Below are 57671 nucleotides of genomic sequence, written 5' to 3'. Positions count from 1 at the left end.
CGCGCGACCAGGTCTACGTCGCCGACACGACCGGGCTCGTCTCCGTTCCCATCGACGGGTCGGGTCCCGAGCGCGTCGTCGACGCCGCGCAGGGCACCCCCGCAGCCCCGGCCGAGGCGAAGGGCGTGGTGTACGCGGCCTGGCTGCCCAACAGCCAGGCGCAGGGAACGCTGTGGTCATCGGATGCGGGACAGAGCGATCTGGACTACGCCGGAGGCTCGCTCGGCGACGAGGTCGCGCCGGAGTTCCTCAGCAACGGCTCGCGCATGATCTTGAACGAGACACGCTCGGGGTGGGTGTGGACGCTTCCGAACGGCGCCCTCGTGCCGTCCTCGCAGCAGTGGGACTCCGACCAGGACGTGCCCACCCAGCAGCAGGAGGACGTCCAGGCCGAGCGCGTGATCGATCCGAAGCCTCCCGTCGCCGTCGACGACGCATTCGGCGTGCGCGCCGGCCGCAGCGCCGTGCTGCCCGTCCTGCTCAACGACCACGATCCGAACGAGGACGTGCTGAGCATCGTCGCCGCATCCGTCGAGGGCGTCGATCCGGCGTTCGGAACGGTCACGGTCTCGAACGAGGAGCAGGAGCTCGTCGTTCGACTCTCCCCCGAGGCGACCGGATCGGCGACCTTCCGGTACCGCATCACGGACGGGACGACCACCGACGGTCTCACCTCCCAACCGGCGACCGTCACCCTCACCGTGTCCGACCCGGGCCAGAACTCCGGCCCCGTCTGGTGCGGCGTCGAGGCATGTCTGGCCACGTGGCCGAGCCCGCAGGTGGTGCCGGGCGGAACCGTCTCGGTCAACGTCCTCGAGGGATGGGTCGACCCCGACGGCGACCCGATCTACATCTCCTCCGCGGTGAATCAGAGCGGCATCGGTTCTGTGGCTCTCGACCCGCAGGGCACCATCACCTTTCAGCACCCCAATCCGAACCAGACCGACGCCCAGTCGGTCACGATCCTCGTGACCGTCACCGACGCGAGGGGCCTGTCGACCGAGAAGCCGCTCGAGATCGCGATCACCCCGAGCCCGCAACTGACGGCCGCGTCGTTCGCGGCGGTGGGAACCATCGGCGCGCCGACCACGATCGACGTGCGCCCGCACGTGACCGGCGTCAACGGCGCCATCACGATGCGCAGCGCGAACTCCATCACGGATGCGGCGGCGCAGATCTCGGTGAACGGCGTCGCGGGCACCTTCGTGTTCGCCGCCGCGGATCCGGGCTCGTATCTCGTGCAGTACACCGTCGCCGACGCGCTGGCCGAGGCGACCGGCACCGTCAGGGTGACGATCGTCGATCCCGCCGCCACGCAGATCTCCACTCCGCCTCTCACGGCCTTCGTCCGCCCCGGCGAGGACGCGACGATCGACGTCATCTCGCCCGTGTCGAACCCCGCAGGTCTCGTGCTCCTGGCCAGCGACGTCGTGGTCGCCCCCGACCCGAGCGCATCGCTGAGCGTCGATCTGGTCGGTCAGAGCATGCTGCGCGTCGCCGGCTCCACCGACAACGCGCAGCCGGGAACGCTCGGCGTGGTGACCTATACGGTCTCGGACGGGACCGGGAACGGCATCACCACCACGACGGGCGAGACGACCGTCGTGCTGCTCCCCTCGCCGACGGCGGAGCCGCCCATCGCCGTCGACGACGCCGTCACCGTGCGCGCCGGCGCGCAGATCGACATCCCCGTCCTGGACAACGACACGGCACCCGCGGGCGCCCAGTTCGCCATCAACCCCTCGACCATCACGAACGAATCGAACACGGGTCTCGCGTTCGCCACGGGGCGTCTGCTGCGCTACCTGGCGCCCAGCGAGCCCGGCACCTACACGCTCGGTTACACGATCTACCGCATGGGCTTCCCCGACATGACGGACACCGCCAAGGTGACCGTCACTGTTCTGCCCGAAGACTCGAACGCAGCACCTGTCCCCCGCACCCTCGTCGGGCGCGTGCTCAGCGGTGCGACCGTGTCGATCCCGTTCGACCGGTACGCGATCGACCCCGACGGCGACGCGGTGACGCTGGATCGCATCACGGCACAACCGGATCGCGGCTCGGCCGCGATCTCGCCCGAGGGTGACGCCATCCTCTACACGAGCTCACCCGGCGACAAGGGCCAGGTCTCCTTCACCTACCAGGTCAGGGACACCCTCGGCGCGGTCGGCGTGGGTGAGGTGCGCGTCGGTGTGCTGGATGCGGAGTCGAACCCGGCCCCGGTGACCTACAGCGACTACGTGCAGGTGCAGGCGGGCGCGGACTCCGAGGCCGTCGTGCGTCCCGCGGACAACGACCTCGACCCTTCGGGCACGACGCTCGAGGTCATCGATGTGCGTCCCAACGCGGATGTGGGCTCCGAGGAGTACCGCGCGATGGACGCCATGATGCAGGGCGTCGAGGACAACCAGGTGCGTCTGAAGGCCGGCACGCAGCTCGGCACCTACTCGTTCGCGTACACGGTGCGAAACGCGCAGGGCGACACCGCCATCGGCCTCATCGTGCTGAAGGTCGTGCGTGACCCCGTGCCCGACTACCCCGCCGTGCGCGACACCACGCTGACCGTCGAGACGCGAGAGGACTTCCCCGACGGCGTCGACGTGCTCACGGGCAAGGTCTCCTGGAACGCCGGCGACGTCTCCTCGCTGAAGCTCTCGCTCTGGGGAGACCCCGACGGGATCTCGGTCGACGGCCGCAAGATCTCGGGCCGCCTGCCAGACAAGACCGAGCTCATCCCGTTCCAGGTGACCGGCACCGCCTTCGACGGCAGCGAAGTGGCCTCCTACGGCTTCCTCAAGGTGCCGGGGACGAACGATCTGCAGCTGACCCTGCGCGCATCGGCCGCCTCTGTGCAGGTCGATGAGCGCGGCACAGTGGATGTGGACCTCGCGCGCGCCGTCGCACTGCCCCCGGGCGCCGACATCGAGATCGACGGGTCCCGCGTCGCCGCCGGCGGCGGGCGCGCGCAGGCCACGTGCGCACTCGTGTCCGGTACGACCGTGCGTTACTCCGCCGGCGCCGGCGCGCCCTGGACCGACAGCTGCGTCGTCCCGGTGCGCCTGGTCGGCCAGGACACCTACACCTACCTGACGATTCGCGTCGACGTCATCGCGGAGGACCCGCAGCCCGAGCTGCGCGCCGCGTCCCTCACCGTGAGCCCCGGCTCCTCCGCGACGTTCGAGTTGCGCGACATGACGACGTGGGCGGGAACCGAGGACTGGGGAGCGCTGCGCTACGCCGTCTCGTACGCCGGCGATCAGTTCACGGTCGAGGCCTCCGGCTCGCAGGTGACCGTCACGGCCCGTGACGCCGCGCGCCCGGGCCGTCAGGAGCCGGTGACCGTCACCCTGCCCAGCCACCGCGACGTGCGCCCGGCGACCCTCGCCCTGCAGGTGGGTCCGGCTCCCTCGACGCTGCCGAAGGGCGCGACGCTCACCCAGTCGTGCTCGCAATCCTCGGGCAACGGGTGCACGATCAACGTCATCGGTCAGGGCGGCGAGATCAACCCGCTCCCCGGCACACCCCTCAAGCTCGTCGCCGTCGGCGGCGCCGCCGGCGGCAGCTGCGCCGGCGTCTCCTTCGGCGTCGCCAGCTCCACCGCGATCCAGGCGAACTGGTCGCCGGATGCCGACGGCACGCGCTGCACGGTCGGCTTCACCGTCGAGGACGCGCAGGGGCGCCAGTCGGCGGGCGACCGCAACGGCCAGGTCACGCTCGATCTCCAGGGGTACCCGAAGGCTCCCAACAACGTCACCCAGACCGGCTTCGGCGACCGCACGATCACCCTGCGGGTCGAGCCGGGCGCCGCGGGCAACGCCTACCCCGCGCTGCAGGGCTTCCACATCCTGCAAGGCGGCCAGCAGGTCGCCACGTGCTCCGCCGCCGGAGTGTGCGAGCCCTTCCAGGTCGCCAGCAACGGCGACCGCCGCACCTACGAGGCCCGCGCGTTCAACTCCGTCGGCGAGTCCCGCACGGGCGTGACCGTGCAGGCCTGGGCGTATCGCCAGCCCGCCGTCGGCAACGTCACCGCCGATCCGATCTTCGACCGGCAGCGCACGACGGGCGACGCGGGCGCGGTGAAGATCCGCATCCAGAACGTCGATCCCGAGGTGCGCACGTACTCCGTCACGGGAGCGAACGGAGATGTGCCGCGCTCGGGCGGCGACACGACCGAACTGACGGTCACGCTGCCGGTCGGGCAGGCGACCATCACCGTCACGGCCAACAGCGCGAACTCGGCCCCGGACGGCAGCGGATCTGTGGGTCAGACCAAGAACGTGGGCGTGCAGGTGGCGGGTCTGCCCCGCACGGACGGCGTCGGGATCGCGGCGGAGCAGAAGAACGCGCTCGTCGTGACCGGACCCAACGTCGACATGAACGGGAGCAACCGCGGCCGCGAGATCATCTACGTCGCCTACCGTGCGGGCTTCGGCGACTTCTCCTGCGACGTCGACAACAACGGCCAGAACCTGCAGGCCAGGGTCAATGGCCAGACGTCCACCTCAACCACGATCAGCGGCCTGCAGGAGAACCAGAAGTACACCGTTGGCGCGTGCGTGAGCAACGGCTTCGGAGCCGCGAAGAGCGCCACCGCCGACGGGTGGGCGTGGGACCAAGCGGGTGCTCCGGTCCCGCAGAACCCGACCTACAGCATCCCCAACGGCTGGGGCAACGGCGACGGCACGTACCTCGTGCGCAGCGTGGACGTGCCGAACGCGAACGGTTTCGACACGGTGTACCTCGGCCACCAGGGCGAGTCGACGCAGTGGCAGCAGCCGGCCATGGGCCAGGAGGGCTCGATGCAGGTCAAGTACTGCGTGCGGGGCTCCGATCTCTCGCGCTGCGGTCAGCCCACCGCCATCAAGCCCGCGGACCCGACGCGTGCCAAGCAGGTGGATGTGGGCAACGCCCGGATCAACCAGTGCGTCGTGGGCAGCGAGCTGAAGGCGACGATCGACCAGCAGCCGGGCGCGGTCGGAAAACTCGTGATCGACCCGACGACCCCGAAGTACTACAGCGACGGCGCGTTCGGCGGACTGTTCCCGCAGGAGATCCCTCCCGGGGACGACAGGATGATCGTTCCCAACGGGACCACGAGAGCAACGGCGAAGGCGACCTTCACCTTCACCGACGCAGCCGCCGGCTATGGCGACATCTCCTTCAATCTCGACACGGGTCGGGGAGGCTGCTCGGGCACCCAGACGCCCCCGCCCTCCGACCCCAACACTCCCCCCAGCAACGGAGGCTGAACCGATGACCGTCACCCCAGAACAGACCGCCTGGTTCCAGGAGACCTTCTCCGCTCTCGTGGAGAATGTCGAGCAGGTGGTGCTCGGAAAGCGTCACGTCATCGAGCTCGCCTTCACCGCACTCGTCTCGCAGGGGCACCTGCTGCTGGAGGACTTCCCCGGTACGGGCAAGACCTCCCTCGCGCGCGCCATGGGCGAGAGCGTGCAGGGCACGAGCTCCCGCATCCAGTTCACACCCGACCTGCTCCCGGGCGACGTCACCGGCATCACCGTGTACGACCAGAAGCGCGGTGAGTTCGAGTTCCACTCGGGCCCGATCTTCGCCAACATCGTCCTCGCGGACGAGATCAACCGCGCCAGCCCCAAGACCCAGTCGGCACTGCTGGAGGTCATGGAGGAGGGGCAGGTCACGGTCGACGGCGTCTCGAGGCGGGTGGGCAGCCCATTCCTCGTGGTCGCGACCCAGAACCCCGTCGAGCAGGCCGGCACGTACCGCCTGCCGGAGGCCCAGCTCGACCGATTCCTGATGAAGACCTCGCTCGGCTACCCCGATCACGCCGCCACCGTGCGGATCCTGGAGGGCAGCGCCGCCGGCAAGCGCGAGGTGGGCGCGGTCATCACGCCCGAGGCCGTGCAGACCCTCAGCCAGATCGCACAGGACGCCTACCTCAACCCGCTCGTGCTCGACTACATCGCGCGCGTGATCGAGGCCACGCGTCAGGCCGCACAGGTGCGTCTGGGCGTCAGCGTGCGAGGTGCGCTCGCACTCACCCGCGCCGCCCGCACCTGGGCTCTCGCCCACGGCCGCGGCTACGTGACCCCCGACGACGTCAAGGCCCTCGCCGAGCCCGTGCTGGCCCACCGCCTCATCCTCGACCCCGAAGCGGAGTTCGACGGCGTGACCGCCGGCGCGGTGATCGGTCAGGTCATGCTCGACGTCGCTCCCCCGACGCAGCGCGAGTCGGCGTGACCGACTCCTCCTCCCGCATCACCCGGATCGGCTCGACGTCCACCTCGACGTCGACCGCCGGGAGCACGCGCACGCGCTATGACACGTCGCGTTCCACGACCGTCATCGTCGTCGGCGGCATCCGCTTCTGGCGGCGCGTGCGACGAGCCGTCGCCCGCAGCGCACGCGCCGTCGGCGACACCGTCACCGCGGGAGGATGGCTGCTCATCGGAGCGGCCGCGATCGGTCTGAGCCTCGGCATCGTGTTCGGATGGATCGAGTTCGTCCTGGCCGGCGCCGTCGCGGCCGTCCTCGTGCTGTGCGCGGCACCGTTCCTGTTCGGTGCGCGCGCCTACCGTGTGAGTCTGGGTCTTGCGCACGATCGTGTCGTCGCCGGCAGCGAGGTGGCCCTGTCGCTGCGCGTCGTCAACGTCGGTAAGGGTGTGGCCCTCCCCGGCCGCGTCGACGTGCCCGTCGGCGCGGGGCTCGTCGACGTCGCGATCCCGCTGCTGCGCCACGAGGCCGCGCACGACGAGCAGCTCACGATTCCCGGACTGCGCCGCGGCGTGCTCGACATCGGACCCGCCCGCGCCGTCCGCGGCGATCCGCTCGGCATCCTCCGCCGCGAAGTCATCTGGGAGGACATGCACACGCTCTACGTCCACCCCGTGACGACCGCGATCCCGAGTACGGCGACCGGCTTCATCAAGGATCTCGAGGGCAACCCGTCTTCGCTCGTCGTCGATGCCGACATCTCGTTCCACGCGATCCGCGAGTACGCCCCCGGTGACTCGCAGCGACAGATCCACTGGAAGTCCACGGCGAAGACCGGCACGCTCATGGTGCGCCAGTACGAGGAGTCCCGCCGCTCGCGGATGGTGATCGTGCTGGCGACGGGGGAAGAGGACTATGCGGACGACGAGGAGTTCGAGCTCGCCGTCAGCGCCGCCGCCTCGCTCGGTGTGCGCGGCATCCGTGACGGTCGCGACGTCTCCGTCGTGGTGGGCGGCGAGGTGCCCGAGTTCGCCCGTCGGGCCGTGCGCTCCTCCCGCGACCTCGTGACCATCACCGCCCGGACGCTTCTCGACGAGCTCGCCGGCGTCGAGAAGGGCGAGCGTATCACCGGGCTCCGCGACGTGGCGGGCCTCGCCGTGGAGGCGCACCGCGACGTCTCTGTCGGATTCCTCATCTGCGGATCCACCCCGACGCTGCGGATGCTGCAGCACGCCGCGCTCGCCTTCCCCGCCGACACCGGGGTCGCCGCCATCGTGTGCGATCCCACGGCGGAGCCCGGCTTCCGCACGATCGGCGGTGCCTCGGTGGTGACCGTGGGTCTGCTCGAAGACCTGCGCCACATCCTCGCGCGGAGCGCACAGTCATGAGCGCCCCCGCCGCACGCACGCGGACGCGCCGACCGCGCCGCACCGACCGCGACATCGCGTTCCTCGTCGGCAACATCGCCTTCATCGACGCCCTCTTGGCGATCGGCGCGGCATCCGCGTGGGCGATCTACCGCAGCGGCTGGTTCGTCCTGGCCGCCGCCGTGGCGATCGTCATCGCCACCGGCATCGCTCTGCTCGCCGTCTGGCGTCCACTGCGCTGGTGGCAGCTCGCGCTCATCACCGCGGGCGCCTATGTCGTCGTGGGGGTTCCCGTCGCCGCGCCGACGATGATCACCGACCCCGCGACGATCCTGCCGGGCGTCTGGGGCGTCGTGAGCGCACCGGTCACGGGGTGGAAGAACCTGCTGACGCTCGAGCTGCCGCTCGGGGTGTACCAGGCGACCCTCGCGCTCCCCTTCTTCCTGATGCTCGCGCTCGGCACGCTGGCCCTGCTCCTCGCGCTGCGCGCTCACAGACTCTGGGTGTTCGCGGCGCCGCTCGCGCTCGTGATCACCGCGTTCGGCGTGCTGTTCGGATCGAGCGCCGTCGACGGCTCCTGGCGCATCGGGTTCTGGGAGCTGGACGGCGTCTGGGAAGCAGCGATCGGACTCGGGGCTCTGCTCACCGGCTTCGCGTGGTACGTCTGGCGCAACGTCCACACGCGTCGGGTCGCACTGCGCGTCGCCCGCACGGCGAGCGGGGTGCGCTCCTCCGTCCGTGTGGCACGCACGCTCGGCAGCCGCATCGCCCTCGCCGCCGGGATGCTCGTCATCGCCCTGACCCTGGGTCTGGCGCTCGCGCCCTGGGCGGTGGCCGGCTCCTCCCGCGACGTGCTGCGCACCGCGGTCGACCCGGTGCTGAAGGTGCGTCAGACGCTGAGCCCGCTCGCCGACTACCGCACCGCGTTCTCCGACGACAGGTTCGACGACGTGCTGTTCACGGTCGCCGCCGACTCGGGCGTCGACCGCGTACGTCTCGCGACCCTGAGCTACTACGACGGCCGGGTCATGCGCGCGACCGACCCGCAGACGGGCGGCCGCTCCGACAGCACGGAGTTCCGTCGGGTGCCGGCCTCGCTGCCGGCCGACTCGGGCAACCGGGCCTCCGCCACCTTCACGATCGGCGACTACACGGGCATCTGGGTGCCGGCGGTGGGAGATCTCACCTCGATCGACTTCTCGGGAGCGACACGGGCGGCCCTGTCCGACGGCTTCTTCTACAACCCGGACTCCGCCACGGGCGTCGAGCTGTCGGATCCGGGGCTCGCCGCCGGCGTCAGCTACACCCAGACCGGCGTGGTCTCGGACACCCCGCGCGACCCCGGGACGCTGACCCCGTCCCGTTCCGGCACCTTCGACCCGGCCTTCGTCCCCGAATCCCTCGAGGAGTGGGTGACCGCGCAGGATGCCCCCTCGGGCGGCGCGGGCCTGGTAGAGCTCATCTCGCGCCTGCGGGCTCGGGGACTCCTCTCCCACGCCCTCACGCTCGATCCCGGAACCATCCCGGTGTGGGCGCAGAAGCTCGGCGACTACACGTTCGAGCCCAGCCGCAGCGGGCACTCCACCGACCGCATCGGCGACCTGTTCAGCGAGCTGCTGAAGAAGCAGAACGAGACCGGCGGCACCGATGACTCGCTGCTCGTGTCCGCGGCCGGCGACGACGAGCAGTTCGCCGTAGCCGGCGCCCTCATCGCGGATCACCTGGGCTTTCCCGCACGGGTGGTGCTCGGCACGCGTCTGAGCAGCGACGACGCGGACCTCCCGGTCTGCGAGGACGGCACGTGCACGAGCGGCGACCTGGCCGCCTGGATCGAAGTCCGCGACGCGGACGGCACCTGGACGGCGATCGACACGACCCCGCAGCACCGCGTGCCGCTCTCGCCCGACGTCCAGCAGCGTCGCGATCCGCAGAACATGACCCCGGTGGAGCCGGAGCAGGCGGACACGGTCCTCCCGCCCGAAGCCGACCCGGCCGACGCCAGCCCGCCGCAGAGCGACGAGCCGACCGACCCGGTCGATCTCGCGTGGCTGTGGGCCACACTGCGGATCTCCGGCATCGCCATCTTCGCGCTCCTCATCCTCCTGATGCCCGCGATCGCGGTGCTCTGGGCGAAGATCATGCGTCGGCGTGCCCGGCGCTCCTCCGCCGATCCCGTCGACCGCGTCGTCGGCGGCTGGGAGGAGTATCTCGACACCGCCGTCGATCACGGCCATCGCATCCCGCCCGCCGCCACTCGTTCGGAGACCGCGGCCGCCGTCAGCGACGCGGAGACGGCGGACCCGGCCACGCTGGCGGCGCTCGCCGACCGCGCGGTGTTCGCCCCGGGGACCACCACCGAAGAGGAATCGGCCCGATTCTGGGAGCTCATCGACCAGGAACGGCGACGTTTCGCGTCCACAGGCGGCCTGTGGGCGCGCTGGAAGGCTCGGCTATCGCTACGCTCGTTCGCACGCGGATTGCGCGAGGCTGCGTCGCGAGATGGAAGGGGACGACCATGAGCGGGATCGTCGTCATGGCCGGAGCGCGCTCCGACGTCGGCCGCGTACGCAAGCTGAACGAGGATGCGGTGCTCGCGCAGTACCCCGTGTTCCTCGTCGCCGACGGCATGGGAGGCCACGCCGCGGGAGACCTCGCCAGCGCCGCTGTCGTGGACGCCTTCCGTCACCTCGTCGGTCGCGACGACGTGCAGCCGGAGGAAGTCGTCACCGCTGTCGAGTCTGCTCATGCCGCCGTGTCGCAGGTCGCGGGGCGTCATGCCCGGGGCGCCGGCTCCACTCTCGCGGCCCTGGTCGCCGTGGTGCAGAACGGATCGCACGCGTGGCTCGTCGTGAACATCGGCGACTCCCGGGTGTATCGGCTCGTGGGCAGCTCGCTCGAACAGCTCACGGTCGATCACTCGGTCGTGCAGGAGCTCGTGGATGCCGGCAAGATCAGCCGCTCCGAGATGTCCACCTACCCCGGTCGCAACGTCATCACGCGCGCCGTGGGCGACAGTCAGAGCCCCGCCGACTACTGGCTCTCCCCCATCGTCACCGGCGAACGCATGCTGCTGTGCTCGGACGGACTGTCGAACGATCTGAGCGACGAGGCGGTACTGGCCGGGCTCAGCCTCGGCGGCTCGGCCGAGCAGACCGCGTACGCGCTGGTGGATCAGGCGCTCGCCCGCGGCGGCCGTGACAACATCAGCGCCGTCGTGGTGGACGTGCGCTCCGGGGGGCTCGCTCCCCGCGCCGACGAGGTGACCGGCGGCTTCGCGACGAGCGAGCAGGCCGCGGTGCAGCCCATCGAGGTGGACACCATCACCTCGCGCAGAGAGCGGCCGATCCGTGGCTGAGCGGACCTGGTTCGAGGGGCCCCTGCCCGCCATCGCCACCGATACGCTCGCCGTGATCGTCGGAGGCGATGCCGCGGTGGCGGCCGCGCGACGCGTGCTGTCCACGGGCAGCATGCCAGGGACACCCGAGATCCTGGACGCCCTGCTCGCCGACGGCATCGCCGCGGTGCCGGCATTCGCCGTGGTCGCGCTGGACGACGACCGTCTGACCGCCTTCGTCCGCGGCGAGTTCGTGCTTCGCTTCGAGGACCGCTCCCGCCGGGTCTGGCGCGTCGACGGCGTCGGCGCGCACACGTGGCGCGAGGTGGAGGCGGCATCGGTGGTGCGGGCCTGGGCAGGCGCCCCCGACGCGGAGCCGAAGCTGTTCGATCTGGGCCCGACCCCGGAGCGCCCCGTGCGCGTCGGGCCGACGACCGCCGCGGGCGTCATGCTCCGCGGACGGCCCGCCGTGTCGCGCCCTCCGGTTCCCACCCCCGTCCCGCGTGCCTCCGCTCCGACCTCCGCGCCGGTCGCTACGGCGGGCTCGTCCCTCGCTGAGCCCGCCGATGACGAGACCGTCGTGACGAGTTCGAGCGCACTCGCGCCCAAGCCCGCACCTCGCACCCCGCGGGCTCCGCGCGCCATCCAGCTGCCTGGAGGAGACATCGTGCCGATCCATGGCACGCTGCTGGTCGGGCGCGGGCCGCGCAGCTCCCGCGTCGAGGGCGACGACCTGCCGACGCTGGTGGCACTCGGCGACGTCTCGCGCGATGTCTCGCGTGCGCACGTGAAGATCTGGACCGACGGCACACGGGTGCAGATCGAAGACCTCGCAACGCCGGGCGGGACGGCTGTCATCGACGCCGACGGTGTGGCCAGATTGCTCGTCCCCGACCGCGCGGTAGAGGTGCGTGAGGGTGCGAGCGCGGAGCTCGCCGGCGGCGCCCGCATCCGCTTCGTGGGGGACGCATGACCGACGCAGACGACAGCACCCGCCTCTCGCGCCGGGGGCCGGATCAGGGCGAGCAGCCCGAGGACAGCACCCAGCTCGTGAGTCGGCGCGATCGACGCAATGCGTCCGCCTCGGCGGCGGCCGACGCGACGGCCATCGTGTCCCGCGAGACGCCGGCTGCGCCCGTCGACGAGACCGTGATCGTCGACCGCGCGACCGCCGCACCGGCCGTAGCGCCGGAGGACGTGGACGACCGCACCGCGCTGGTGCGGCGTCCGGTCGATGCCCCGGCACCGTCGCCCGAGAAGGCGCCGCCCGCTGACGAACCGGAGGACGGCACCCTGCTGGTGCGCAGGGCTGCCCCGACGACGGATGCGACGGTGGTCGTCCCCCGTGCGACGCCAGTCACCGCGGTCGACGACGATGACGCGCACACGATCCTCACACCGCGCTCGCCCGCGGCGATCGATGCGCCCGACACCGACGACACGGTGCTGCGTCCCCGTGACGAGCCGCAGGATGCGACGCTGCTGCGCCGCCGCGACCGACCGGCGGACGCGGACGCGGACGCAGACGCGGACGCGGACGACACGGTGCTGCGTCCACGCGACGCCGTGGCCGACGACGCGACGAGCCTGTCGCCCCGGGGGACGAAGGCGGCCGCATCGCCACGCCTCACGCGCGCACGCCGAGGCGGCGCGGCTCAGACCGCATCGTTCGCGCCCGATGCCGAGACCGACCGCACGCCCGCCCGCGAGCGGTACGCGATCCGCACGCCCACGATCACCGCCGCGCCGAAGAGCACCGCCTCCGCATCCCCGGTCGTCGACATCGGCGACGGCGGGCTCGCCGCGCGGATCGCCCGGCGACGTGCCACACGGACCCGCCTGACGGTGCTCGCCAGCGTCTCCGCGGTCGTGTTCCTCGGATCGATCGTGGGTCTTGCGACGCTGCTGAGCATCTGAGCCCCGGCTCGGGTTAGCATCGAAGGCTGTGTCAACGCCCGAACCCGTCATCTCCTTCCCGCCCGAGCTGCCCGTCAGCGCGGCCCGGGAGGAGATCGCGCGCGCCATCGAGGATCACCAGGTCGTGATCGTCGCGGGTGCGACGGGATCCGGCAAGACGACGCAGCTGCCGAAGATCTGCCTGGAGTTGGGGCGCACCCGTATCGCGCACACGCAGCCACGCCGCATCGCCGCACGGACGATCGCCGAGCGCATCGCCGAAGAGCTGCAGGTCCCCCTCGGTGCGACCGTCGGCTACAAGGTGCGATTCACCGACAAGGTGTCCGCGGACACCCGCGTCGCCCTCGTGACCGACGGCATCCTGCTCAATGAGATCCACCGCGACCGGCTCCTGCGCCGGTACGACACGATCATCATCGACGAGGCGCACGAACGCTCCCTCAACATCGACTTTCTGCTGGGGTACCTGCGCCGCATCCTCCCCGAGCGCCCGGATCTGAAGGTCATCGTGACCTCCGCCACGATCGATCCCGAGAGCTTCGCACGCCACTTCGCCGATGCCGACGGGGTCCCTGCCCCCGTCATCGAAGTCTCCGGACGCACCTACCCCGTCGAGATCCGCTACCGACCGCTCGTCCCGGAGACCGACGATGAGGCCGAGGATGCCCCGGCCCCCGAGGCTGAGGACGAGGTGACTGCCATCGTTCAGGCGCTGCGGGAACTCGACGCCGAGGCGCCGGGCGACGTCCTCGTCTTCCTGCCCGGCGAGGCCGAGATCCGCGATGCGGCGGATGCGGTGCGCGCCGCCTACACCTCGTCCGCGGCCCCCACCGAGGTGCTCCCCCTCTACGGCCGGCTGTCCGCGGCGGAACAGCATCGGGTGTTCGAGCGGTCACGCATCCCGGGAGTGCGGCGCCGGGTGATCCTCGCGACCAACGTCGCCGAGACGAGTCTGACGGTTCCGGGCATCCGCTACGTGATCGACACCGGAACCGCCCGCATCTCCCGCTACAGCAACCGGTCGAAGGTGCAGCGACTGCCCATCGAGGCCATCTCGCAAGCCTCCGCGCAGCAGCGCTCCGGCCGTGCCGGGCGAACGGCGCCGGGCATCGCGATCCGCCTGTACGGGGAGGGCGACTTCGAACGGCGCCCCGTCTTCACGGAGCCGGAGATCCTGCGGACCTCTCTCGCCGCCGTCATCCTGCAGATGCTCGCGCTCGGATTCGGCGACATCTCCGCCTTCCCGTTCCTCACCCCTCCCGACTCCCGAGGCGTCCAGTCGGCGTTCGACCTGCTCGTCGAGCTGCAGGCCGTGCGCCAGAGTCGGCAGGGGTCCTCACTCACGCAGCTCGGACGGGAGATCGCCCGGCTGCCGATCGACCCGCGCTTCGCACGCATGCTCGTCGAGGCGCGGCGCACCGACGTGCTGCCCGACGTGCTCGCGATCGTTGCCGGAATGTCGATCCAGGACGTGCGCGAGCGTCCCGAGGAGCGCCGCGAGGAAGCGGACCGGCTGCACGCGCGCTTCGTCGACCCCACGAGCGACTTCCTCACCCTCCTGAACCTCTGGAACCACCTGCGCGAACAGCAGGACGAGCTCGGTTCGAGCGCGTTTCGCCGGTTGTGCCGGGCGGAGATGCTCAACTACGTGCGCGTGCGCGAGTGGTTCGACGTGCACCGGCAGCTCTCGCAGCTGCTGGGTCTTCGTCGCGACGCCGAGCGCGCTGGGGGCGCGGCAGACCCCGCCGCGGTGCATCGCGCTCTGCTGTCCGGGCTGCTCTCGCACATCGGCATCCTCGACGAGCGCGAGAGGAGCCGAGAGGGCAAAGGTGCGCGCGCGGAGTACCGCGGCGCTCGTGGCACCCGCTTCTCGCTGTTTCCCGGCTCCGGCCTGCGCAAGAAGCGGCCGACCGCGGTCATGGCCGCGGAACTCGTCGAGACGAGCCGCCTCTTCGCGCGCACGGTCGCGGCGATCGATCCCGCCTGGGCCGAGCCGCTCGCAGGCGAGCTCGCCAAACGACAACTGAGCGAGCCGCACTGGTCGAAGGATGCCGGGGCCGCCACCGCCTACGAGAAGGTCACCCTGTTCGGCGTCGAGATCATCCCGCGTCGGCGCGTGCAGCTGGCCCGATTCGATCGTCCCCTCGCGCGCGAGATGTTCGTGCGCCACGCCCTCGTCGACGAGGAGTGGGATCTGTCCCGCCTGGCGAAGCCGCTCACCGCCTTCGCCAGGCGCAATCTCGAGCTGCGCCGACGCCTGGAGAAGCTCGAGGAGCGCGAGCGCCGCCGCGACATCCTGGTCGGAGACGAGGCCGTCTATGCGTTCTACGACTCCCGCATCCCCGCGGACGTGTTCGATGCCCGCTCGTTCGAAGCCTGGTGGAAGGACACGGTCGGGCGCACCCCGCGTCTGCTCGATCTGAGCGAGGCGGATCTGTTGGAGGGCGCGGAACGCGCCGACGAACGCGCCTTCCCGACCCGCTGGAGGCAGGGCGATCAGGTGCTCTCACTCGCGTACCGGTTCGAACCGGGGGCCGTGGATGACGGTGTGACCGCGGTCGTCCCCCTCGCGCTCCTGGCGCAGCTGTCACCCCAGGGGTTCGACTGGCAGGTACCGGGACTGCGCGACGAGCTCATCACCGCACTCCTGCGGGCGCTGCCCAAGTCCATCCGGCGCCATGTCGTGCCGGCAGCGGATTGGGCGGCCCGCTTCGCCGAGGAGCTCGCCGGCGCAGGTCCCGAGGATCATGCCGGGCTTCCACCGCTTCCCCTGCGCGACGCCCTCGCCTCCCGCATCCAACGCGTCGCGAACCAGCCCGTGAGCGCGTCCGACTTCGAGATGGATCGGGTGCCCGACCATCTGCTGATCTCGTTCCGCGCGGTCGACGAGCGCGGCCGTGCGGCCGGTTCCGGACGCGACCTGGTCGCCCTGCAGGAGCGTTTCGCCGATCGCGCGCGCTCGTCCGTCGCTCGCTCGCTACGTCGAGGCCCGGCCGCATCCAGCGTCACCGCTGCTCCCGGCACCCCCGGATCGCGCGTCGCGGCGAGCGCCGAGGGCTTCACCGAACGCACCGGGGTGAGCGACTGGGATTTCGGAACCCTCCCCGAGCAGGTCGACACGCGTGTGGCAGGCGGTGTGGTGCGCGGCTACCCCGCGATCGTCGACGACGGGGCGAGCGTGTCGCTGCGCATCGAGGCGACGCCGGAGGCCGCAGCGCGCGCGACGCGCGCGGGTATCCGCCGTCTCGTGCTCCACGCGGTGCCCTCCCCCGTCTCCTACGTGCTCGATCATCTGACCGCGAACGAGAAGCTCGCCCTCGCCGCCTCGCCCTATCCCTCGGCGAAGGCCCTCGTCGAAGACGCGCGCGTCGCGGTCGCGGATGCGGTCATCGCGCGCACGGCCCCGGACGGCATCGTGCGGGACCGCGCCGGCTTCGAGGCCCTCAGGGACGCGTTCAGCGCGGCCGTCACAGACGAGCTGTTCGCCGCCACGAGCCTCGTCGCCCGCATCCTGCTCTCGCTGCGGGAGATCGAACGCGCTATGAAGCGACAGAACTCGCTGACCCTGCTCGGCGCCCTCGGCGACATCCGAGCCCAGCTGGCCGGCCTCGTCTATCCCGGTTTCATCTCGCGGACCGGGCCGGCTCGCCTCGCCCATCTGCCGCGCTACCTCGCGGCGGTCGCCGAGCGGCTGTCTCAGCTGGCCGATCAGCCCGGGCGCGACCGGCAACGCCTCACCGAGTACGAGCGCTCCGCCGCGGCGTACACGGATGCCGGTGGCACGATCCCTCTCGCCGATGACGCACCCGCCTCGCTCGCGCATGCCCGATGGCTGCTGGAGGAGTACCGGGTGAGCCTGTTCGCGCAGCGGTTGGGGACGGCCGAGCCGGTCTCCGCCCAGCGCATCCTCAAGACGCTGCGCGGCTGATCTTCGTCCGGGCGCGGCCGCGCGCACGCGATGCTCCCGGTGCGTCGCACGCCGTTGACAACGTCTCCGTGCAGCGAATACGGTGATCGAAGGCCGAGAATGTTCTCGGTAACAACTACTGCCGACCGCCGCATTCGCGGCACACGATTGCGCGAAGACGCTCAACCGATCGCCACGGGGACCGTGACGTCCCCGCGCACGCTCCGCCGCGTCTCGCCCGTCGATGAGAGCGAGGAGCCTCCGCGTGAGCACGCGCCACAGATCCCGAATGCTGACCAGGGGCGGAGCGGTATGGACCGCTCTCGCGCTCGCCGTCGCCGCAGCGGTCGTCCCCTCCGCCGCCCAGGCCGCGACTCCTGCACCTCTCTTGCACTACACCTTCGACAGCGCCACGGGCACGACGATCCCGGACACGAGCGGCAACGGGTTCGACGCGACGCTGCAGCAGAGCGGCGGTGCCGTCGCCGACGGCAGCCTGTCGCTGCCCGGAGGATCCCGCGGCACGGCCGCCTACCTCGATATCCCCACGACGGGCCTCGTCGACAAGAAGGACCTCACCATCTCCACGTGGCTCTCGCCGCGCACGGGAGCAGGCAACACCGCCGCGGCCTTCATCGGAGCACCCGTCGCCTCCGGCGCCTCCTACTCGTCGGGGTACTGGCTGCTCAACCCCGCCAACCCCAACGGCTACGTCAAATCGGTCGTCACCAACGCGGTCTCGCCCGGCTCGCCCTGGAGCACCGAGGTCGGGCCCGGGGCCACCAACGCCGCCACCTCCGGCATCCGCACGCCCGCCGGTCTTAGCCTCTACACGACGGTCATCGACGGAACGACGGGCCAGTTGCGCGTCTACGTGAACGGCGCCCGTATCTCGCAGAACGCGATCGCCCGCGACGTCGCCGCGTTCGGCTCGAACCTCGTGGCGGCCCTCGGCCGCTCGACGTACAACGACGCGAGCTGGAGCGGACTGGTCGACGACTTCGCGATCTACGGACAGGCGCTCAGTGACGCCGACGTGCTGGCGCTCTACAACGCGGAGGCTCTCGATCGCGCCGTCGCCTCCGTGTCGGTCCCTGCGACCGCGGATGCCGACTTCGCCGTACCCACCGCAAGCGCGGGCGTCGCCGTGAGCTGGGGGTCGAACAACCCGGCGATCGCCGTCAGCAACGGCACGGCCACCGTCACCCGGCCCACGGCGGGCGCGGGCGACGCGAACGTCACTCTGACCGCCACCTTCACCGTCGGCGGAGCGAGCCGCGTCCAGACCTACTCGGTGCGGGTGCCTCAGCTTCTCTCGGACGCCGAACGCGTGGCCGCAGACCTTGCGACGATCCAGATCGCGAATCTCGACGACATCCGCACGAACTTCTCCGTGCCCGCCACCGGAGCGCAGGGATCCACGATCACGTGGACGGTGGATGCGGCCCACGCGACGTCCGCGGCGCTTCGGGCGGGCGTGCGCGACGACTCGCGCACCGTCGAGGTGACGCGGCCCGCACCCGGGTCCCCCGAGATCGTGGCGCAGCTGACCGCGGTCGTCACGCACGGCCAGGCGACCGCCAGCCGCACCTTCTCCGCCCGCATCCAGCCGCTGCCGGCGGGCGACGAGGAGACCGAGGCGTACTTCTGGACGTTCTTCACGGGCGAGGGCCAGGGCGCCGAGCGCGTGAGCATCGCCGCATCGAAGGGCAACGACGCGCTGAGCTGGAACACCCTGAACGACGGACAGCCGGTGTTCACCTCCACCGTCGGCACCGAGGGATTGCGCGATCCGTTCATCATCCGCGCGCCCGAGGGCGACAAGTTCTACATGATCGCCACGGATCTGAAGATCGACGGCCTGGCCGGTGGATTCACGACCGCGCAGATCTCCGGCTCGCGCTACATCGAGGTCTGGGAGTCGAACGACCTGGTGAACTGGTCCGAGCAGCGTCACGTGAAGGTGTCGAGCGACTACGCGGGGAACACGTGGGCGCCCGAGGCCTACTGGGATGACGAGCTGGACACGTTCGTCGTCTTCTGGGCGTCCAACCTCTACCCGACCACGAACGCCGCCGACCGTACGGCCGTCACCTACAACCGGATGATGTACGCGACGACCGATGACTTCGTGACCTTCTCCGAACCGCAGATCTGGAGCGACGTGCGCCGGGGTGCGGGACTCGGCCTCATCGACTCCACCGTCGCGAAGGTCGACGGCGTCTACCACCGCTTCACCAAGGACGAGGCGAGCATGACGATCCGCCACGAGAAGTCGACCGATCTGCTGGCCACGATCACGGGCACGCTCCCCGGCACCACCGGGCCGGCGGACGAGTGGACGCTCGTGAAGGAGCGCGTCGCCAGCGGTCTGCCCAACGGTGAGCCCGGGGGCACGTTCACCAGCGGCGAGGGCGCCAACATCTTCCCCGCCAACGCGGGCGATGTGAACGGGCTGGACTGGTTCCTCTTCATCGACCAGCCCAACTACCACGGCGGGCCCAACCACTACGTCCCGTTCGGCACGACGAACCTCGAGGACGGGAACGCGTGGCAGCCGCTCGGCGCGAAACTGCGCCAGTCGCTCCCCCAGAACGCCGACGGCGGCAAGCCGCGCCACGGCACGGTCATCCCGATCACGCGCTCCGAGTACCAGCGCGTGCTTGAGGCCTACGCGGCGGACATCGCGGTCGCCTCGGTCGATGAGATCGCGGTGACGACGCGTGCGGGTGTCGCCCCGACGCTGCCTCAGGCACACCTGACGAAGGCGGACGGTTCCCAGCAGAGCGTCGACGTCGCCTGGGACGCCGTCCCTCCCGCCGCTTACGCCACCGCGGGAGAGTTCACGGTTGCCGGCATCGCGCAGGACGACTCGCGCATGCCGGTGGAGGCGACCGTCACCGTCACCCCGGCGGTGTCCGTGCAGGCCACGACCAGCGCACGGTGCCTGGCCGGCAAGGCCGTGATCTCGGTCGCTCTCAGCAACACGGGCGACGGCCCCGCGGTGGCGACGATCACGACGGTGTACGGCGCGAAGACCGTCACGGTCGCCGCGGGCACGAGCACGTCGACCGCCTTCACGACGCGGCTCGGCGCGATGCCCGCGGGAACGGCCACGGTCTCGGTGACCCAGGCGGGTGCGAGCGCGAGCTTCACCGCACCGTACGCGTCGCTCGCCTGCGGCTGAGTTGTCACCTCCCGCCCCGTGGCGGACCGGCGAGTCGATCGCCCGTCCGCCGCGGGCGCATTGCGTCGGGCCGCGACACCGGGCAGAGTGGCGAGCACCATGACACACGCGATCGTCTACTCCGAACACGGCGGCCCCGACGTCCTCACGCTCACCGACATCGATGTCCCCTCCCCGGAGGCGGGCCAGGTGGCGGTGCGGATCGAAGCGGCCGGCGTCAATCCGATCGATGCGAAGCTGCGAGCGGGTCTGCGCGGCCCCGTCCCGATGACCCATCCCCGCCGCATCGGCAGCGACGGCGCCGGCGTGGTGACGGCCGTTGGCGAAGGGGTCGACGGGTTCCGCGTCGGCGACCCCGTCGTGATCTTCTCCGCCGGCGGTCTCTACGCCGAGCAGGCGATCGTCAAAGTCGGCTCGATCCAGCCGCGACCGCCGCAGGTGGACGCGGCGACGGGAGCCGCCCTCGGCATCCCGGTGGGCACGGCATACCAGGTGCTGCGCTCGCTCGACGTGCGCAGCGGTGACACCCTCGTCGTGCACGCGGGCTCGGGCGCCGTCGGCCAGGCCGCGGTGCAGTTCGCCGTGCTGTGGGGCGCCACGGTCGTGGCCACCTCGTCGCCGTCGCGCTTCGATCGTCTCCGCGAACTCGGCGCGATCCCTGTGGCCTATGGCGAAGGACTCGAACAGCGCCTGCGCGAGGCTGCACCCCAGGGCTACACGGCCGCGTTCGACGCGGCCGGCACGGATGAGGCGATCGCCGCCTCGCTCGCTCTCGTCGACGATCGTTCGCGCATCGCCACGATCGTACGCGGCGCGGATGCGGCGGGATTCGGCATCCGGGCGTTCTCCGGCGGCTCCCCCGACCCGCTCACCGACCAGCAGCTCGCGTGGCGGGCCGAGGCCGTGCCGGTCGTTCTGGCGCTGCTGTCGACAGGTCACTTCTCGGTCGAGCTCGGCGAACAGCTTCCGCTGGCCGAAGCACCGCAGGCGCACCGTCTCATCGAGGCCCATTCGCCGGGCAAGATCACACTGGTGCCCTGACGCCCCCGCGTCCATGACGCCGAATGTCGGCGTCATGGACGCGGGCGGAGCGCGGTGTGAGACTCGCCGAATGGCAAAGCGCATCATCCTGAACGCCTTCGACATGACGTGCGTCAGTCACCAATCCGCCGGCACCTGGCGCCACCCCGACAGCCGGGCCACGACCTACAAGGACCTCGAGTACTGGACCGAGCTCGCGAAGCTCCTGGAGCGCGGCCGGTTCGACTCGTTGTTCATCGCGGACGTGCTGGGCACGTACGACGTGTACCGGGGCTCCGCGGCCACGGCGCTCGGCGATGCCGACCAGGTACCGGTGAACGATCCGTTCCTCCAGGTGCCGGCGATGGCGCTCGTCACGGAGCATCTGGGCTTCGGCGTCACGGCGGCGCTGACGTACGAACAGCCGTACGCGCTCGCGCGCAAGTTCTCGACGCTCGATCATCTGACCAAGGGGCGCGTCGCCTGGAACGTCGTGACGAGCTACCTGAACAGCGCCGCGATCAACCTGGGCCTGAGCAAGCAGATCGCCCACGACGACCGGTACGAGATCGCGGAGGAGTTCGTCGACGTCACCTACAAGCTCTGGGAGGGTTCGTGGGAGGAGGACGCCGTCGTGGCCGACCGGGAACGCGGTGTGTACACCGACGCCGCGAAGGTGCATCCGATCGGCCACCAGGGCACCTACTACTCCGTCCCCGGCATCCACCTGAGCGAGCCGTCGCCGCAGCGCACTCCGGTGATCTTCCAGGCCGGCGCCTCCCCGCGCGGGCGCGCCTTCGCCGCCCGGCACGGCGAGGGTGTCTTCATCAGCCCCGCGAACCCCGCGCAGGCTCGCGAGATCGTCCGCGACATCCGCTCTCGCGCCGCGGCGGAGGGGCGCGATCCCGACGACGTGAAGACCTTCGCTCTGGTGACCGTCATCACGGCCGAGTCGGATGAGGCGGCCGAGGCCAAGTACGAGGACTATCTGTCCTACGCCTCGGGTGAGGGGATGCTCGCCTTCTACGGCGGCTGGACCGGCATCGACTTCGGGCAGTGGGGCCCGGATCAGCCGCTCGAAGAGGTGGAGAACGACAGCCTGCGCTCCGTGCTCTCCTCCCTCGCGAAGATCGATCCCGAACGCCGGTGGACCCCGGCCGATATCGTCGCGCAGCGTTCGATCGGCGGGATGGGGCCGGTGATCGTGGGCGGCCCCGAGACCGTCGCCGACGAGCTGGAGCGATGGGTCGACGAGGGTGAGATCGACGGCTTCAACTTCGCCTACGCGATCACCCCCGGCTCCTTCGAGGATCTGGTGGAGTTCGTCGTGCCCGAGCTCCAGCGCCGCGGGCGGGCGCAGACCGAGTACGCGGGCTCGACGCTGCGCGAGTCGCTCTACGGCGCCGGCCACGCGCGGGTCGCGGACACGCATCCGGCCGCGCGTTACCGCGGGGCGTTCGCCAACGGCGCGAGCGCCGCGGACGGCACCCTGCCCTCGCGCATCGCCGAGCGGCTCGCTGTTCGCTGACGAGCGCACGAAGAAGGGCCCCGCCGATCGGCGAGGCCCTTCTTCGGCTGCTGGGCTCAGTTGCCGGAGCGCCGCTTGTTGTACACGTCGAAGGCTACGGCGAGAAGAAGCACGAGGCCCTTCACGGCCTGCTGCCACTCGATGCCGATACCCATGATCGACATACCGTTGTTCAGCACACCGATGATCAGACCACCGATGATCGCGCCGCCGATGGTTCCGACGCCGCCCTGCACCGCCGCTCCGCCGATGAAGGCGGCAGAGATGGCCTCGAGCTCGAAGCCGTCACCGGCCTTGGGCCCGGCGAGGTTCAGGCGAGCGGTGAAGATGAGGCCGGCGAGCGCCGCGAGCAGTCCCATGTTCACGAACAGCCAGAAGTCGACCCGGCGGGTCTTGATGCCCGACAGCTCCGCCGCGTGACGGTTGCCGCCGATCGCGTAGATGTGACGGCCGAACACGGAACGGTTCATGACGATGCCGTAGACCAGCACGAGCACGGCGAGCACGATGAGCGTGACCGGGATGCCCTTGTACGCGGCGAGGGAGTACGTGAAGAACGCGATCGCGGCGGAGATCAGCACGAGCTTGGCGATGAACCAGACGATCGGCTCGACATCCTGCCCGTACTTGCGACGTCCGGCACGGGTGCGCCACTGCTGCACGACGAGGGCGATGATGCCGACCGCGCCGATGAGCAGCGTGAACACGTCGGGGTCGCCCCCGAAGATGCCGTCGAGGAAGCCGTTGCCGAGGGCCCGGTACTCGTCGGGGAAGGAGCCGATGTTCGCATTGCCCAGCACGACGAGCGCGAGTCCGCGGAAGATGAGCATGCCCGCGAGGGTCACGATGAAGGCGGGGATGCCGACGAAGGCGACCCAGAAGCCCTGCCACGCGCCCACGAGCGCGCCGATCGCGAGCGACAGGACGATCGCGAGCCACCAGGGAAGTCCCCACTGCACCGCGAAGACGCCCGAGACCGCGCCGATGAAGGCGGCCACGGATCCGACGGACAGGTCGATGTGGCCGGCGATGATGACCATCACCATGCCGATCGCGAGCACGAGGATGTAGCCGTTCTGCACGACCAGGTTCGAGATGTTCTGCGGACGCAGCAGGATGCCGTCGGTCAGGACGGCGAACAGCACCACGACCGCGAGCAGCGCGATGAAGATGCCGTTCTTGCCGAGATCCGTCAGCACGTGCGTGATCCAGCGGGTGGCCTTGTTGTCGACCGGGTTGATCGTCGCCCCGGCAGCGGTGTCGTTGTTCGACATGTCGTTGTCTCCTGCGAGCCCCGTCAGCGGGGCTTCTCCATGGTCATGAGCTTGAGGACGGATTCGGGGCTCGCCTCGGCGATCGGCAGCTCTCCCGTGATGCGACCCTCCGACAGCGCGTAGACGCGGTCGGAGATGCCGAGCAGTTCGGGCAGCTCGGACGAGATCACGATGATGCCCTTGCCAGAGGCGGCGAGCTTGTTGATGATCGTGTAGATCTCGTACTTCGCCCCCACGTCGATGCCGCGGGTCGGCTCGTCGAGGATCAGCACGTCGGGATCCGAGTAGATCCACTTCGACAGCACGACCTTCTGCTGGTTGCCGCCCGAGAGCTTCCCGGTCTTGACCAGCACGCTCGGGGCCTTGATGTTCATGTCGCGGCGGTACTCGTTCGCGACCCGGTACTCCTCGTTGTCGTTGACGAGGCCGGCCTTCTCGAGCTTCTTGAGCGACGCCATGGAGACGTTGCGCTTGATGTCCTCGATGAGGTTCAGGCCGTACGTCTTGCGGTCCTCGGTCGCGTAGGCGAGACCGTTGTCGATGGCCTCCGAGACGGTGCGCGTCTTGATCTCTTTGCCGCGCATGAACACCCGGCCCGAGATGCGGGTCCCGTAGCTGTGGCCGAACAGGCTCATGGCGAACTCGGTGCGACCGGCTCCCATGAGGCCCGCGATTCCGACGATCTCCCCCGCCCGCACCGTGATCGACACGTCATCGACGACGACGCGGGAGGTGTCGACGGGATGGTGAGCCGTCCAGTTCTCGACCCGTAGCAGCTCTTCGCCGATGTGGGGCTCGTGGTCCGGGTAGCGGTGCTCGAGGTCGCGACCCACCATGTCCTTGATGATGCGGTCTTCGGTGACGTCGTTCTTCGCGATCGTCTCGATCGTCTTCCCGTCGCGGATGACGGTGACCGTGTCGGCGACCTTCTTGATCTCGTTGAGCTTGTGGCTGATGATGATCGACGTGATCCCTTGACCCTTCAGATGAAGGATCAGATCCAGCAGGTGCGCCGAATCCTCGTCGTTCAGTGCGGCGGTCGGCTCGTCGAGGATCAGCAGCTTGACCTCTTTTGAGAGCGCCTTCGCGATCTCGACGAGCTGCTGCTTGCCGACGCCGATCTGGTTGATCTTCGTCGTGGGGTTCTCCCGCAGACCGACCCGGGCGAGGAGCTTGCCCGCCTCGAAGTTCGTCGCGTTCCAGTCGATGAGACCAAGCGGGCCGCGCTGCTCGTTGTTGAGGAAGATGTTCTCGGCGATCGACAGGTACGGGCTCAGGGCCAGCTCCTGGTGGATGATCACGATGCCCTTGGCCTCGCTGTCGCGAAGGTTGCGGAACGCGACCTCCTCGCCGTTGTAGACGATCTGTCCGTCGTACGTGCCGTGGGGGTACACACCCGACAGCACCTTCATGAGCGTCGACTTACCGGCGCCGTTCTCACCGCAGATGGCGTGCACCTCGCCGCGCTGGACGGCGAGATTCACGTTCGAGAGTGCTTTGACTCCCGGGAATGTCTTGGTGATCCCACGCATCTCGAGGATGTTCTGGGACATCGTTGCTCCTCTTTCCTGTCGCCGACGGGAGTGTGCCGGGCGGCACGGGGCCGCCCGGCACGGATCCTCGGTTATCAGCCGTTGATCTCGTCTTCGGTCCAGTAGCCGCTGTCGACCAGGACCTCCTGGATGTTGTCCTTGACCACGATCTGCGACTCGAGCAGGTAGGACGGGACGACCTTCTTGCCGTTGTCGTAGTCCTCGGTGTTGTTCACCTCGGGCTCCTCACCCTTCAGCAGAGCGGAGGCCATGTCGACCGCGACCTCGGCCAGCTTGCGGGTGTCCTTGAAGATGGTCGCGTACTGCTCACCGGCGACGATGGCCTTCACGGAGTCGATCTCGGCGTCCTGACCCGAGATGATCGGCCACTCGGCACCGACCGAGTAGCCGGCGTCGGTGAGGGCCGAGATGATGCCGCGCGAGATGCCGTCGTAGGGCGAGAGCACCGCGTTGACCTTCGAACCGTCGGAGTACGTCGAGGTGAGGATGTTCTCCATGCGCTTCTGCGCCGTCTCGCCGTCCCAGCGCAGCGTCGCCGCCTGCTGGAAGTCGGTCTGACCGCTCTTGACGACCAGGATCTTCTTGTCGATGTAGGGCTGGAGCGTGTCGATCGCTCCGTTCCAGAAGAACGTGGCGTTGTTGTCGTCGGGCGAACCGGCGAACAGCTCGATGTTGAACGGGCCGGCCGGAGCGGATGCCGCGGCCTTGCCGTCGAGGTCGGTGAGACCCAGACCGTTGAGCAGCGAGTTGGCCTGCTGCACGCCGACCTTGTAGTTGTCGAACGACGCGTAGTAGTTGACGTTCTCGCTGTCGCGGATGAGGCGGTCGTAGGCGATGACGGGGATGTCGCCGTCGGCGGCCTCCTGCAGGACGCTGGTGAGCGTCGTGCCGTCGATCGAGGCGATGATCAGGGCCTTGGCGCCCTTGGTGATCATGTTCTCGATCTGCGAGACCTGCGTGGGAATGTCGTCCTCTGCGTACTGCAGGTCGACCGTGTAGCCCTGCGCCTCGAGCTGCTCCTTGACGGCATTGCCGTCCTGAATCCAGCGCTCGGAGCTCTTGGTGGGCATGGCGACGCCGATGAGTCCGCCGTCTCCGCCGCTGTCCCCGCCGTTGCCGCCCGCGCTGCTGCCGCAGCCGGAGAGCATGAGCGCGCCGGCGGCAACGGTTGCCGCGGCGAACAGGAACTTGGTGCTCTTCACAGTGTGTCCTTTCGTAAGACGTCTCTGTCTGCTGTGTTCAGTTGTACGTAGGGGGAAGTCTTCAGGCGGCCGAGCGAGGGTCGCCGTGCTGGCCGTACACGTGCTGGTAGCGCTCGTAGAGGCGATCGATCGCCTGTTGCGGCAGCGGCGTGAGCGGACCGCTCTGGCCGGCGATGTGCACGGTGCGCGCGACGTCTTCGAGCATGACGGCGGCCTTGACCGCATCCCGCGCCGTCGCGCCGATCGTGAACGGGCCGTGCCCCGCCATCAGCACCGCCGGCGAGCGATGATCGGTGAGCGTGTCGACGATGCCTCGGCCGATCGAGTCGTCGCCGATGATCGCGAACGGCCCGACCGGGATCGGACCGCCGAACTCGTCCGCCATCGCCGTGATGACGCACGGGATCGCTTCGCCGCGTGCGGCCCAGGCCGTCGCGTAGTCGGAGTGCGTGTGCACGATGCCGCCGACGGCCGGCATGTTCCGGTAGACGTATGCATGGGCGGCGGTGTCGCTGGAGGGCTGACGGTCGCTGCCAGGGGTGTCGGCGACGACGGTGCCGTCGAGGTGGCAGAGGATCATGTTCTCGGGCGCCAGATCGTCGTAGGAGACCCCCGACGGCTTGATGACGAAGAGATCCGCGCCGGGCACACGCTCCGAGATGTTGCCGCCGGTCCACACGACCAGCCCGTTGCGCACGAGCTCGCCGTGAAGGGCTGCGACCTCGGCGCGCACGCGAGCGATCACGACCTCGGTCTTCACCCCCGTGGCATAGCCCTCGCCTCGAGCGGCATCGATTGCGGACACGCCTCGACTCCTTCGTCTTTCGAAACCCCGTTGTGACGATCGATGTGACCGTTCACATTGCTGCGCAAGTGTAACGCCACAGATCGGCTTCCTGTCAACCCGCTGAGAGATCTCGGGTTGATAACGCCCGTCAGAGCGGCGCGACCGGCCCCGTCGAGCCCCGGACGATGAGCTCCGGCACGATCGGCGCGACGACCGCATCCGAGCCGTCCGCCGGGCCCAGCAGGATGTCGACGCAGCGCCGTCCGAGATCGGCGAAGTCCTGGCGGACCGTGGTCAACGGCGGCCAGAAGTGCGCGGATTCCGGGATGTCGTCGAAGCCCACCACGCTGATGTCCCCCGGCACGTCGAGACCCTCGTCGCGGATCGCGTGCAACAGCCCCAGTGCCATTTGGTCGTTGGACGCGAACACCGCGGTGAAGTCCCGCACGCGCAGCAGTTCCCGGCCCGCGTAGTAGCCGAACTCCGCGGTCCAATCCCCCAGGATGGGAGCGGTGGTGGGCACGTCGTTCGCGCTCATCTCCTCGAGGAAGCCCCGCATGCGCGCCTCCGCCTCGATCCAGTCCTGCGGACCGGCGAGGTGGTAGATCCAGCGATGACCGAGCTGGATGAGATGCCGTGTGGCGAGTCGGGCGCCCGCGATCTGGTCGACCGAGAGCGCGTGCTGCGGGTCGAGCTCGGTGGACTGCAAGGTGACGTAGGGCACGTCGAGCTGTTGCTCAGCGAGCGCTCGGAAGACGCGGACCTGCGGCGCGATGACGACCAACCCCTCGACGGACTGCGCCATCAGGTGCGCGATGCCGTCGGGGATCGAATCGGGGTCGTGGGGCGAGATGTTCGCGGTGCTCACCCAGTAGCCGCGCTCACGGGCGGCGGATTCGATGGCCGCAATGCTGGAGGCGGGTCCGTACTGCGTGCTGGAGGCGGACAGGATCCCGATGGTCTGCGAACGGCTGGTCACCAGCGCCCGCGCCGCGCGATTAGGCCGGTACTGCACCTGCGCCATGACCGAGAGCACGCGTTCGCGCGTCTCCGGCCGGATGCTCGGATGGTTGTTGATCACCCGGGAAACGGTCTGATGGGAGACCTCGGCCAAGCGCGCCACATCGCGGATACTGGGCCGTCGCCCCGTCGCATCGTCGCTCATTGGATCTCCTGGGCCGTGCGCACGGTCACACGCCCGTTGCCATTATGCACGCCGCGCCCGGTTCCCTCCGTTTTCCGCAGCCGTGTGACAGTCACATCGCCCCATCGGACGACGCATCGACACGGGCCGAGGAGCACGGTCTACTGTGGACGCATGGCGGATTTCCTCGGACGTCTCCCCCTGAGCAACAGGGAGCGCCGAGACGAGTCCGCCGTGACCGGTGACCGGCGTGCAGCCATCGGCGATGCGCTGGACGAGGCGGCACGCCTGCTGGGCGAGACCGCAGCCGACGACGCGGAGCACTGCGCCAGAGCGCGCCGCTTCTTGGAGGAAGCAGGGCTCGGCACGGGGGCCGCCGGGGGAAATCCCGACGAGCTCCGTGCTCTCGCGGCCGCGGTCCGCCAGGGACGCAAGCGCAGCATCCGGATGCTCACCCGCGTCATCCGGGCGCTTCTGGTGCTCGGCGACGCGCTCGCGGTGACGCCGCACGTGGCGGCGGGAGTGTCGGGAGCCGTAGCCCTCTACGCCGCGACCACGGCGCCGTTCGATCGCCGCGCTGCTCTGCGCGGCCACACGGTGCGCGCGAGCGACGAGGAGTGGGAGTTCGGACGCGGCCCCGTGATCACCGATACGGGTCGCGCCATCCTGCGATTCGTGCTGGCGCTCGACGACGTCGCTCCGCGCCCCGTCAGTCGCCCGTGATCAGATCGCGGTAGAAGCCGATCCCCCGGAGCCACACTTCCACCCGGATGCGTTCGTTGTGCGCGTGCAGGGCCTCCCGCTCAGCGCGGGTGAGGTGGAAGGGCGTGAAGCGGTAGACGTTGTCGCAGATGCCCGTGAACCAGCGGCTGTCGCTCGCGCCCAACTGGATGTAGGGCGTCGCCACGATCTCGCTGCCGAGTGACGAGTCGATCGCGCGTGCGATGCGGCGCCATGGTTCGCCGCGCCACGGCGAGACGGGCGAGGGCTCGCTCGCCGCGCGCACCTCGATCTCGATCGTCTCGTCGGCGATGACGCGGCGGATCCGCGCGACGGCGGAGGCGGCCGTGTCTCCGGTGAGCAGGCGCACGTTGATCGCCGCCTGCGCGGTCGCCGCCAGCACGTTCTCCCCCGGCGCCCCCTTCAGCTCGGTCGCCACGGCGGTCGTGCGCACGAGCGCGTTCGTCTCGGGCCCGAGCATCGCCAGCACGTTCGCGATCACCGGCCCCGTGAACGCGACGGAGCGCAGGGCGGCGCCGAGCGACTTCGGCGCGTGCGGTGCCAGAGTGCGGAGCATCGCGCGCACCGGCGGGACGAGCCGCACCGGGAACGGATGCCGAGCCAGCCTGTCCACCGCGCGCGCCAGCCGCGCCGTCGCCGGACGCGCCGGCGGCGTGGATGCGTGGCCGCCCTGCTCGCGCGCCGTGAGCCAGACCGTCATCGTGCCGCGCTCGGCGACGCCGATCATCGCCGTCGGACGCGCGATCCCCGGAAGCACGCCGTCGACGATGGCGCCGCCCTCGTCGACGACGAGCGCCGGCCGAACGCCGCGGGAGCGCAGCGCCTCCGCGATCGCACGTGCACCGTCTCCTGCCGTCTCCTCGTTGTGCCCGAAGGCCAGGTACACGTCGTTCTCGGGCACGACCTCGCGCATCAGCAGTTCTTCGACGGCCTCCAAGATGGCCACGAGCGCGCCCTTGTCGTCGATCGCGCCGCGCGCGTAGACGGCTTGATCCGCGCCCTCGCCGACGAGTTCGGCGCCGAACGGATCGCGATCCCAGTCCTCCTCGACCACGGGGACCACGTCCTGATGCGCCATGAGGACGAGCGGCCGCTCCGCGGTACGCCCCGGCCAGCGGAGAAGGAGCGCGTGACCGACGACGACTTCCCGCTCCAACCGGGCGTGGACCCGGGGGTAGAGCCGCTCGAGTGCCGCGTGGAACTCGTCGAAGGCTGCCGTGTCCACCCGTGACTCGTCCGCGTAGGAGACCGTCGCGATCTTCAGGAGTTCGCGCAGTCTGTCCAGTGCCGTCGCCACGACCCGAGCCTAGTGCGGCACCCCTTGGGTACGGTGGTCGCATGACCACAGACTCGAGTCCTCGCCTGCGTTGGGGCATCCTCGCCACGGGCAACATCGCCCACACGTTCACGAGCGACCTGCGCACCGCGGGCCTCGACGTCCGCGCGGTCGGTTCGCGCTCGCTCGAAAGCGCCCAGCGCTTCGCGACGCAGTTCGACATCCCGCGCGCACACGGTGATTACGCATCACTGCTCGCCGATGACGACATCGACATCGTCTACATCGCGACCCCGCATCCGGCTCATGCCGAGAACGCGCTGGAAGCTCTCGCCGCGGGCAAGCACGTGCTCGTCGAGAAGCCGTTCACACTGACCGGCGAGGAGGCCGAGCGCGTCCGGGTCGCGGCCGAGGAAGCGGGGCTCCTGGCAATGGAGGCCATGTGGACCCGCTACCTGCCGCACATGATGCGTATTCAGGAGCTGCTCGCCGCCGGTGCACTGGGCGAGGTGCGCGCCGTCACCGCGGATCATGTCCAGTCCTTGCCCACCGATCCGTCGCATCGGCTGAACGCGCTCGAGCTGGGCGGGGGCGCCCTGCTCGATCTCGGCATCTATCCGTTGTCGTTCGCCTGGGACGTGCTGGGCGCACCGGTCTCGCTCACCGCGAACGCACGACTCGGCGAGACCGGTGCCGACATCGACGTCGCGACCCTCGCCTCGTACGCGAACGGCGCACTGGCCACGACGGTGTCCTCCTCACGCGGCGTCGGACCCAACCGAGCGGCGATCATCGGCAGTGACGCGCGGATCGAGATCGACCCGACCTGGTACAACGCGACGGGCTTCACCCTGACGAACGGCTCGCGAGACATCCTGGAGACCTTCCGCTGCCCGGACGCCGGACGCGGCATGCAGTATCAGGCGCTTGCGGCCGAGCAGATCATCGCGGAGGGGCGCCGCGACAGCGATCGTCTGCCCATCGCCGAGACGGTCGCGATCATGCGCCAGCTCGACGACATCCGCGCGCAAATCGGCGTGCGCTACCCGAGCGAGCACTGACATGGCCGATCTGTCTACGAGCCGCGTGGCCGTCTACCTGGACTTCGACAACATCGTGATGAGCTGGTACGACCGCGTGCACGGCCGCAACGCCTATTCACGCGATCGGTCGCGCATCGCCGAGCAGCCGCACGATGCGGAGATCACCGAGAAGCTGGCGCGCGCGACGGTCGATGTGGGCGCGATCATCGACTACGCCGCATCCTTCGGCACGCTCGTGCTCACGCGGGCCTACGCCGACTGGTCGTCCCCGGTCAACGCCGAGTACCGGTCGCAGCTCGTGGCGCGCGCGGTCGACCTCGTGCAGCTCTTCCCCGCCGCCGCATACGCCAAGAACGGTGCAGACATCCGCCTCGCCGTCGACACGGTGGAGGACATGTTCCGGCTCCCGGATCTGACGCACGTCGTGATCGTCGCGGGCGATTCGGACTACGTGCCCCTCGCGCAGAGGTGCAAGCGCCTGGGTCGCTTCGTCGTGGGCGTGGGCGTGGCGGGCTCCACCGCCAAGTCGCTCGCTGCCGCGTGCGATCGCTTCGACGCCTACGACTCGCTGCCGGGCGTGCAGGTGCCAGAGCCCGCGAAGAAGGATGCGACCTCGAACGCGCCGCGCTCCCGCAAGCGGTCCGTGGATCCCGCGGCCGATCTGCTCGAGCGCGCCCTGCGTCTGGAGAACGACAAGGATCCGTCGCAGTGGCAGCATGCGTCTGCCGTGAAGAGCCTGATCACACGCCTGGACTCCTCGTTCAGCGAGAAGGCGCTGGGGCACCGCAGCTTCACCGAGTTCGTCGCCGCACATCCCGACATCGCCGAGATGGACGAGACCGACAACATCGTGCGGATGCGGCTGGTCGAAGCAAAGCGCTGACCGGCCGCATCCGGTCCGCGTTCAGTCGCGCGGGGTGCGCGTGCTCCACAGCGCCCAGGCGACGAGCGCCGGCTGGAAGAAGAGTCGGACCAGTCGCTTGACGTCGGTGTCGAGACCGAAGCCGTCGCGGCGGTGGGTGAACTGGGCCCAGTTGCCCGGAAGGACGGCGACGAAGAACGCCGCCAGCAGCGCCCCCATGCGCCGGCGTTGGGACGGCAGCGCCACCAGTGCGGTGCCGAGCGCGATCTCCACGGCGCCCGAGGCCAGCACGACGGCGTCCTCGTCGAGGGGCGTGGCGTCCACGACCCAGTCGGGCACCTGGGCGCGGAACTCCTTCCGCGCCCAGAACAGGTGGCTGATACCGGCGAACACCATGGCGGCGCCCAGCGCCCAGCGTGCGAATGTCCTCATGATCTGATTCCACCTCGCCCCGGAGCTCCTGTCGAGCCCCTGCCGGTCAGCCCGGATCCTCGATCGCGCACCGCCCGCATCACGCGTCCACGTCGATGAAGCCCGCTGCGTTCCGGATGAAATCGAGATAGTGCTCCGGGTCGTCCTTTTCGGCGATCGCCCGCAGAACGACCTCGTCGACGGCAGCCCGGTACGCCGTCACGCGCGCCGTGTCGTCGCGCGGCGTGATCACCGTGTCGCGGGCGCTGAAGCCGAGGCGCGCGAAGTTCGCGGCGTACGCGGGGTAACCGGCATACGCGTCGGCCTCGGCCGACAACCGTGGCTGCGCCGCCGCATCCAGCGCCGTTCTCACATAGAGGATGGTGCGAGAGCCCGGGTCGCGCTGCGCCGCCGCGGCGTCGGGCGTCAACCAGTTCAGCAGCTGCCCGTCGCCGACCGAGGTCGCGAGCCGACGCATCCGCGGGCCGAGAGCGCCCACCACGACCTGCGCCTCGGGCACGCCCGCGCGCAGCGCCGCGATCCCCCGCTCCACGAGTGCGAGTTGATGTGTGCGCGCGGCACCGGAACCGATGCCCACGGTGAGCCTGTCCACGGGAAGGTCCGCGGCCTGCAGTGCCGACACGAGCGCATCCGGTTCCCGGCGATCCAGCGGTACCACGCCGGTGGCGAGCCCGATCCGCTCCGTCACCCGCGCAGCAGCCGCGAGCGCTGCCACCGCGTCGCCGCCCGGAGTGTCGTTCACCCAGAGCGTCGCAAAGCCGGCCTCCTCTGCGGCGGGAGCCAGACGAGCGATGAGATCGGGACCGAGGGCCCCTGCCAGTCCGAGGGAGAGCCGCGCGGGAAGCACCATGCTCCCAGCCTGCCCCGCGCATACGAAGACCGCCACCCCCGACGCACGGCAGGGGGTGGCGGTCTGGTCGAATCAGGCGGCGACGGCGCTGCGGCTGAGTGCAGCGGCGGCCGGCCGACCGTCGACGATGTCGACACGCACGCCACCCTGGTCGGTCAGTTCGCCGGAGACGAGCAGGTCGGCGATGCGGTCATCGATCTCCCGCTGGATGAGCCGGCGCAGCGGGCGCGCTCCGTACTCGGGCTCGTACCCGTGCTCCGCCAGCCAGTCCACGACGGCATCCGTCGCCTCGAACGAGATCTCGCGCCGCGCCAGGCGGGACGCGCTCTGCTCGAGCAGGAGCGACACGATGCTGCGCAGCTGGGCCTTCTCGAGCTTGCGGAACAGCACGATCTCGTCGATGCGGTTCAAGAACTCGGGACGCATCGCCTCGCGCAGCTTGCCCATGACACGGGCACGCAGCTCGCTCTCGTCGCCGAAGCCCGTGCTTCCGCCGCCGTCGGCGATGAACCCGATCGCACCGGAGCGCGATGCGAGGAACTCGCTGCCGATGTTCGAGGTCATGATGACGACGGTGTTGCGGAAGTCGACCGTGCGACCCTGACCGTCGGTCAGGCGGCCGTCGTCGAGCACCTGCAGCAGCAGGTTGAACACGTCGGGGTGCGCCTTCTCGATCTCGTCGAACAGCACCACGGAGTACGGTGCGCGGCGCACCCGCTCGGTCAGCTGTCCCGCCTCGTCGTATCCGACGTATCCGGGAGGCGCTCCCACGAGACGCGAGACGGTGTGACGCTCGCCGAACTCGCTCATGTCGAAGCGGATCACGGCGTTCTCGTCCTCGAAGAGGGAGGATGCCAGAGTCTTCGCGAGCTCGGTCTTACCGACGCCCGTGGGGCCGAGGAACAGGAACGACCCCACCGGTCGGCGACTGTCGCCCATCCCGGTGCGGTTACGCCGGACGGCCGTCGCGACGGCGGTGACCGCCGCATCCTGACCGATCACCCGGGCGTGCAGCTCGGACTCGAGTCCCGCCAGGCGTCCACGCTCGCTCTCGGTCAGACGCGAGACCGGGATGCCGGTGCTGCGGCTGATGACAGCGGCGATGTGCTCGACGTCCACGACCTGCTCCCCCCGCACGGCGTCACGCCGCGTCGCGTCGTCGATACGACGCTGCACATCGGCGATCTCGTCGCGCAGACGCATCGCGTCCTCATAGCGCTCGGCCGCCACAGCGGAGTTCTTGTCCGCCTCGAGCGTGGCCAGCTGAGCCATCAGGTCGGACACGTCGACCGCGACACCCAAGCGCAGACGGAGTCGTGCTCCGGCCTGGTCGATGAGATCGATCGCCTTGTCCGGGAGGACACGGTCGCTCAGATAGCGATCGCTCAACTCGACCGCGGCGCGCAGCGCGTCGTCGGTGTAGGTGATGGCGTGGTGCTGCTCGTAGGCGGGACGCAGACCATGCAGGATCCGCACCGCATCCTCGACCGACGGCTCCCCCACCTTCACCGGCTGGAACCGGCGCTCGAGCGCCGGGTCCTTCTCGATGGTGCGGTACTCGGCCAGCGTCGTCGCACCCACCAGGTGCAGGTCGCCACGAGCCAGGCGGGGCTTCAGGATGTTGCCGGCGTCCATGGCACCGTCGCTGCCGGCGCCCGCGCCGACGACGGTGTGCACCTCGTCGATGAAGACGATCAGCTCGCCCTTGCGCTCGGCGATCTCGCTCATGGTCGCGGTCAGGCGCTCCTCGAAGTCGCCGCGGTAACGGGCGCCAGCGAGCATCGCCGGAAGATCCAGCGACACGACGCGGCTGCCGCGCAGCTGCTCGGGCACCTCACCCGACACGATCGCCTGGGCGAGCCCCTCGACGATGGCGGTCTTTCCGACGCCTGCTTCACCGATCAGCACGGGGTTGTTCTTGGTGCGGCGGCTGAGGATCTCGATGGTCTGCTCGATCTCGTCCGCACGGCCGATCACCGGGTCCAGCTCTCCCGCCTCGGCGAGCGAGGTGAGGTCGCGCCCGTACCGCTCCAGCATGGTCGCGGGCTCGGATGCGGCCGCCTGCTCGGGAGAGCGCTCGGTGCCGGTGACGGTCTCGCGCACGCTCTGCGTGAGCGCCTCCGCCGTGACTCCGGCACGGGCGAGGATCTGCCCGGCGGGCGTGTCCTGCGCGAGCACGAGCGCGAAGAACAGGTGCTCCGGGTCGATGTAGGTCGATCCGGAGGAGCGCGCCACCTGGAACGCGTGGAACAGCGCGCGCTGCACGGAGGTGGTCACCACCGCGCTGTCGACGTCGGCGACGTCGGCACTGGCCGGCAAGCGCTGCTCGGACTCGCGCACGATGTTCTCCGGGTCGACGCCGAGGCGCGCGATCGCATCACGCACCTGGTCGACGCGCACGATCTCGCGGAGCACGTGCAAGGCATCGAGCTCGTGCTGCCCGCGCGCGAGGGCAAAGCGCCCGGCATCCTGCAGCGTCTCCTGCGTGCGCGCGCTGAGGTAGCGCGACAGGTCGATCGACCGTGCCGCGCGTCCGCGCTCACCTGCGAGGTAGCGCGAGAGGAAGTCGTCGAAGGCGTCGCGGCCTTCGTCGGGGGTGAAATCTTCAGGCATTTGTTCTCCTGATCGGGTTCGGGGTGTCGCTCTGTAAAACGGAGTTGAGCGGCGACACATCAAGTTCAACACGCGGAGGGTGACGGTATTCCCACTACGCTCGTCCCAGCGCGAGGGGGAAGGAGATCGGGTGAACGAGATGCTGCGCGGCGCACGCCTGCTGCTGGGTGGATTCGGGTGGTTCGCGCGACGTCCGGGTCTCATGCTCCTCGGCCTCGTGCCCGCGCTCATCGTGAGCGCCGCCCTCACCGTGGCCCTCGTGGCACTCGCATCGGTCCTGGCGCCGCTCACGGAGGCCATCACCCCGTTCGCTGATGACTGGCCGGCGGTCTGGACCGTGGTGCTGCGCGTCGCGCTCGGTGTCGCGGTCTTCGCGGGAGCCCTCCTGCTGGCAGCGACGACCTTCACCGCACTGACCTTGATCGTCGGCGAACCGTTCTACGACAGGATCTGGCGCAGCGTCGAGATCGCCGACACGGGCACCGTGCCCGAACACGACCCAGGCTGGCGAGCAGCCCTGGCAGATGCGACGAGCCTCATCGTGCGCGGCGCGCTCGCGGCCATGCTCGCTTTCGCACTCGGCTTCATCCCTCTCATCGGCGGCCTGGTCGGCACGGTGACCGGCGTCCTGTTATCGGGCTGGATCCTCGCGGACGAGCTCTCGGGACGCGCATTGACCGCGCGCGGCATCGACCGCCGCAGCCGGCGCCGCCTGCTGCGAGCGGCCCGCGGCCGAGCATTGGGCTTCGGCATCATGACGCAGCTGTGCTTCCTGATCCCCCTCGGCGCGGTGTTCACGATGCCTGCGGCCGTCGTGGGAGCGACCCGCCTCGCCGCGAGCGTGCGGGAGACCGAGGCGTAGACCCGCTCAGCCGCGCGGATGCGGTCGATCCGCGCGCAGGCGACCCGGTACTCTGGTGGGAGTCTTCCGAAGGAGTGCCATGTACATCGTGTCCCTGCTGCTGTTCCTGCTCGGGATGTTCGCGTTCGGCATCTCGTTCTCGGTGCCGGGCTTCCAGGCCGTCATCTTCGTCGCCGGCATCCTGCTCATCTCGGCCGCGATGGCGCTGCCGATCCATCTGCGGGCTCGCGCGAAGTAAGTCCGCTCAGGCCCGACCACCGGGAGGGCCGATCACGAGCAGTGCCGCGAAGGTCACCACCACGGCGGCGGCGATCACCACGGCCGACAGCACCGGTCGACGCAGCACGGAACGCAGCAGACGATCGTGCCATACCGCGTCACGCGGGTCGGAGCCCGCCTGCAATCGCCATGCGCCGAGCAGTCGACCGGTTCTCGACAGCCACAGCTCGACCGGCAGCGTCGCGTAGGGCACGACCGCACTGACGAGCGCCAGGATCGTGACCCCGCCACTCCATCGCTGGTTCTTCGCGACCAGGACCACCGTCGCGCCGTACGACAGGAAGATGAACCCGTGGATGCCGCCGCCGATCGTCACGGCGGGTGCGAAACCCGCGACGGCGCGGACGACGAGCCCTCCGATAAGCAGCGTCCACGAAACCATCTCGGCGATGGCGAGAGTGCGGAACAGGGCGTAGGGCGTGCGCAACACGGGCGACTCCGGAGGTGGATCGGCGCGCTCGAGTCGGCGCTCTCCGCAGCCTAAACCGAAAATCTTCAGTCTTGCTGAAGGATCTCTCCGAACGGCTGCTCATGAAGTCCGTGCAGGGCAGATGAGAGCGCGGGAACACCCGCGCCGAACACCTCATCGAGCGCCGCGAGACGCGCATCCGCCTCGGCGAGCGCAGCCGCGCCCTTCGTCGTCACACGCAGATCGGATGCGGCGCCCGCGTGCGCGGTGGCGTCCTCGACCAGTCCCTCGCCGGCGAGCGTCTTGACGGCGGTGTGCGCCGTCTGCACCGTGATCTGGGAGCGGCGGGCGAGTTCGGAGAACGAGATGCCCGGTGTCGCCTGCACGTGGGCGAGAAGACCGTACTTGCGGGTCGTGAGCCCGAGGTCCTTCAGGGCCGCGTTCAAGCGAGCGTCCCACACGGCGGAGACCGTCAGAAGCGCGATGACCGGACTGAACGGCGGGCGCTGCCCGGAGGGCTGCGTCGCCCCGTGCGTCTTATCGGCCATCTGATCATCGTATCCGTCGTCACCCCACCGCGGCCGGTAGCGTGAGGGGGTGGAGTTCCGGTTCGACGCGCTGCGACGCTGGCCCGATGTCGAGTCGCCCGATCTCGTCGCGGTCGATGCGGCCGATCGGCTCCTGCTGGACGAGTCCGCCGTCTGCCGCGCCGGACTGAGCGCGGATGACATCGCGGTCATCGGCGACGAGTACGGCGCGCTCACGCTCGGTGCCGCGGCCGCCTCCTCCGGCGCCGTGCGGGTGCATCAGGATGCGCTCACCGGCGAGCTGGCCCTCGCCGCCAACGCACCACGAATGGGACTCACCGATCGCTACCGGTCGATGGAGCTGGCGGGTGCGCTCGTGGCGGGCGCGCGGGTGGTCCTTCTTCGACTCCCCCGCTCGCTCGACGCCTTGGAGGATGCTGCGGCCCTAATCGCCGCGCACGCGGCACCGGATGTGGTCGTGTTCGCCGGTGGACGCATCAAGCACATGTCGACGGCGATGAACGAGGTCCTCCGCCGCTTCTTCGGCACGCTCGATGTGACCCACGCCCGCCAGAAATCGCGTGTCCTGATCGCCCGCGACCCTCTCGACGGCCACGATCCCGAGCCTCGACGCGCCGTGCACGACGGCATCACGGTGTGCGCCTACGGAGGCGCGTTCGCCGGAACGGCCATCGACATCGGTACCCGGTTCCTGCTGGCGCACCTTCCCGCGCGCGTCCCCGAGGACGGCCCTCTCGTCGACCTCGCGTGCGGAACAGGCGTGGTCGCCGCATTCCTCGCGCTGCGGCATCCCGATCGCGAGGTCTATGCGTCCGATCGCTCCGCGGCCGCCGTCGCCTCGGCGCGGGCGACGGCCGAGGCGAACGGCGTTTCCGACCGCGTCCGCGTCGCGCGGGATGACCGTCTCGGCGCCGTCCCGGACGCCAGCGTCTCCTTCATCGCCCTGAACCCGCCCTTCCACTCGGGCGCCGCTGTCACGACGGACCTCGCGGCGCCCCTGTTCCAGGATGCGGCGCGGACCCTCCGCTCCGGCGGCGAGCTGTGGACCGTGTGGAACTCGGCACTGCGCTACCGTCCGGCGCTCGAGCGCCTCGTCGGCCCGACGCGGCAGGTCGCCCGCAACACGAAGTTCACCGTCACGGTCTCCACCCGCCGCTGAGGCCCGACTCCCGCGGGCCATCCTCTTCCCTGTCACACCTCGAGTTCCCCTGTCACAGCTCGAGTTCCCCTGTCACACCTCGAGTTCCCCTGTCACAGCTCGAGCCCCCGGCGTCGATCTGCGACAGGCGAGCAACGGCCTTCTCGGCTCCCCTGTCACAGATCGCAGCGAGAGCGGCGATCTGTGACAGGGGAACGAAGCCGTCAGCGGCCGAGTGCCTCGCGAACGATCGCCTCGATCCGCGGCGGGACCGTCTCGTCCTGCAGCGACGTCGTGTCGCCCAGCGGCCGTCCATCCACGAGGTCCACGAGCAGGCGGCGCATGATCTTTCCGCTGCGCGTCTTGGGCAGGTCAGGCACCGTGAACACGTGCTTCGGCTGCGCCACCGGCCCGATCGCGGTGCGCACATGCTGGCGGAGTGCCGCCGCATCCTGCGCATTCGTGACGAAGGCGGCGATGGCCTGGCCGGTGACCTCGTCGGCGACGCCCACCACCGCGGCCTCCCCCACGGCGGGATGCGCGACGAGCGCGGACTCGATCTCGATCGTCGACAGCCGGTGCCCCGACACGTTGATCACGTCGTCCACCCGGCCCAGAACCCAGAGGTCGCCGTCCTCGTCGAGCTTCGCGCCGTCGCCGGCGAGGAAGTACCCGTGCGCGGCGAAACGCTTCCAATAGGAGTCCCGGTACCGCTCGGGGTTTCCCCATACGGTGCGCGACATCCCCGGCCAGGTCCCGTCCACGACGAGCAGGCCGCCGCCGCCGGGACCCACATCCGCACCCTCGGCGTCGACCACACGCACGCGCAATCCCGGAAGCGCCGTGAGCGCCGAACCCGGCTTGAGGGTGGAGACACCCGGCAGCGGGGCCGCGATCGCGCCGCCCGTCTCCGACTGCCACCACGTGTCGACCACGGGCGTCTCGCCGCGACCGAGGTGGCGATGGAACCAGATCCACGCCTCCGGGTTGATCGCCTCGCCCACCGTGCCCAGCAGCCGCAGCGCGGAGAGCTCGTAACGCGCCGGCGGGCCGTCGGGGAACCTGCTCATGAGCGAGCGGATGAGAGTCGGCGCCGTGTAGTAGGTCGTCACCGCGTAACGTTCCAGGATCTGGAAGTGCCGCTCCCAGTCGGGGGTGTTCGGCGTGCCCTCGTAGAGGATGCTCGTGACGCCGTTGAGCAGGGGTCCGTACGTCTCGTAGCTGTGCGCGGTGACCCAGGCGAGGTCGGCGGTGCACCAGTAGACGTCGGTCTCGGGCTTCGCGTCGAACACCGCCCAGTACGTCCACGCGACGTGCGTCAGCCAGCCGCCGGTCGTGTGCACCAGCCCCTTGGGCTTGCCGGTGGTTCCGCTCGTGTAGATGATGAACAGCGGCGTCTCGGCGTCGAAGAACTCCGGCTCGTGAGTGTCCGGGGCCGCATCGACCGTCTCGTGCCACCACAGGTCGCGCCCCTCGGTCCAGGCGACCTCGTCGCCGGTGCGGCGGATGACGAGCACGTGCTCGATCGATGCGACGCCGGCGACCGCCGCATCCGCCTGGTGCTTGACGGGCACGGCGGCTCCGCGGCGATACTGCCCGTCGGTCGTGACGAGGAGCTTGGCACCCGTGTCCTCGACGCGGAAACGGACGGCCTCCGCGGAGAAGCCGCCGAACACGAGTGAATGGATGGCGCCGATGCGCGCCACGGCGAGCTGGATGATCACCGTCTCCACCAGCACCGGGAGATAGACCACGACCCGGTCTCCCTTGCCGATCCCCATCGCGGTCAGCGCGTTCGCCGCCTTCGCGACCTCGCGCTGCAGTTCGGCATACGTGATCGTCCGCCGATCGCCGGGTTCGCCCTCGAAATGGAAGGCGACCCGGTCACCGTGCCCGGCGGAGACGTGCCGATCCACGGCATTGACCGAGGCGTTCAGGCGTCCACCGACGAACCACTCCGCAGACGGGATGCTCTCACCGTCCGTGGGCTGCCAGCGATGCGCGGCGTGCCAGGGCTCGGCCCAGTCGAGGATCTCGGCCCGGTGCGCCCAGAAGGTCTCAGGATCCTGACCCGCGCGCTCGATCCACTCGCGCCGGATCCACTCCTCGGTCACGTTCGCGCGCTTCGCGAACGCGGCCGGCGGGGCGAAGGAACGGCGCTCCTCGAGCAGGCTGCGGATGGTGTCGTCGTGCGCGGATGCGGTGGTGGGCGTGCTCATGACTCTTCCGGATCGGTGGAGCTCCCAGCATCCCGCGCGCTCTGCGACCGGCAAATTCGGGTGACGCTTCGTGACACGGTGGGCACCGGCCTACGCTGGGCGCATGCCCGCGAAGCGCGTCGTCGCCCCGTCTCTGAACCCGGACAGCAAGCCCAAAGGTCCGGCCTCCTACTTCCCGAGCATCGAGAAGACGTATGGACGCCCCATTCAGGAGTGGCTGGATGTCGCCGTGGCGGGGCTGACGGCGGGCGAGACGCACATGGCCGTCGTGTCGGAGCTCAAGAGCGCTCACGGCATGGGCCACGGTCACGCGAACGCGATCGTCGCCTATGCAAAGGCCGAGCTCGCGAAGTAGTCGGCCTCAGGAATCCTCGCCGCTGCCGTCGATGACGGACTCCGCCCCATCCGACTGCGGGTCGTCGGGCTCAGCCGCGGTGGTCGTGTCGGGCTCAGGGCCCGGGGTCACGTCTGCGCGATCTTCAGGGATCGACATCGTCAGCCTCCCGACGGGTTGTCGACGGGGGTGCCGTCTTCGTCGGTCGTGATGTCCTCGCCGGCGTCCTGCTCGACGGGCGAGACTCCGGATCCGGTGTCCGCGTCGTCCGGGCCAGGCGCGTTCTGCTTGTCGTTGTTCATGCGTCCCAGTACACGCGTGTCAGACCGAGTCACCGACGGGGTTGACACCCGTCACACCGCGCCCGTCAGTCGCGAGGATCGCTCGGGCGCACGGGAGCATCCTCTGCGATGTCGATGCGGGTCACGCCGTCGTGCTCCGACACGACGATGCGAGGCTTCGCGTCCTCCTCCGTGGCGTTCGGCGCGCTCGTCAGCTGATCACGCCGCTTCTCTTCGTCGCTCATGTCCATGCGAGTACTGTATGAGCCGAGGCACGCGAGAGCGCGGGGCTTGACGCGCGAGCGCGGCAAGGCGGCGGAGAGGAGGACGGCAGACGAACACATCCTCGTCAGGCGTCCGAATGGGCCCGTGGCTCGCGGCGTAGCGTGGCGGGAGATCAGACACCACGGATCGGAGCGGGCATGGGAGTTCTTCGTCGCAAGCGGATCTACGAGCCGGCCACGAGCGAAGACGGCTACCGCGTGCTGGTCGATCGCTTATGGCCGCGGGGCGAGTCCCGCGAGCGGGCCGCGCTGGACGAATGGTTGAAGGAGATCGCGCCGTCCCCCGAGTTGCGCCGGTGGTGGAACCACGACGCGTCGGAGATGTCCGAGTTCTCCGGTCGATATCGCGCCGAGCTGGATGCCGCCCCGCAACCGGTGGAGCACCTGGTGACGCTCGTTCGCGCCCATCCGGTCGTCACAGTGTTGTACGGGGCGCACGACCCGGCGATCAACCATGCCGTCGTGCTGCAGTCGTACGTGCGCGACCGCTTCGACATCGAGGTCGAGGACTAATGGACGCGCCTCACGCCGCAGCCCAGCTCGCACCACCGCCGAGCGCAACCGGATGCGAGGACTGCCTCGCTTCGGGATCGTGGTGGCTGCATCTGCGCCGCTGCATCACCTGCGGGCACATCGGCTGCTGCGAGGTCTCTCCCCACCACCATGCGGCGCAGCACTTCGAGCTCACCGGGCACCGATTCGTGCAGAGCTTCGAGCCGCAGGAGAGCTGGTGGTGGGACTACGTCGAGGAGCGCGAGGTCGACGGCGGGCAGCTGCCTGAGCCGACGAGCCACCCCGATGCGCAGAGCGTTCCCGGCCCCTCCGCCCGTGTGCCTGCGAACTGGGAGTCGTTCATCTTCGACGAGTGAGTAGACGAGTGTCTCACGGCCGGTCCGTCAGCTCGTCATCGCGTGGCGCGTGAGTCGCGTCGGCTGATGCCCGGAGGGTATCGGAGAGTCGGCGGAAGAAGACGTCCGCCGTGGAGCCCGGCGAGGCGTCGAAAACGGTGACCATATAGCCGTGGAGCTCGGGAACGAAGAAGTCCCGGACCGAGATCGAGAGCTGCCCGACGCCGTCGATCGTCGCGGCGATCTCCGACGGATCCGGCAGCGCGACCTCCAGCAGGTTCCAGAAGCGGCGGAAGTCCGCATCCGCGCTCAGCCGTCGCAGGATGGCCTCGTAGCGCGCCGATGTCTCGTCACCCGAGTAGCGAAAGAGCGCGACGGCGTCGCGCGCCTGCGACTCCCAGGTCTCGAGCCTCCCCCGTCCCGAGGCGTTGAAGGTCTCCTCCAGCACATTCGCACCCGGCCTGAATCGGCCGTCGGTGATCGCGACCATGAGGTCATTGGCGGCCACGACGTCGAGGTTCGCGTCGGAGATGTAGGCGGGGATTCCCGGCCACCAGCGCAGGATCGCCTCGATCTCATGGCGCGGCCGCTCGAACGATGCGATGCGACGGGGGGCCGCATGCCCCGCGAGCCGGTGGAGGTAGTCCGACTCCGCGGCACTCAGCCGCAGCGCGCGAGCGAGCCCCGCGAGCACCTGCATGGACGGCGCGCTGCCACGGCCCTGTTCGAGTCGGAGGTAGTACTCGCTGCTGACGCCAGCGAGGGTCGCGACCTCGTCGCGACGCAGGCCCGGCACGCGCCGGCCGACCTGACGTACCAGCCCGACCTGCTCGGGCTGACGCTCCTCCCGCCGCGCGCGCAAGAATCCGCCCAGCGTCGTGCGCGCGGCGGATTGGTGTCGCGATGATTCATCCATCGGCATCAAAGCTAGCTCCATCTGCTCGCGGAAACATCGTCCGCGGGCCGTGCCCGCGCGCGTTGACGCAGCACCCCTCGCCAGATAAGTTGCGACTCACAACCAATAAGGAGATGGCATACGCGGGATGCGCATGCCACCTGCGCGCGCTTCAACCTCCTGTACAGCACCTCACCCGACGAAGCGCGCGCACTGTTCGCTCAGCTCGTCCCCGGTGCGGGGGCCGGCGTCGACGTGCGGCCGCCGGTCACGATCGACTACGGCGCGCGGCTGACGATCGGCGACCGCACCTTCATCAACGCCGACTTCATGGCGATCGGCGGCGGCGCCGTCATCAGAACTGCCGCAACTGACCTGCATCGACCGCGACCTTTCCTCGGCGCACCGGCAATCGGCGAAAGCCGCGTAGCGTCCTACGCCGCAGTGCTCAGCTGATCACGAGTTCCCGCTCGTTGCGGGCGGCGTGCACCTCCCACGTGGCGTCCGCGGTCGCGGCAGGAGAACGGTGAGGCCACCCTTGCGGGGCGACAATCCCGATGAACACGCCGATCGCGATAGGACCCACAAACAGTCCCTCGGGCTGGACGGCCTGATGCGGGTTCAACGCCAGGCTCCGCGTCACGATCTGCGCCGTGTTCAGCGCGCCGAAGGAGGTCACAGGTTCAAGGGGTCCGATGCCGGCAGTGAGGAGAATCGTCCCTGAACCATCGGCGCGTATCGCGGGGAGTACAGCGTGCACGGCCGCGACTGCGCCGAAGAGGTGCGACTCGACCACCGACCGCAGGGCGCAAGTGTCACGTCCCGAGGGTCGAGCATCGACGCCGGCCCCGCGGAGGACGGCGAGAGCTCGAGAACATCGATTGGCCCGAACCGGCCCCCTTCCGCGTCGAGCGCAGCGCCGACTGCGACGGGCCCCGGCATCCGCGACGAGACGCCGTGTCGATCGCGACAGCTATGGGCGGCCGCGTCGTCGGACTCGCCTCAGGGCGCAGCGCCGATCTGGTGCGGGCGCCGGGCGCGTCCGAGTTCTTCGACTACTCGTCGGCGAAGGCCTCTGACATCGGCCCGGCGGATGCCGTCTTCGACACCGTCGGGACCCAGCTGTCCTCCTGGCGCGGAATCCTCAGGCGAGGCGGCCGGATGACCACCGTCGCCTTCCCGTCCCCCACGGCACTCGCCACGATCGCACTCTCGCAGGTCCACGGCTCACGCCGGATCCGCGCCTTCGCGGGCGAACCGCCCATCGGGCACCTCGCGGCCCTCACCGACTTCGTCGAGACGCACGGTGTCCGATCCGCCATCCGTGAGACCTTTCCGCTCGAGAAGATCCAGCAGGCGCACGAAGCGTTCGCCGGCCGCGGCATCGACGGCGAACTCGTCATCACGGTGTGACGTCGCACACCGTGATGAAGGCCGTCGATGCGTGGTGCCGCGGCCTGTTCTGTTCGCGCTACTGCACCTCGAGGATCTCGGGGCGCCCGAGGGCCAACTCGACTTGCTCGCTCCACGAAAGGCCGACCACGCTGAGCAGGATCTTGACGACGATCGTCGATGCGTCCTCCGTCGCGAGGCTCAGCGCGCGTAGCGTCGCCCGGGCGGTCTCTTCTACCAGGAGAGCGAGCAGGTCCGGCTCCATGTCAGTCCGGAACGCACCCGACTCCACCCCCGCCCTGGTGAGTTCGCGCACGCGACGCCGCAGCGGAGCCAGCGCACGAACGGTGTCGCCGACGTGCGCGTCATCGAGTGCGATGCCGGCGGCAGCGCGCACTGCCGCCGCTTCGCGCCACAGCCGTACCGCCATCTGAGCCAGCGCGACGCGTGGGTCGGCATCGTCGGTCATCTCGGCGATGGAGTTGAAGCGCGCCGCGCCGACCGCGATGACGTCGCGAACAAGGCTGTCGCGGTCTGGGAAGTGGCCGTAGAGGGCGCGTCGGGAAAGCCCCGCGGCCTGGGCGATCGCGTCGAGCGATGCGTGAGAGTCGGACGCCAGCACCGATTGGGCAGCGCTCAGCAGCGCTTCGCGATTGGCCACAGCATCGCGACGCCGCGGGGGGCGTGCCGAGATGGTCGGCGTCACGGGCTCTGCTCGTGGATGCATCTGGCAGCCCGCCTACATGAGTTTCGTCGACTCGAGCGCCTCGGCGAGGCCGCGGTTGAAGGAGATGAGAGGGCGGCGCAGAACCAGCCCCAGCAGCAACGCGGGGATGACGAACGCGGCGAGCAGCCCGAGGGACACCCAGAAGTCGGCGCCGTAGATTCCCGCGATGGCGGCGCGCATCGCGTTGATGGCGTGGGTCGCGGGAAGGAACGGGCTGATGCTCTGGAACCACTGCGGCAGCAGCTGCAATGGATAGGCTCCGCCGGAGCCGGAGATCTGGATGACGAGCAGCAGTACGGAGAGGGCTTTGCCCGCGTTGCCGAAAGCGACGACGGCGGTGTAGATGATCAGCGTGAACACCAGCGACGCCACCCATCCGGCGAGGATAAACAAGAACGGATGCACGGGATCGATCTGCACGAACAGGATCAGGCCGACGGTCACCAACGTGCTCTGTGCAAAGCCCAGGAGGGCGAAGATGCCGTAGCGGCCGAGATACTTCTGCGTGGGGCTGAGCTCGGCGGGCGTCTCGAGTGTGCGCCGGTTCACGTCGACGCGGATCGCGACCGTCATGAGCAGAGCACCGACCCACAGCGAGAGGACCGTATAGAGGGGCGCCATGCCCGCTCCGAAGCTGACCACCGGATACACCTCCGTCCGATCCACCCGCACGGGTTCGGCCAGGGCCGCCGCGAGCACGCTCGGGTCCGCGCCGATGAGGGCGCTGAGCTCGTCGAAATCGCCCGTGTCGGCGGCCTTAACAAGCGCTGCCTGCACGCGATCGAACGTGTCGGCGGCTTTGCCGAGCGAGGTGGCGATCTGCGACGTCACGCCCTGCGCGCGCATGAGCGCGGTGCTCACGCCGCCGGATGCCCCGGCGAGCCCGGCGAGATCCGACTTGACGGTGGCCATGTCGGCGCCGATGGTCTCGAGGGTCGCCGTCAGCTGGTCCAGTTGCGGCTTGAGCTGCGAGTCGTAGGTGTCCTGTGCCGCGGCCAGTGCCGCCTGGGCGTCGTCGATGGCGTCGACGATCTGCTGACGCGACGCCTGGGCGGCGGTGTTCCCGGAGGCGATGTCGGCGGCGGCCTGGGTGAGCAGGTCATGCACGTTCTGCTGGCGGGCGATGGCGTCGTCGAGGATGACGATGACGGCTGCGAGGTCCTGCTGCGCCGACGCGGGGAGGCTGGGGCCGATCTCCGTCTCGAGCGTGTCGCGCAGGGCGGTGTATCGGTCGATCTGCTGCTGGACCGCGGTGGCGAGCGTCTCGATGACCTGCTCCTGCGCGCCCGTGAGGCCATCGACCTGGGTGAACAGCTCGTCGATGGAGTCGGCGACCGCGTCGTAGGCGTCGTTCGTCGAGCCGATCGCGTCCGAGAGCGCCTTCGAGGCCGCGCTGAGCTCTGACTTCAGGCTGTCGATCGCCGCGCTGCCGTCGCCCACGGCGCCGGCAGCGTCGTTCAGCGCGCTGCCGGATGCCGTGATCAGGTTGGAGGCACTGTCGGCCAGCGGGATGCTCGAGCCGATCAGCGCGGTGAACATGTCGGCAGTGTGTGCCCCGGCACGGAGCTGCGTCGCCAGGGCTCCCACCCGGGCCTCCATGCGGGCGAGGGTGGCCTGCGTGTCGCCGTCGGCGAGGTAGTCGCTCAGCGACGACACGAGACTGAGCGCGATGTCGCTGAGCGTCTGGGTGAACGTCTCGCTGATCTGCGCGGACAGGCCTTCGGCGCCCTGCCCGGTGATCTTCGGCGCCAGCGCGTTCTTCTTCTCGTTGGTGTAGTAGGCGATGTGCGTGCGCTGCGCCCCATCGGCGTAGAAGGTCAGCATGTCGGCGCTGAACGAGGGCGGTAGGACGATCGCGGCGTAGTAGGCACCCGAGCGCGTGCCGTCGATCGCGTCCTCCTCGGTGGTGATGACCCAGTCGAGCTCGTCGTTCGCGCGCAGCGCCGATAGGACCTGCTCCCCCACGTCGATCCGGATCGGCACGAGGTCGCTCTGGTACCCGTCGTCGGTGCTCGCGACCGCCACCTTCAGGTTCTTGACGTTCGAGAAGGGGTCCCAGCTGGCGATGACGTTGAACCAGGTGAACAGCGAGGGGATCACGACCAGTCCGAATAGGACGATGATGGCCATGACGTGGGATGTCGCATGCCGCAGGTCGCGGCGGACGAGGCGGAGGATGTCTCTCATTCTCTATCGCTCCCCGCTGCGCCGGCCTGATCGCCCGGGTCGGTCTGATCACCCAAGCCGGTCTGATCGTCGGTGTCCGCGCCGGATGCCGAGGGGGTGGACGGCTCGGCCTCGTCGGCCGGTGCGGCCTCCAGCAGCGACGTGATCGCATCCACACCGTCGTCCTCGACCGGCTCGGCGTCATCCGCCCCGTCGGCCTCCGGGCCGTCGGCGTCCGGACCCGCGGCGTCCGGCTCGTCGGCGCTCTCGTCGCGGGGTGCGCCCGCGGCGACATCCGCGGACCGTGATTCGTCGAGCGGGTCGGCCGTCCCAATGTCTTCGGCGACCAGCTGCTGAGCGTCGGCGGTCGGCGTGTCTGGCGTCGGCGTGGACGGCGCGTCCGCGCCCACCGCGCTCGTGCGGTTGCCCGCCCCGCGTGGTCCGTCCTCCAGCGCCTGGCGGAGCTCCGCATCCCCCATGCCCACGAGCTCCTGCGCGGACTCGAAGCTCTGCTTGACGTACTCGAGGACGACGAGCGCGGCGATGAGCAGCAGGCACCACACCACCCAGATGCCGAGCATCGTCGCCTTGCCGCCCGGAACCAGCCACGCGATGACGCCGAGAACGGCGAGCCCGGCGACTCCGGTGAGAACGGTCGCCTTCAGCAGCGACCCGTAGCGGCGACTGAACGAACCGGCGCGCCGTCGCAGGTCGTGACCGTACTCCTGTCGGTCCGACAGCGCGTGCAGGATGTGCGTCAGCCGGTAGCCGCCCCCGGTGATCTGCACGTCCTCCGCGATCAGCAGATCGGTGGCGGCGATCTCGCGGTTGAACACCCGGTTCAGGTTCGCCAAGCGGCGCCGCAGCACGAGCCCGAGCAGGAACGCGAGCGCGACGAAGACGGCCAGGGTGCCGATGAAACGCCAGTAGTGGGCGCCGTAGAACCCGGCGATGGTCTCGCGCATCGCGTCGATGCCGTACGTGAAAGGCAGCACGGGGTATATCGCGCGGAAGAATCCGGGCATCATCTCGATCGGGTACAGCCCCGACGCCCCCGGGATCTGCATGATCACGAGCAGGATGCACAGCCCGCGGCCGACATGCCCGAACGACACGCAGAGCGCGTAGATGATGCTGACGTAGGCGAGCGCGATCAGCACGCCAGTGCCGACGTAGGCGACGGCGCTGACCGTCTGGATGCCGATGACGAGGTTGCCGATGCAGACGATCAGCGCCTGCGCGACGGCGAGCATCGCGAACAGCAGGAACCGACCCATGTACGCCTGGCGCACCGTGATCCCCGCCACCCGTTCGGTGTCCACCTCGGTCTTGAAGATCACCATGAGCACGAACGCGCCGATCCAGAGCGAGAGATTGGTGAACAGAGCCGCCATCGCCGAGCCGTAGGACGCCACCGGGAACAGCACGTTCTCATCGACCTGCACGGGCTCGGCGATGAACTGCGCGATCTGCTCCGGATCCAGCCCCGTCAGTGTGCTCAGCCCCGACCAGACAGACGCCGCGCTCAGGGCGACCAGATCGGTGTGCGCCACCCCGAGGCCGTCCTGGATGCTCGCGAGGTCGCCGTCGAGACTCGTCAGTGCGTTCGAGGTCGAGGCCAGCTGTGTATCGAGACCCGCGAGCAGCAGGTCGGCCTGGGCGAGCTGCCCGCGCTGCGCCTGCACTGCGGCTGAGAACGATCCGGCCGCCGCCGAGAGGGCGGACATCGCACGATTGAGCCCGGGCACGGAGGTGGTGAGGACGTCGCGCAGATTGGTCGCCGCCGCCTGCGCCTGTGTCAGCGCGGAGTCGACGGCGTCGACGGATGCTTGGATCGCGGCGATCGTGTCCGCCACGTCGCTGTTGAGTGCTTTCAGACCCGCAAGCAGTTTCTGATCGGTCTGGTTGCGCTGCTCGAGCGCGGAGATCACCTCGGTGAGCCGCTGCGCGGTCTCCGCGTCGACGCCCGCGCCGTCCACGATCTCCTGGAGCTTCGCGATCGCGGCCGCATTCGCCTCGACCACGGCGGAGACCTCGTCGATCGCGGTATCCACGCCGGTGCCGGCTTGTTGCAGCGCCCGGTTCAGGTCGGTCATCGAGACGCGGACGGACGCCGAGGCATTCGCCAGCGCCGTCACCCCGTCCACGTACGCGGACGTCGCGGCATCCGTGAAGACGAGGATCTCCTGCTGCGCATCGTCGATGATCGTCTGGGCCTGCGCGATCGCGGTCTGCACGTCCTGCAGGGTCTGGTCGGCGTCGTCGAGCGTCGCCCGTGCCGACGACAGCGTGTCGCGCGAATCCGCCAGCCCGCTGTTCAGATCGGCGATGTCCTGGCGCGCGGCCCCGATCGTCTCCGCCGCCTCGTCCAGCGCGCTCAACGCGTCGCCGCGCGCCGTAAGCAAGCCCTGCTCCGCGGAGTCTCCGGCGTTCTTGAGCGCGCTGGTCGCCGCTTCCGCGACCTGTTCCGTGAAGGCCTGGGTGATCTGCCGATCTAGGGTCGAGGCCCCCACATCGGTGATCTTCGGAGCGATCGCGCTGGACTTCTCGTTGACGTAGTAGATGAGGGCGGGCTGTGTGAATTCGCCGGACGTGATGCTGAGCAGGTCGCTGCTGAAGTCGGCCGGGATGACGATCGCGGCGTACACGGTACCCGAGGCGACTGCGTCGTGGGCCGCGGCCTCACTCATGAACTGCCAGCCGAGTTTGTCGTTGTTCTCCAGCTGCTCGACCACCTGTGCGCCGACGTCGACGGAGCCGGTGAGATCGGAGGTCGCTCCCTCGTCGAGGTTGACCACCGCGACGGCGATGTTCGAGGTGTTCGAATACGGATCCCAGAACGCGTTGATGTTGAACCATGCGTACAAGGCCGGGGTGACGAGCACACCGACGACGATCACCCACGTCTTGCGGGCGCGCGCCAGGCGACCGATGTCTCGCGTGAAGACGCGCCAACTCATATGCACTCTGCAGATCTTAGCGGTTTCTTGCACATCGTTGTGCAAGTTCTTCGTCCGTGTCCGGCGAGAGCTATTCTGCGGATGCTGCGGAAGACAGCTCCAGGAGCCGGCGCGCGAGGGTCTCCTCGACGACGAGCTCGGTGATGAGACCGGCCGCGAGCGCACCGCGCAGCGAGGCTTTGTAGCCGATCGCGATCGTCATCCGTCTTCCCCGGGGTCGTCGTCACCGGAGCGGTGCTCTCGGGACTGGGCGCCGGCGGCGAAGCCGGCGTCGTAGGCTTCGGCGCTGCCGAGCCGGAACATGTCGCACTGCGAGGGCCGGACGATGCTCCGCGCTCCCGGCAGCGAGAGGGGACCGACGGCGTCGGCCAGCCCGCGGATCACCGCGACCGGCAGCCGCCGGGTCTTCCGCGTGATCAGGTCGGTCGCTGATGATCGCGCCGACCTGCGGCCCGGTCGCCCGGATCGCCGCCGCGATCGTCCGCGCCGACTAGTCCGGGCCCTCGGGAAGCAGGTGCACGGTCCCTGCCGCAACGTTCGACGCGTCCACGCCGGCCGCGGCACCGACGATCCCGAGCCGGTTCTCCACGATGCGGGTCTGATCGCGGACGGCGACCACGCGCACCGTCTCTGAGCCGATCGCCTGCGCGCGCTCGGCCGCAGGGCGCGACCTGCCCTCCGCCTTCGACACGATCTCGGAGGTGACGACGAGGATGTCACCGTCCCTCATCGCCGGCCCGGTCGCCGCGCCGGCGCTGAGGATGATCGGCACCAGGCCATCGCCCTCATGCACCTCCGGCATCCCGGGAAGCGCCCAGACACGCATCGGCTGCTGCATCTGGGCGCTCCTCCGCTACGGGCTTCGGGAGGCTCAGGATACGGCGTCGTCGTGGCGATCCCGCTTGACCGTGCCCGCGAGTTCCGGCACGAGACCGAAGTCGGTGAGCAGCTGACCGATCTGGGTGTGGTCGAGGCGCTTGATGATGCGGTTGCCCACGAACTTCGGCCCGGGCAGTTCGACCTCGTTCCCATCGCGAAGCCGCGAGGTGGCTTTGAGGAGGAACCGCAGATCGTACGTGGAGTTGAACACCTCCGGCACGCCCCGGTCGATGCCCAGCAGCTGGTACGCGGCCTCCATCCCGGTGCGCACGGAGTACTCCGTCGTGAAGATCGTGTCGCGCGTCGTCTCGGCGAACTGCCCGATGAAGGCGAAGTTGACGGCACCCTCGGGTACGACGTCCGGGCGATCGCCGGCCTCACGCGGCATGAAGAACGAGGTCACGTACGGCATCATGACCGGCACGGTCTTGGCGCCCTCAGCCGCGAGCCGCGGGATGTCCGCCACAGGAACACCGATGTGGTACAGCCACTCCTGCGTGATCTCCTCGCCGGTCGACTCCTGGATGGTCTTGCCGGTGTAGTCGCCGGGCACATCGCTGAACAGCGCGTACACCCACACGACGATCTCGTCGGGGGACTGGGCCTTGAAGTGCGGCTGACGGTTGACCGTCCAGCTCAGCAGCCACGCCGAGTCCTTCGCTGTGACGATGCCGCCCGTGACCACCTTGCCTGCGAACGGGTCGCGCTTCGCGATCTTCTCGATGTAAGCCGGGATCTCTGGGCCGACGGTCGTGACGGTCGCCGACTCCCACTTCGTCTTAGGGATGTCGCCCGCGAAGACATCGGGGCGACCGAACGACGGGTGCTTCGCCGCGATACGGCGCCACAGGTCCCACGCCGGGGCCGGGCCGGTGTTGAGCTTCGCCGCGCGGTGGTGGTTTCCGTCGTCCGAGTTCTCGGTCAGCGACCCGATGGTGGTCAGCACGAGGTCGTCCGGACCGAGGTCGACGCCGCCGGCCTCGTCATCCTTGATCCAGTGGATGCGGGTGGCCTGCTTGCGCTCGCCGTCGAAGGCGAAGTCGATGTCGGTGACCTCCGTGGAGAACTCGAAGGTCACGCCCTGGTCCAGCAGCCACGTGTACATCGGGAGCACGAGCGACTCGTACTGGTTGTACTTCGTGAACTTCAGCGCCGACAGATCCGGCAGCCCGCCGATGTGGTGCACGAAGCGGTGCAGGTACAGCTTCATCTCGAGCGCGGAGTGCCAGTTCTCGAAGGCGAACATCGTCCTCCAGTAGAGCCAGAAGTTGCTCTCCAGGAAGTCCGTGCCGAAGACTTCGTCGATGCGCTTGTTCTCCATCTCCTCACGGGAGGCGAGGAAAACCTTCACCATCTCCTTCTGCGCCGTCTCGCTGAGGCCGAACTCGTTGTTGGTCTTCGCGTCGACCCCCTGCTGGTGCGTGACGCGGGTGAGCGAGTAGTTCGGGTCATCCTTGTTGAGCCAGTAGAACTCGTCCAGGACCGACCCATCGACCTCAAGGGAAGGGATTGTGCGGAACAGGTCCCACAGGCACTCCATGTGGTCTTCCATCTCCCTGCCGCCGCGGATGACGAAGCCCTTATTCGGCTTCTTGATGCCGTCGAGGGCGCCACCGGGCAGGTCGAGTCGTTCGAGAATCGTGATCCGGTCGCCAGGTAGCTGTCCGTCGCGGATCATGAATACCGCCGACGCCATCGACGTCAGGCCTGCCCCGACGAACCATGCCGTCTTGTTCTCTACGCCTTCCGGCTTGCGGGGGCGTGCGAAGGCCTCGTAGTTGCCGCTGCTGTAATACATGGCTTGTCGCTCCAATTCTGTGGGTGTTGAGACTGCATTGCTTCTGCGGGTGTCGAAACGCACTGCGCGCCCGTTCCGTGATGCCGGTCGTCACGCGTAGCTGTAGAAGCCCTCGCCCGTGGCCACGCCGAGCTTGCCCTGGTCCAGGTAGTTGTGCTTGAGCCAAGCGGCCAGCTGCCGGTCGCCGGCGGATCCGTTGGCCAGGATGTTGTATGGCGTGTTCAAGCCGATGATGTCGAAGATCTGCAGTGGTCCGAGCGGGGCTCCTGTCGCGATCCGCCAGGTGCGGTCGATGTCCTCGACTTCGGCGTAGCCACCTGCGGCCAGCGCTAGCGCCGAGTTCAGCAGCGGCACGAGGAGAGTGTTCAGCACGTAGCCGGCCTTCTCCTTCTGAAGTTCGATCGGCACCATGCCGATGCTCCGCGCGAAGGCGACGACGGCCGCGACGACCTCGGCGTCTGTCGCCGGCGTGCCCATGACCTCTGCGGTGTTGAACTGCCACACCCGGTTCGCGAAGTGGAGAGCCAGGAACCTGTCGGGCCGGCCCGTGCTGTCGACGAGGTCACTCGGCAGTAGCGTCGAGGAGTTCGTGGCGAAGATGGTCTTCGCCGGAGCCAGATCCGCTAACTGCCCGAAGACCCTCTGCTTGAGCTCCAACACCTCCGGGATCGCTTCGATCACGAGATCGGCGTCGCTGACGGCTTCGGCGAGCGAGGTTGTCAGCGTCAGATGGGTCAGAGCAGCGTCCGTCTTGTCAGCGTCGGCACCCTTCACCTCGGCGCGGTAGGTGTGCACCAGTCGCTCGAAGCGCTCCCGGGCCTCCGTCAACGCCTTCTCGTCGATGTCGTAGGCAAGGACGCGGAATCCGCTGAACGCCGTCTGGAACGCGATTTGAGCGCCCAGCACCCCCGTTCCCAGCACCGCGACATTCTGAACGCGATCCGTCATCGTGCACCTTCCTGTCGCGCGCACAGAGGAGTCGATCCGGGAGCCGGTGATGTCGATGCCGGTGCGGCGCCGGCGCCGGCCGTGTATCCATGGATGATCTGGTCGACCTGCGCTCGAAGCTCAGCTCCGGGTGTGGCCGATGTAAGGGGACTCGATATCGCCAGATGCAGCACGGCGAAGATTGAACGCGCGGCGAGCTGCGCACTCGCGCGGAGTGCGTCCTGCTGCGCGCCGGGTTCGGTGGCGCCCACGAGCTGCGCTGCGACCGAATCCTCCCAGCGCCGGACAAGCGCCAGCCCCTCGGCCCGGAAATGCGCGCTCGGCGACCCGAAGAGAAGCTCGCGTTGATACACGGCGACGTTCCCAGGATTGCGAGTGGCGAAATCCAACACCGGACCCACGAGCGCCCAAACGGCCTCAGTCCGGTTCTTTCGCTGGGCCGCGCGCTCCCCCTCGCTGATCGCCGCCTTGAACTCCTCGTTGAACACCATCATCAGCAGCTCGCCCTTGTTGGACGCATATCGGAAGAGCGTCCCCGCCCCAACGTCGGCGGCATCGGAGATCTGCTGAGTCGTGACCCCGTCGAATCCATGTTCCGCAATCAACCGGCGCGCAGACTCGAAGATCCGGCCCCGCTTCTCCCCCATGCCACGCACACGTCGATCACGAGCGACCGGTCGCACTGTCTCCATCACTGAGCCTCCTCAATAATGAGCGTACTCCGCTTCTGCCGAAGCACAAGGAGGCCGATCGGCCTCAACCTCCGCCCGCCGGCGTGCCGCGAGGACTGCGGGAGGCTCCCAATCGTTGCGCGCGATCTTGGTGTGCACACTGGCGAGCCACGCACGCGCATCCGTCTTCGTGAGGGAAGTGAGCGGCTTGTCGTCGTCGGTGCGTGCTGTATAGCTTCCGCCGTCCGGGGCGGGGTCGCGGGCTTGCCAGCGGCCGGATGGGAGCTTTCGCAGGCTTCCCCACCCTTCTCGCCGCGCCGGCGCCGTCGCCTTCATCTCAGCCGCGATCATGCCCTCCCGTGGTCAGAAGCGGACTGCAAAGGACACGCGTGCCACGCCGTGCCAGTACCGGAAGAGGCGCGAACACCTCTTGATCAGGGATTTGTCGCTCATCGCACGTCTCGCGGTGGCACGATGTGGCACGGGCCTCGCCGGCAACCTCAACCGGATTCCGGCTGCTGAGCGACCCCGCTCTCGCGAGCAAGGTGCACTCGTGCCCCCTCGTGCCACGCCGCACGGCCATCCTGTTCATTGCTGTCCTCCTCTGTCCATTGAGAGAAGGCACGAGAGAGGCCCGGATCCGCAGAATTCCGCGGATCCGGGCCTCTCACCGGCCGTTTCGGGCCGGAGTCAGAATCGGGAGATCAGAAGTCCCAGTCCTCGTCCTCGGTGGCCTCGGCCTTGCCGATGACGTAGGAGGAGCCCGACCCCGAGAAGAAGTCGTGGTTCTCGTCCGCGTTGGGCGAGAGCGCCGACAGGATCGCCGGGTTCACGTTCGTGACCGTCGAGGGGAACATGGCCTCGAACCCGAGGTTCATGAGCGCCTTGTTCGCGTTGTAGTGCAGGAACTTCTTGACGTCCTCGGTGAGGCCGACGGCGTCGTAGAGGTCCTGCGTGTACTGCACCTCGTTGTCGTAGAGCTCGTACAGCAGCGAGAACGTGTAGTCCTTGATCTCGTCGCGCTCGGCCTGCGTGATCAGCTCCATGCCTTTCTGGAACTTGTAGCCGATGTAGTAGCCGTGCACGGCCTCGTCGCGGATGATCAGGCGGATGATGTCGGCCGTGTTCGTGAGCTTCGCCTTGGCCGACCAGTGCAGCGGCAGGTAGAAGCCCGAGTAGAACAGGAACGACTCGAGCAGGGTCGAGGCGACCTTGCGCTTCAGGGGCTCGTCGCCACGGTAGTAGTCCATGACGATGTGCGCCTTCTTCTGAAGGTTCTCGTTCTCGACCGACCACCGGAACGCGTCGTCGATCTCGGGCGTCGACGCGAGAGTCGAGAAGATCGACGAGTAGCTCTTGGCGTGCACCGACTCCATGAACGCGATGTTGGTGTACACCGCCTCCTCGTGCGGGGTCAGCGCATCCGGGATGAGCGAGACCGCGCCGACCGTGCCCTGGATCGTGTCGAGCAGGGTGAGGCCGGTGAACACGCGCATCGTGAGCGTCTGCTCGTCGGGTGTCAGCGTGTTCCACGACTGGATATCGTTGGACAGCGGCACCTTCTCGGGCAGCCAGAAGTTGTTCACGAGGCGATTCCAGACCTCGAGGTCCTTGTCGTCCTGGATGCGGTTCCAGTTGATCGCCTGGACGTGGTCGATCAGCTTGAGCTTCTCGGGGGTCATGTCAGTGTCCTTGCAGAGATCGGTTGTTGAGCGAGCGGAGCGAGTCGAAACGCGCTGGTCGTCAGAGCATGCAGCTGACGCACTCGGACATGTCGGTGCCCTCGAGCGCCATCTGCCGCAGG

General features: G+C 69.2%; 49 protein-coding genes (1 of these 49 running past the window's edge). 22 read left to right on the top strand and 27 right to left on the bottom strand.

All coding sequences use genetic code 11. From position 1 onward, the window contains the following. The 11 genes from KYX17_RS12555 to KYX17_RS12505 all read left to right on the top strand — a co-directional run. Positions 1-5249: the 3' portion of an Ig-like domain-containing protein gene (locus tag KYX17_RS12555; protein ID WP_243227344.1), read on the top strand. 793 nt of this gene lie to the left of the window's left edge; 5249 of the gene's 6042 nt are visible here — the last part of the coding sequence; its start codon lies off the left edge, out of view; the stop codon is at positions 5247-5249. A gap of 4 nt (positions 5250-5253) precedes the next feature. Continuing rightward, on the top strand, positions 5254-6219 hold the full coding sequence (locus KYX17_RS12550) for a MoxR family ATPase (RefSeq protein WP_243227343.1): 966 nt from the start codon (positions 5254-5256) through the stop codon (positions 6217-6219). Next, complete coding sequence (locus tag KYX17_RS32300; RefSeq protein ID WP_243227342.1) at positions 6216-7580, top strand: DUF58 domain-containing protein; 1365 nt, start codon at positions 6216-6218, stop codon at positions 7578-7580. Before KYX17_RS12550 ends, KYX17_RS32300 begins: the two co-directional genes overlap by 4 nt. Then, positions 7577-10078 carry a transglutaminase-like domain-containing protein gene (locus KYX17_RS12540; RefSeq protein WP_243227341.1) on the top strand — a complete coding sequence of 834 codons (2502 nt, stop codon included), beginning with the start codon at positions 7577-7579 and terminating at the stop codon, positions 10076-10078. Before KYX17_RS32300 ends, KYX17_RS12540 begins: the two co-directional genes overlap by 4 nt. Next, positions 10075-10914, top strand: a complete 840-nt coding sequence (locus tag KYX17_RS12535; RefSeq protein ID WP_243227340.1) for a PP2C family serine/threonine-protein phosphatase — start codon at positions 10075-10077, stop codon at positions 10912-10914. The genes KYX17_RS12540 and KYX17_RS12535 overlap by 4 nt, the downstream gene beginning before the upstream one ends. Next, a complete protein-coding gene (locus KYX17_RS12530) occupies positions 10907-11866 on the top strand; it encodes a hypothetical protein (RefSeq protein ID WP_243227339.1) in 960 nt (319 codons plus the stop codon). The genes KYX17_RS12535 and KYX17_RS12530 overlap by 8 nt, the downstream gene beginning before the upstream one ends. Further along, positions 11863-12810, top strand: coding sequence for a hypothetical protein (locus tag KYX17_RS12525; RefSeq protein ID WP_243227338.1), 948 nt, complete (start codon positions 11863-11865; stop codon positions 12808-12810). The genes KYX17_RS12530 and KYX17_RS12525 overlap by 4 nt, the downstream gene beginning before the upstream one ends. A 28-nt stretch (positions 12811-12838) precedes the next feature. Then, complete coding sequence (gene hrpA, locus KYX17_RS12520; RefSeq protein ID WP_243227337.1) at positions 12839-16738, top strand: ATP-dependent RNA helicase HrpA; 3900 nt, start codon at positions 12839-12841, stop codon at positions 16736-16738. A gap of 244 nt (positions 16739-16982) precedes the next feature. Next, a complete protein-coding gene (locus tag KYX17_RS12515) occupies positions 16983-19904 on the top strand; it encodes an immunoglobulin-like domain-containing protein (protein ID WP_243227336.1) in 2922 nt (973 codons plus the stop codon). 99 nt (positions 19905-20003) lie between these two features. Beyond that, the gene (locus KYX17_RS12510; RefSeq protein WP_243227335.1) at positions 20004-20945 is read left to right on the top strand and encodes an NADP-dependent oxidoreductase; all 942 of its coding nucleotides are present in this window, start codon (positions 20004-20006) and stop codon (positions 20943-20945) included. Between the two features lie 70 nt (positions 20946-21015). Beyond that, entirely contained in the window at positions 21016-22452 is a 1437-nt protein-coding gene (locus KYX17_RS12505; protein ID WP_243227334.1) for an LLM class flavin-dependent oxidoreductase, read from the top strand. Between the two features lie 56 nt (positions 22453-22508). Here KYX17_RS12505 and mmsB read toward each other — a convergent pair whose 3' ends face one another. The 5 genes from mmsB to KYX17_RS12480 all read right to left on the bottom strand — a co-directional run bounded on the left by mmsB (position 22509) and on the right by KYX17_RS12480 (position 28433). Next, positions 22509-23726, bottom strand: coding sequence for a multiple monosaccharide ABC transporter permease (mmsB, locus tag KYX17_RS12500; RefSeq protein WP_243227333.1), 1218 nt, complete (start codon positions 23724-23726; stop codon positions 22509-22511). 23 nt (positions 23727-23749) lie between these two features. Then, entirely contained in the window at positions 23750-25279 is a 1530-nt protein-coding gene (mmsA, locus tag KYX17_RS12495; RefSeq protein WP_137417569.1) for a multiple monosaccharide ABC transporter ATP-binding protein, read from the bottom strand. 74 nt (positions 25280-25353) lie between these two features. Beyond that, entirely contained in the window at positions 25354-26427 is a 1074-nt protein-coding gene (gene chvE / locus KYX17_RS12490) for a multiple monosaccharide ABC transporter substrate-binding protein (RefSeq protein ID WP_243228173.1), read from the bottom strand. Between the two features lie 115 nt (positions 26428-26542). Then, complete coding sequence (locus tag KYX17_RS12485) at positions 26543-27241, bottom strand: L-ribulose-5-phosphate 4-epimerase (RefSeq protein WP_243228172.1); 699 nt, start codon at positions 27239-27241, stop codon at positions 26543-26545. Positions 27242-27416: 175 nt separating this feature from the next. Beyond that, positions 27417-28433 (bottom strand): LacI family DNA-binding transcriptional regulator, encoded by a 1017-nt coding sequence (locus KYX17_RS12480; protein WP_243227332.1) that lies wholly within the window; start codon positions 28431-28433, stop codon positions 27417-27419. 153 nt (positions 28434-28586) lie between these two features. On the opposite strand from KYX17_RS12480, the gene KYX17_RS12475 reads away from it, so the two are divergent. Further along, positions 28587-29135, top strand: a complete 549-nt coding sequence (locus KYX17_RS12475) for a hypothetical protein (protein ID WP_243227331.1) — start codon at positions 28587-28589, stop codon at positions 29133-29135. Here KYX17_RS12475 and KYX17_RS12470 read toward each other — a convergent pair. Then, positions 29122-30450: a M20/M25/M40 family metallo-hydrolase gene (locus KYX17_RS12470; protein ID WP_243227330.1), complete on the bottom strand. Its 1329-nt coding sequence runs from the start codon at positions 30448-30450 to the stop codon at positions 29122-29124. The genes KYX17_RS12475 and KYX17_RS12470 overlap by 14 nt on opposite strands. 41 nt (positions 30451-30491) lie before the next feature. Here KYX17_RS12470 and KYX17_RS12465 point away from each other — a divergent pair, with 41 nt between their 5' ends. Further along, positions 30492-31490 carry a Gfo/Idh/MocA family protein gene (locus tag KYX17_RS12465; RefSeq protein WP_243227329.1) on the top strand — a complete coding sequence of 333 codons (999 nt, stop codon included), beginning with the start codon at positions 30492-30494 and terminating at the stop codon, positions 31488-31490. A 1-nt stretch (position 31491) separates the two neighbouring features. Then, positions 31492-32355 (top strand): NYN domain-containing protein, encoded by an 864-nt coding sequence (locus KYX17_RS12460; RefSeq protein ID WP_243227328.1) that lies wholly within the window; start codon positions 31492-31494, stop codon positions 32353-32355. A 21-nt stretch (positions 32356-32376) separates the two neighbouring features. Here KYX17_RS12460 and KYX17_RS12455 read toward each other — a convergent pair whose 3' ends face one another. From KYX17_RS12455 to KYX17_RS12445, 3 genes are all read right to left on the bottom strand, one after another. Further along, entirely contained in the window at positions 32377-32766 is a 390-nt protein-coding gene (locus KYX17_RS12455; protein ID WP_243227327.1) for a hypothetical protein, read from the bottom strand. Between the two features lie 79 nt (positions 32767-32845). Further along, the gene (locus KYX17_RS12450) at positions 32846-33616 is read right to left on the bottom strand and encodes an LLM class flavin-dependent oxidoreductase (RefSeq protein WP_243227326.1); all 771 of its coding nucleotides are present in this window, start codon (positions 33614-33616) and stop codon (positions 32846-32848) included. 72 nt (positions 33617-33688) lie between these two features. After that, positions 33689-36229, bottom strand: coding sequence for an ATP-dependent Clp protease ATP-binding subunit (locus KYX17_RS12445; protein ID WP_243227325.1), 2541 nt, complete (start codon positions 36227-36229; stop codon positions 33689-33691). A gap of 139 nt (positions 36230-36368) precedes the next feature. Here KYX17_RS12445 and KYX17_RS12440 point away from each other — a divergent pair, with 139 nt between their 5' ends. Both KYX17_RS12440 and KYX17_RS12435 read left to right on the top strand, forming a co-directional pair. After that, a complete protein-coding gene (locus tag KYX17_RS12440; protein ID WP_243228171.1) occupies positions 36369-37091 on the top strand; it encodes an EI24 domain-containing protein in 723 nt (240 codons plus the stop codon). 79 nt (positions 37092-37170) lie between these two features. Then, positions 37171-37329, top strand: coding sequence for a hypothetical protein (locus tag KYX17_RS12435; protein ID WP_243227324.1), 159 nt, complete (start codon positions 37171-37173; stop codon positions 37327-37329). Between the two features lie 6 nt (positions 37330-37335). Here the strand turns inward: KYX17_RS12435 and KYX17_RS12430 are convergent, their stop codons facing one another. Together KYX17_RS12430 and KYX17_RS12425 are read right to left on the bottom strand one after the other, a co-directional pair. Next, positions 37336-37800, bottom strand: coding sequence for a DUF3817 domain-containing protein (locus tag KYX17_RS12430; RefSeq protein WP_243227323.1), 465 nt, complete (start codon positions 37798-37800; stop codon positions 37336-37338). Between the two features lie 65 nt (positions 37801-37865). Next, positions 37866-38327 (bottom strand): MarR family winged helix-turn-helix transcriptional regulator, encoded by a 462-nt coding sequence (locus KYX17_RS12425; protein ID WP_243227322.1) that lies wholly within the window; start codon positions 38325-38327, stop codon positions 37866-37868. A 49-nt stretch (positions 38328-38376) separates the two neighbouring features. On the opposite strand from KYX17_RS12425, the gene KYX17_RS12420 reads away from it, so the two are divergent. Further along, entirely contained in the window at positions 38377-39486 is a 1110-nt protein-coding gene (locus KYX17_RS12420) for a methyltransferase (RefSeq protein WP_243227321.1), read from the top strand. 203 nt (positions 39487-39689) lie between these two features. Here KYX17_RS12420 and acs read toward each other — a convergent pair whose 3' ends face one another. Continuing rightward, a complete protein-coding gene (gene acs, locus KYX17_RS12415) occupies positions 39690-41684 on the bottom strand; it encodes an acetate--CoA ligase (RefSeq protein WP_243227320.1) in 1995 nt (664 codons plus the stop codon). A 103-nt stretch (positions 41685-41787) separates the two neighbouring features. Between acs and KYX17_RS12410 the strand changes: the two genes are divergently transcribed. Then, positions 41788-42039 (top strand): DUF4287 domain-containing protein, encoded by a 252-nt coding sequence (locus tag KYX17_RS12410; RefSeq protein ID WP_243227319.1) that lies wholly within the window; start codon positions 41788-41790, stop codon positions 42037-42039. Positions 42040-42045: 6 nt separating this feature from the next. On the opposite strand, the gene KYX17_RS32035 is transcribed toward KYX17_RS12410, so the two are convergent. The 3 genes from KYX17_RS32035 to KYX17_RS12400 all read right to left on the bottom strand — a co-directional run bounded on the left by KYX17_RS32035 (position 42046) and on the right by KYX17_RS12400 (position 42550). After that, a complete protein-coding gene (locus KYX17_RS32035; RefSeq protein ID WP_283818143.1) occupies positions 42046-42177 on the bottom strand; it encodes a hypothetical protein in 132 nt (43 codons plus the stop codon). A 2-nt stretch (positions 42178-42179) separates the two neighbouring features. Beyond that, entirely contained in the window at positions 42180-42320 is a 141-nt protein-coding gene (locus KYX17_RS12405; protein ID WP_243227318.1) for a hypothetical protein, read from the bottom strand. Between the two features lie 65 nt (positions 42321-42385). Continuing rightward, a complete protein-coding gene (locus tag KYX17_RS12400; protein WP_243227317.1) occupies positions 42386-42550 on the bottom strand; it encodes a hypothetical protein in 165 nt (54 codons plus the stop codon). A gap of 171 nt (positions 42551-42721) precedes the next feature. On the opposite strand from KYX17_RS12400, the gene KYX17_RS12395 reads away from it, so the two are divergent. Together KYX17_RS12395 and KYX17_RS12390 are read left to right on the top strand one after the other, a co-directional pair. Continuing rightward, positions 42722-43096, top strand: coding sequence for a DUF488 domain-containing protein (locus KYX17_RS12395; protein WP_243227316.1), 375 nt, complete (start codon positions 42722-42724; stop codon positions 43094-43096). Then, positions 43096-43452 carry a UBP-type zinc finger domain-containing protein gene (locus KYX17_RS12390; protein WP_243227315.1) on the top strand — a complete coding sequence of 119 codons (357 nt, stop codon included), beginning with the start codon at positions 43096-43098 and terminating at the stop codon, positions 43450-43452. Before KYX17_RS12395 ends, KYX17_RS12390 begins: the two co-directional genes overlap by 1 nt. A gap of 13 nt (positions 43453-43465) precedes the next feature. On the opposite strand, the gene KYX17_RS12385 is transcribed toward KYX17_RS12390, so the two are convergent. Beyond that, on the bottom strand, positions 43466-44347 hold the full coding sequence (locus tag KYX17_RS12385) for a helix-turn-helix domain-containing protein (RefSeq protein WP_243227314.1): 882 nt from the start codon (positions 44345-44347) through the stop codon (positions 43466-43468). 234 nt (positions 44348-44581) lie between these two features. Here KYX17_RS12385 and KYX17_RS12380 point away from each other — a divergent pair, with 234 nt between their 5' ends. After that, on the top strand, positions 44582-44782 hold the full coding sequence (locus KYX17_RS12380) for a hypothetical protein (RefSeq protein WP_243227313.1): 201 nt from the start codon (positions 44582-44584) through the stop codon (positions 44780-44782). Here KYX17_RS12380 and KYX17_RS12375 read toward each other — a convergent pair. Further along, positions 44775-45005 (bottom strand): hypothetical protein, encoded by a 231-nt coding sequence (locus tag KYX17_RS12375; protein ID WP_243227312.1) that lies wholly within the window; start codon positions 45003-45005, stop codon positions 44775-44777. The genes KYX17_RS12380 and KYX17_RS12375 overlap by 8 nt on opposite strands. A 278-nt stretch (positions 45006-45283) precedes the next feature. On the opposite strand from KYX17_RS12375, the gene KYX17_RS12370 reads away from it, so the two are divergent. Continuing rightward, positions 45284-45739 (top strand): zinc-binding dehydrogenase, encoded by a 456-nt coding sequence (locus tag KYX17_RS12370; RefSeq protein WP_243227311.1) that lies wholly within the window; start codon positions 45284-45286, stop codon positions 45737-45739. Between the two features lie 58 nt (positions 45740-45797). Here the strand turns inward: KYX17_RS12370 and KYX17_RS12365 are convergent, their stop codons facing one another. The 10 genes from KYX17_RS12365 to nrdF form a co-directional block, all read right to left on the bottom strand. After that, complete coding sequence (locus tag KYX17_RS12365; RefSeq protein WP_243227310.1) at positions 45798-46424, bottom strand: TetR/AcrR family transcriptional regulator; 627 nt, start codon at positions 46422-46424, stop codon at positions 45798-45800. Between the two features lie 33 nt (positions 46425-46457). Continuing rightward, a complete protein-coding gene (locus KYX17_RS12360; RefSeq protein ID WP_243227309.1) occupies positions 46458-48632 on the bottom strand; it encodes a YhgE/Pip domain-containing protein in 2175 nt (724 codons plus the stop codon). Then, a complete protein-coding gene (locus KYX17_RS12355; protein ID WP_243227308.1) occupies positions 48629-51571 on the bottom strand; it encodes a YhgE/Pip domain-containing protein in 2943 nt (980 codons plus the stop codon). The genes KYX17_RS12360 and KYX17_RS12355 overlap by 4 nt, the downstream gene beginning before the upstream one ends. Before the next feature lie 70 nt (positions 51572-51641). Further along, the gene (locus KYX17_RS32030; RefSeq protein ID WP_283818142.1) at positions 51642-51773 is read right to left on the bottom strand and encodes a hypothetical protein; all 132 of its coding nucleotides are present in this window, start codon (positions 51771-51773) and stop codon (positions 51642-51644) included. Further along, positions 51770-51955, bottom strand: coding sequence for a hypothetical protein (locus KYX17_RS32295; RefSeq protein ID WP_308220878.1), 186 nt, complete (start codon positions 51953-51955; stop codon positions 51770-51772). Before KYX17_RS32295 ends, KYX17_RS32030 begins: the two co-directional genes overlap by 4 nt. A gap of 106 nt (positions 51956-52061) precedes the next feature. Then, the gene (locus KYX17_RS32290; protein WP_308220877.1) at positions 52062-52409 is read right to left on the bottom strand and encodes a coenzyme F420-0:L-glutamate ligase; all 348 of its coding nucleotides are present in this window, start codon (positions 52407-52409) and stop codon (positions 52062-52064) included. Positions 52410-52442: 33 nt separating this feature from the next. Next, positions 52443-54248, bottom strand: a complete 1806-nt coding sequence (locus tag KYX17_RS12345) for an oleate hydratase (protein ID WP_243227307.1) — start codon at positions 54246-54248, stop codon at positions 52443-52445. 90 nt (positions 54249-54338) lie between these two features. Further along, positions 54339-55196 (bottom strand): 3-hydroxyacyl-CoA dehydrogenase, encoded by an 858-nt coding sequence (locus tag KYX17_RS12340; protein WP_243227306.1) that lies wholly within the window; start codon positions 55194-55196, stop codon positions 54339-54341. Then, positions 55193-55888 (bottom strand): TetR/AcrR family transcriptional regulator, encoded by a 696-nt coding sequence (locus tag KYX17_RS12335; protein WP_243228170.1) that lies wholly within the window; start codon positions 55886-55888, stop codon positions 55193-55195. The genes KYX17_RS12340 and KYX17_RS12335 overlap by 4 nt, the downstream gene beginning before the upstream one ends. A gap of 683 nt (positions 55889-56571) precedes the next feature. Further along, positions 56572-57549 carry a class 1b ribonucleoside-diphosphate reductase subunit beta gene (gene nrdF, locus KYX17_RS12330; protein WP_137417587.1) on the bottom strand — a complete coding sequence of 326 codons (978 nt, stop codon included), beginning with the start codon at positions 57547-57549 and terminating at the stop codon, positions 56572-56574. Positions 57550-57671 lie beyond the last annotated feature (122 nt).

The organism is Microbacterium sp. CIAB417 (genome assembly GCF_022788845.1).
This window is presented reverse-complemented; position numbering and strand designations above follow the sequence as displayed.

Bases quoted from the DNA above. Each gene is read 5' to 3' on its own strand.
- KYX17_RS12550 (WP_243227343.1), top strand. From the start codon at position 5,254: ATGACCGTCACCCCAGAACAGACCGCCTGGTTCCAGGAGACCTTCTCC.
- KYX17_RS12540 (WP_243227341.1), top strand. From the start codon at position 7,577: ATGAGCGCCCCCGCCGCACGCACGCGGACGCGCCGACCGCGCCGCACC.
- KYX17_RS12535 (WP_243227340.1), top strand. From the start codon at position 10,075: ATGAGCGGGATCGTCGTCATGGCCGGAGCGCGCTCCGACGTCGGCCGC.
- KYX17_RS12525 (WP_243227338.1), top strand. From the start codon at position 11,863: ATGACCGACGCAGACGACAGCACCCGCCTCTCGCGCCGGGGGCCGGAT.
- KYX17_RS12510 (WP_243227335.1), top strand. From the start codon at position 20,004: ATGACACACGCGATCGTCTACTCCGAACACGGCGGCCCCGACGTCCTC.
- KYX17_RS12505 (WP_243227334.1), top strand. From the start codon at position 21,016: ATGGCAAAGCGCATCATCCTGAACGCCTTCGACATGACGTGCGTCAGT.
- mmsB (WP_243227333.1), bottom strand. From the start codon at position 23,726: ATGTCGAACAACGACACCGCTGCCGGGGCGACGATCAACCCGGTCGAC.
- mmsA (WP_137417569.1), bottom strand. From the start codon at position 25,279: ATGTCCCAGAACATCCTCGAGATGCGTGGGATCACCAAGACATTCCCG.
- chvE (WP_243228173.1), bottom strand. From the start codon at position 26,427: ATGCTCTCCGGCTGCGGCAGCAGCGCGGGCGGCAACGGCGGGGACAGC.
- KYX17_RS12480 (WP_243227332.1), bottom strand. From the start codon at position 28,433: ATGAGCGACGATGCGACGGGGCGACGGCCCAGTATCCGCGATGTGGCG.
- KYX17_RS12475 (WP_243227331.1), top strand. From the start codon at position 28,587: ATGGCGGATTTCCTCGGACGTCTCCCCCTGAGCAACAGGGAGCGCCGA.
- KYX17_RS12465 (WP_243227329.1), top strand. From the start codon at position 30,492: ATGACCACAGACTCGAGTCCTCGCCTGCGTTGGGGCATCCTCGCCACG.
- KYX17_RS12460 (WP_243227328.1), top strand. From the start codon at position 31,492: ATGGCCGATCTGTCTACGAGCCGCGTGGCCGTCTACCTGGACTTCGAC.
- KYX17_RS12455 (WP_243227327.1), bottom strand. From the start codon at position 32,766: ATGAGGACATTCGCACGCTGGGCGCTGGGCGCCGCCATGGTGTTCGCC.
- KYX17_RS12450 (WP_243227326.1), bottom strand. From the start codon at position 33,616: ATGGTGCTTCCCGCGCGGCTCTCCCTCGGACTGGCAGGGGCCCTCGGT.
- KYX17_RS12445 (WP_243227325.1), bottom strand. From the start codon at position 36,229: ATGCCTGAAGATTTCACCCCCGACGAAGGCCGCGACGCCTTCGACGAC.
- KYX17_RS12440 (WP_243228171.1), top strand. From the start codon at position 36,369: ATGCTGCGCGGCGCACGCCTGCTGCTGGGTGGATTCGGGTGGTTCGCG.
- KYX17_RS12435 (WP_243227324.1), top strand. From the start codon at position 37,171: ATGTACATCGTGTCCCTGCTGCTGTTCCTGCTCGGGATGTTCGCGTTC.
- KYX17_RS12425 (WP_243227322.1), bottom strand. From the start codon at position 38,327: ATGGCCGATAAGACGCACGGGGCGACGCAGCCCTCCGGGCAGCGCCCG.
- acs (WP_243227320.1), bottom strand. From the start codon at position 41,684: ATGAGCACGCCCACCACCGCATCCGCGCACGACGACACCATCCGCAGC.
- KYX17_RS12410 (WP_243227319.1), top strand. From the start codon at position 41,788: ATGCCCGCGAAGCGCGTCGTCGCCCCGTCTCTGAACCCGGACAGCAAG.
- KYX17_RS32035 (WP_283818143.1), bottom strand. From the start codon at position 42,177: ATGTCGATCCCTGAAGATCGCGCAGACGTGACCCCGGGCCCTGAGCCC.
- KYX17_RS12405 (WP_243227318.1), bottom strand. From the start codon at position 42,320: ATGAACAACGACAAGCAGAACGCGCCTGGCCCGGACGACGCGGACACC.
- KYX17_RS12400 (WP_243227317.1), bottom strand. From the start codon at position 42,550: ATGGACATGAGCGACGAAGAGAAGCGGCGTGATCAGCTGACGAGCGCG.
- KYX17_RS12395 (WP_243227316.1), top strand. From the start codon at position 42,722: ATGGGAGTTCTTCGTCGCAAGCGGATCTACGAGCCGGCCACGAGCGAA.
- KYX17_RS12390 (WP_243227315.1), top strand. From the start codon at position 43,096: ATGGACGCGCCTCACGCCGCAGCCCAGCTCGCACCACCGCCGAGCGCA.
- KYX17_RS12385 (WP_243227314.1), bottom strand. From the start codon at position 44,347: ATGGATGAATCATCGCGACACCAATCCGCCGCGCGCACGACGCTGGGC.
- KYX17_RS12360 (WP_243227309.1), bottom strand. From the start codon at position 48,632: ATGAGAGACATCCTCCGCCTCGTCCGCCGCGACCTGCGGCATGCGACA.
- KYX17_RS12355 (WP_243227308.1), bottom strand. From the start codon at position 51,571: ATGAGTTGGCGCGTCTTCACGCGAGACATCGGTCGCCTGGCGCGCGCC.
- KYX17_RS32030 (WP_283818142.1), bottom strand. From the start codon at position 51,773: ATGACGATCGCGATCGGCTACAAAGCCTCGCTGCGCGGTGCGCTCGCG.
- KYX17_RS32290 (WP_308220877.1), bottom strand. From the start codon at position 52,409: ATGCAGCAGCCGATGCGTGTCTGGGCGCTTCCCGGGATGCCGGAGGTG.
- KYX17_RS12345 (WP_243227307.1), bottom strand. From the start codon at position 54,248: ATGTATTACAGCAGCGGCAACTACGAGGCCTTCGCACGCCCCCGCAAG.
- KYX17_RS12340 (WP_243227306.1), bottom strand. From the start codon at position 55,196: ATGACGGATCGCGTTCAGAATGTCGCGGTGCTGGGAACGGGGGTGCTG.
- KYX17_RS12335 (WP_243228170.1), bottom strand. From the start codon at position 55,888: ATGGAGACAGTGCGACCGGTCGCTCGTGATCGACGTGTGCGTGGCATG.
- nrdF (WP_137417587.1), bottom strand. From the start codon at position 57,549: ATGACCCCCGAGAAGCTCAAGCTGATCGACCACGTCCAGGCGATCAAC.